Below are 57,671 nucleotides of genomic sequence, written 5' to 3'. Positions count from 1 at the left end.
ATTACTTTAAATGAATAATACGTTCTCTTATCAAGAGTGGCAGAGGGACTGGCCCGATGACGCCCAGCAACCGTTCCGTTTGGAATTGGTGCTAAATCCTGCAAAACAATTTATTGTTTTGAAAGATAAGAGAGGAGTAGTCCCTTAATTTGTGATGAAACCTCTCTTTTCTGGAGAGGTTTTTTATTTTTATATAAAAACAAACCTTTCCAATCGGAGTAATGGAGTATTGATAAGAATCTAAAAGGGGGAGCTTTAATCATGAAAAGAAATATCTTTAAAAGTACACTCGTATCAGCGTTAGCAGCAACACTCTTACTCACAGGCTGTGCTTCTGAGGGAGAAAAAAAACAAGCAAGCGCTCATAAAAAGGTTTCACTTGAAGGTGTATCTGAAAAGTTTACAAGTGGTGATCCGTTAAAAATCAAGGTTATCCGTAAAATTGGCGGTGATGATCATACTGCCCAATTCTTAGCAGGTGCAAAAGAAGAGGGAGAAGCCTTAGGTTTTCAAGTGGACGTGTTTACCGCAAATGGTGATACAGCTAAGTTCCATGATGCGATTAATCAGGCATTAGACCAGGATTATGATGGATTTATCATCTCTCATGGTGACGATGATGCGACTGTTAATGATGTAAAAAAGATAGTTGAAAAAGGAAAAAGTGTAGTTACATTTGACTCCAATCCAAATATTGCGAAGCTTGATGGAGTAACGCTTACTTCACAGGATGATGAAGCCTTAGCAACTTTAGCCCTTGATCAACTAGTAAAGAATACAAAGGGTAAAGCAAATATTGCCTACCTATGGGTCGACGGTTTCCCTGCAATGGTTAGACGTAATAAGGTTTATCAAGAAGTCCTTTCAAAAAATCCTGAAATTAAAGAAGTGGAACGCTTTGGTGTGGCTGCGGCAGATACAAGTGTACAAACACAAAACGCAGTTGCAGCCATGTTAAATAAATATCCAAAGGGCAAACTGGATGCCATATTTGCTACTTGGGATGCTTTTGCAATCGGTGCAGCACGAGCTTTGAAAGAAGCGGGACGTGAAGAAGTGAAGATTTATGGAATCGATGTTTCCAATGCGGATCTGCAAGAAATTCAAAGAAAAGGCAGCGCTTGGAAATACACAGCAGCTGTCGATCCGAAACTTATCGGTGCTGTTGATATGAGAATACTTGCGAAAAAGCTTGCAGGTGAAGAAACACCACAGACTTTTGATTTAGATGCTTCACTTGTTTCACAAGAAAATCTTCTCAAAGCAAAAGAGCCTGTAAACATGGTTAATCTGGCAAAAATTATCCCAGGCTGGGGTCAATCGACGGCATTTGAGGAAGAGTGGATAAAGACGTTAAAGAAGCATTATAAAGAATAGTCGGTATACAACTAGACACTCTCTTTTTCAATAGATGAAGAGAGTGTTTGCTTACGGGGGATGATTTTGATGAGATCAACATTGGAGATGAAAAACATCTCAATAGAGTTTCCTGGTGTGAAGGCATTGAATCAGGTCGACTTTTCGATGAAAACGGGAGAAATTCAAGCTTTGATTGGGGCAAATGGGGCAGGGAAATCAACGTTAATGAAGGTTCTCGCGGGTGCTTATGACCACTATACCGGTGAAATAAGCTTAGATGAGAAAAACCTGAGGATTCGTTCTCCGAAAAATGCACAGGACGCAGGAATACAAATCGTTTATCAAGAAGTAGATACGGCTCTCATTCCGTATTTAACCGTCGCCGAAAATATTATGCTCCTCGATACAGTCCATAACATGGGGAAAAAGCAATGGATGAAATGGAAAAACCTTCATCAAAGAGCGGATGAAATACTATCAAGTATGAACATTATGCTTCCGACGAAGAAGCTAGTAAGTGAGTTAACGTTAGCGGAAAAACAAATGATCTTAATCGCTAGGGCTGTTTCAAATCAATGTAAGTTTCTTATTTTAGACGAGCCGACAGCACCATTGAGTCATACTGAAACGACGGAACTATTCCGGATTGTCCGTGATTTAAAAAAGCAAAATGTAGGTGTTATCTTTATTTCCCATCGCCTGCCAGAAATTTTTGGAGTCTGTGATGAAGTAACTGTGATGAGAAACGGTGAACTTGTTGCAAAAGAGGCAGTTACTAATACGACCATCAACAAAGTGGTGGAGCATATGCTGGGTCAAAGATTAGAGGAACAGTTCCCAGAGAAGAATACGTCTATTGGAAGCACGGTCCTTGAGGTAAAAGGACTTTCAGATAGAGGGAAGATTAAAGATTTACATATTCATGTTAAAGCAGGAGAAATCATTGGAATTGCCGGGCTTGTTGGTGCTGGAAAAACAGAATTGTGTAAGGCGTTATTTGGCTCTGAGAAATTAACGGGGGGAGACATCTTTCTTCATGGCAATAAACTAAAATTAAAGAGTCCCTATCAAGCGGTTAAAAAGGGAATTGCTTTAGTTCCAGAAGAACGGAGGAAGGAAGGAATCCTAGTTCTTGAATCAGTAGAAACCAATTTAACAGCTGCTAATTTAGGTGAATTTTCAAAGAGATTAAGCTTTTTAGATCGAAAAAAAGAAAAAGAAACGGCAAAGCAGTTGATCCATCGCCTCGGAATTAAAACACCTTCAGAAGATACCAAGGTACAGAATCTTTCCGGAGGGAATCAGCAAAAGGTCGCAATCGGAAAGTGGCTCGTAGCTGAAGCAGATGTATATATTTTTGACGAACCAACCAAAGGCGTCGATGTTGGCGCAAAGAAGGATATCTTTGAGTTAATCGCTGAACTAGCGAACCGGGGTAAAGCGATTATTTATGCTTCTTCAGAGCTTTCGGAGATTATTGGGATTACTGATCGAGTCTATGTTTTATACGACGGCAGGTCCGTAAAGGAAATTGAAACGAGAGAAACGAACGAAGAAGAACTATTATTTTATTCAACAGGGGGCAGGTAAAATGGAGGCAAATATTGCAGCAAAGAATCAGGAAGCCCCGGCAAAAAAAGTCTTTGAGTTATTTCGCTTTTTATATAAATATGGGACGATTATTACGATTCTTGCACTTATTATTATTTTTTCAGTGGCTAATCCTACTTTTATTCAGGGCAGTAATATCATCAATATCTTACGTTCGATCTCCATTGTAACGATTATCGCCATCGGTATTACGATTTCATTGTCTGTCGATGGTTTTGATTTATCGGTGGGATCGGTCGCTTCCTTATCAAACGCCATTGTCATTTCGATGTTTGTTTGGTTTTCACAAAACACATTGGTGGCGGTCATTTCTGCGATTGCTGCATCATTAGTAGTAGGTGCATTAAACTCATTCATGATTGTGAAAATGAGAATTCCAGATATGCTGATGACACTCGCTACGATGTTTATTATTCAAGGGACAGCATTGACGTATACAAAAGGGGCCACTGTTTCACAAAACATGGTTATGCCTGATGGCTCGATGGCATCGGGTCTGATCAGTCCTTTTTTTGCAAAAATCGGAGAAGTGCCGTGGATTATTATCATTATGGCTGTGACCGTGATCCTCGTGCATATCTTTTTGAACTATACAAAGCATGGTCGATATATGTATGTGATCGGTGGTAACAAAGAAGCGGCGAGACTATCAGGTATCGCAGTTAATAAATATAAAGTGGCAGCGTATTTGCTTTCGGCTCTGTTTGCCTCCATTGGCGGGATTGTGCTCGCTTCAAGGGTTTTGACATCAGAAATTAACTCTGGTGCTCCCTATTTAATGGATTCAGTTGCCGCCGCCTATATTGGATTTTCAGTCCTTGGGGCTGGAAAGGCCAACGCGTTTGGAACATTTGTTGGAGCCGTCCTGATCGGGATTCTCCAAAACGGACTCGTGATGATGTCCGTCCCATATTATGCGATGGATATTGTTAAAGGCACCGTTTTAGCCTTTGCATTAGCGATTACGTATTATAAACAAAAATAATTGAACTATGATAAACCTATCCATTTTGCGGATAGGTTTATTTTTTTGAAAAACCAGAATAAAATCTACAAATATAAGTAAGTTTTGAGGAACAATATTTAGAGATAGGAGGGATCTTAATGGAACATTATGAAGCATTTCTGAGAAGTAAGAATTGGGTAGATACCGATTTAGATTCAAGGTATATAAATGTTAATCATCCCTATGCTATCTTAATTTCTGAGAATGAAGGGCAAATTACCTTAAGAGGTAACACTGGGTTTGATAATGGGCAAAATGGCGAGGAGATTTTTACGTTTAACTCATTGAAAGAGCTCCAAGAATGGTTTGAAAACAATATAGGGGAGTAACAAGAAAAAGCAGCCAGGGAAGACCCCTGGCTGCTTTTTGTCGAGAAATGTCGTTTCATTTTTCTGAAAATTCAATTGACTAGAGTTTAAAAGTATAGTAATTTATATATAACAACATATAACGTTATATAAAGTTGTATATTGTTTAAAAGAATTTACTAGTGTTCATTCACTAAAATATTTTATCAGGGAGGCAACAAAATGACGACTGAATTAGTAATTGACGTGAAAAATCAAGTGCAACAAGCATTAGCAGAGGTAGAAAAAAGAAATATTTCCAATGTTTTCTTTGTAGCATGCGGAGGATCATCTGCCATTATGTATCCAAGCAAGTATGTAATTGACCGTGAAGCAAAGGTTCTTGATGCCCATCTTTTTAGTGCAAATGAATTTATCCATCGCAATCATGCAAAACTTGGAAGTAATTCCCTGGTTATTTTGTGCTCGCACTCAGGAACAACACCTGAAACAGTAGAAGCAGCAAAATTTGCTAGAGCAAAAGGTGCGTTAACTGTTTCTTTAACAAATGTGGAAGCGTCACCATTAGCGCTAGCTTCAGATGTCGTGCTGAAGTATCAATGGGGCGAAAAAGCAAGCGCTTTCACAACCAATTATTCAGTACTATATCAACTAGTGTTTGGTGTACTAAAAGTTGTTGAAAATAACGAAAAAGCTAGTTTAGTAGAAGAAAGTCTTGAGAACTTACAAAATGTTTACGAAAAAGCTGCTGCACTATACCAAACAAAGGCAGAGGCTTTTGGTCAACAGTATAAAGATGAAAAAATTATTTATACAATGGCAAGCGGAGCAAATTATGGTGTTGCCTACTCTTATGCAATTTGTATCCTCATGGAAATGCAATGGGTTCACTCACACGCCATTCACGCCGGAGAATACTTCCACGGGCCATTTGAAATTATTGATGAAGAAACACCTTTTATTATCCTGCTAGGCTTGGACGAAACAAGACATTTAGAAGAAAGAGCATTAGAATTCTCTAAGCGTTATGGCAAGAAGTTGGTTGTCCTTGATGCAAAAGACTTTGATTTCACTGGGGTTGCAGAGGAAGTACAAGGATACATTGCCCCATTAGTTTTAAATTACGTATTAAGAAAATATGCGGATCAGTTAGCAGAAGCACGAAATCATCCGCTATCAAAAAGAAGATATATGTGGACAGTGGAATACTAAACCAAGATGAAATAACAAATATACTGCAATAATCATAGATATGTATTCCTTTCTGGAGGGGAAGCTTAATGAAGAAGTTATTAATTTTAAGTATTATTTCTATCCTTTTTCTATCGTTTTTTGCTGGCTGTTCTAAGAGCTCTAGTTCAACAAATGGAAAAGATGTGGTTGAACTTAAATTCTTCCACCGCTGGCCGAATCAACCTAAAAAGCAATATTTTGAAAAGGCAGTAAAAGAGTTTGAGAAGGCCCATCCCAATATTAAAATTAAAACGGAAGCCGTCTTGAACGATTCTTATAAAGAAAAAATTCGTGTTGTCTTAGGATCAAGCACCCCTCCAGATGTTTACTTTTCTTGGAGCGGAGAGTTTGCCTATAACTTTGCACGTCAGGGACAATCGCTTGATTTAACTAATTATGTAAATGAAGATAAAGCGTGGTCAGATCAAATCATTGCCTCCCAGTTCAATGCCTTCACTTTAGATGGTAAGATTTATGGGATTCCGTGGTCAACTGACGGCAAGGCCTTCTTTTACAATAAGAAAATTTTCAAGGATTTAAATCTTGAAGTTCCAACCACTTGGTCCGAACTAATTGATGTCTCTAAAAAGGTAAAGGCCGCAGGACTTACGCCAATTACATTTGGAAGTAAAGCACCGTGGACGATTTCCCACTATATAGGAACATTGAATCAATTGATGGTGCCACAGGATGTTCTTGATAAAGATTATGATCCCAAAAATCCTGAAGGTGATTACTCGCATCCAGGTTATGTGAAAGCATTAGAGAAATTCATGGAACTGAAGCCGTACTTCAATAAAGGAGTTAATTCTGTAGACCATGAATATTCACGGGAGTTATTTAACAGTGGAAAAGCAGCGATCGGCTTCTTCCAGCTTGCAGAAATCGGGCTTATTGAACCATCTTTAAAAGAGGATTTAGGTGTGTTTAACGTACCAGGTGTGGAAGGTGGAGAAGGAAATGCCAACTCCATCACAGCAGCACCTGAAGGAATCATGATTTCTTCGAAAACAAAACATCCGAAGGAAGCAATGGAATTTGTCAAATTCTTAACTTCGAAGGAAAAAGGTACAGAGCAGTTAAAAGAAGTAAGTGAATATAGTGCGGTTAAAGGAACAACAACTGATGAGAATGCTTCCAAGCTTCAACAGGATGCTATCAATTTAATTGTTAATGCTGAACAAACGTACTTATGGTTTGATACAGCTGTTGATATTAAAATAGTTGATGCTTATTTAAATGGAACACAGCTAATGTTGGACGGCAAGAAAAGTCCAGAAGATGTAATGAAGGATGTCAGAGCAGCAGCAAAAGAAGTTAAGGCGTCTGCAAAAAAATAGGAAGCCAGAAAAGGTGGTTGCAAGTTGACCACCTTTTTTCCAAAGATACGCCTGTTAAAAAAAGGGGAGTTATTATGCAAAATACAAACAAGTGGTTACCATACCTATATATTGCACCTTGCTTAATCTTTATGGCCCTTTTTGTTTACTATCCAATTGTTGAAAACTTTTTTTATAGTTTCTATGATTTCTCTGCTTTTTCGGTAGAAAAAACATTTGTTGGCTTTGAAAATTTTCTTAATCTTTTTAAAGATGAAGTTTTTTATATAGCTTTAAAAAATAATCTCTGGTATGCAGTGATCTCGATTATTTTTCAGGTATTTGGCGGACTTATTCTAGCGGCTATACTTGAAGATCCGCTAACACGATTCATTAGTGGATTGTTCCGTACCGTATTTTTCCTTCCAGTTGTCATCTCGATGACTGTCATCGCTTTACTGTTTACATTTGTTTATAACCCGGATATCGGAATTTTAAATGGGCTATTAAATATGTTAGGACTTGAGAATTTAACTAGGGCTTGGCTAGGAGAATCTGAAACCGCTATCTTCGCTGTTATTGCGGTGTCACAGTGGCAAAGTATTGGTTACATTATGATGTTATTTATTATCGCGATTCAAAATATCCCCCAAGAATTGTATGAGGCAGCAGAGATTGATGGGGCAGGGAAAATTCGTAAATTCTTTTCAATCACCGTTCCACAAGTAAAAGAGATGTTCTTCGTTACGACTCTTATTACCTTAACCGGTGCATTTACCGTCTTTAATGAACCGTATATTTTGACAGGCGGCGGACCTGGTAATTCTAGTGAGGTTTTAGGAACATTACTCTACCATTCAGCTTTCGGTAAAGACCAAATGGGTTATGCTTCGGCAGTTGCCACTGTGATTTTAATCATTACCTTAATTGTTTCCTTGGTTCAGCTGAAACTATTTAAAACAGGAAAGGATGTTTAGAGTGGAGACAAGCAAAGTAATGGACTACCATCATTCGATCCCAATCACAAAGAAAAATAGGAAGCAAAAGAATGTTGTTAAAAGTCTGCCAATTTTTACAATCCTGATCTTGTATTTTGTAGTGATTGCTTATCCGCTTTTTTGGATGGTAATTAACTCATTTAAGTCCACTCCAGAGATTTTCTCCAGCAGCTGGGCTTTACCAAAAGAATGGCTGTTTTCCAATTATACAGAGGCATGGAACACAGGGATTTCTGGATATTTTGTTAATAGTTTAATTGTTACAGCGACTACCTGCTTCCTAACAGTATTAATAAGTGCACTCGGAGCCTACAGTTTATCTAGGTTTGAATTTAAAGGGAAGAATATCCTATTAGTTTTCTGTATGGGAGGAATGATGCTCTCCCCACAAGTTAGTTTAGTCCCGCTATACAAGCTCATCCAATTATTAGGAATTCATGATACGTATTTTGCAATGATCTTTCCCTATGTTGCTTACCGAATTCCAATCACCATCCTTCTGATCAGAGCTGCTTTTCTAGAGGTACCGAAAGAATTAGAGGAGTCTGCCTTTTTGGACGGATGTAATACATGGACCATTTTTACAAAAATCTTTGTACCTTTAAATAAACCGATATTACTAACTGCGGTTGTGTTAACAGCATATTTTACTTGGAACGAGTTTATGTTTGCGTTAATCTTTGTTGATTCTGATGCACTAAAAACCATCCCTGCTGGATTGATGCAATTTCGGGATGCCCTTCAAACCAATTGGGGAGTTCTGATGGCTGGCTTAATGATTTCAGCCCTGCCGATCATTCTCTTATTTATGTTTATGCAGAAGTATTTTATTAGAGGTTTATCATCAGGTAGTGTTAAAGGATAAGAAGGAGTGGGGAAATATGGAAATTATTGGAATAGGCGATAATGTTGTTGATATTTACCAGGATCGTAATGAAATGTTTCCAGGTGGAAATGCTTTAAATGTTGCTGTTTTAGCTAAACAAAGTGGTGCGGAGTCAGCGGCATTTATAGGTATTGTTGGAACGGATGTAGAAGGGGATCATATTCTAGATTCTTTAAACAAGAACTTAATAGATACTAGTCATGTTCGAAGAGCGGTTGGGGAAAGTGGAAAGGCTTATGTTGATCTAAATGTGGAAGGGGACCGAATCTTTATTAAATCAAATAAAGGCGGTGTTCAGGCTAAACTAAAGCTTAATTTATCAGTCGATGACTATGAATACATCAAAGCGTTTGATGTGGTACATACCAGTATATATAGTCATTTAGAGGAAGAATTGCCATTGCTTAAACAACATTTACCCGTTTCCTATGATTTCTCTAATCATTTTACAACAGAATTATTAGAAAAGGTTTGCCCTCATATCCAGTTTGCGTTTATTTCAGGAAGTGATTTTACAGAAGTTGAACTAGAAGAGCTCTTCCTTAAAATACATGGACTTGGAACGCCGTTTATCATTATCACTAGAGGTTCTAAGGGCGTAATTATGTCTCATCATAACAAACGATACAAACAGGGAATTGAAGAAGCAAAAGTGATTGATACCTTAGGTGCAGGGGATTCTTTCATTGCTGGTTTTTTAACCAACCACTTTAATGGGTTTACCATAGAGGAATCTTTGAAAGCAGCGGCACAGATTGCTGCAAGAACATGTGAAGTGAACGGTGCATTTGGGTTTGGCAGACAATTAACTTTCTAAAAACAAAAGGAATGAAATGGATACCCATTCATTCCTTTTACTTTTAAGTTGTTATGGTAAGGGCAATCAATTGGGTTTGTGTTTTGAAATTTGAAATATGAATTGGAACTCCTGTTTCATCGTAAACGGTTTTATCAATATTAAAAAGTGTTTCACCAATTTCGCAGTCCAAATGTTCCGCTTCAAATTTTGAAGCAGGAGTAACTGTAATTATTTTTTTGCTTTTTCCAGAATTAATATTGATGTGGTAAATGTTTTTCAAAACTTCATAGGTTGATGCATGTTCTGTGAATCGTGCAGTCAAATCAGGAAAGCGTTCTAACGAGTAATGGGCGATATCTAGTGTAAAAGGCTGTTGATCGATTGACATGATCCGGACCAACTTTAAGACAGGTGAATCAATGGCGATTTGAAGTGCTTCGGCAATTTCCGGAGTAGCTTTCATTTCTTCACAGGCAAGAATACGCTTAGAAGGATTCTTGCCAATTTGTTTACTAAAATCTGAGAATCCATCAATAGAAACCAATTCTCGGGCAATTTTGGTTCGCGTTACAAAAGTTCCTTTCCCTTGCTTTCGCTCTAAAAAACCCTCATCTGCTAAATCCTGAATCGCTCTTCTTACAGTTATGCGGCTAACGCCATATAACTCACATAATTCCGTTTCATTCGGAAGTCTTTCCCCCGATTTATAAACTCCTTGATCAATGGCCTCCTTCAGTATTTGTTTTAATTGGTCATATAAAGGTGTTGAAATTGAATTGTTTAATTTCATCGACAAAATTCCTTTCGATACAATAGGTCATTATATAATATTTTATAATAAGTTTACATATGTTGTATAGAAATGATTGATAACATTTATCATATTTATAAAATATTGGTTTTTTTCCTATTCCGTTAACAGGAAATCTTGCAAACTGCAAGTCAACTTTGATTAAACGTTTGTTTTAATTTAAACTAAGTAAAAATGAAGAATTGTGTGTGGTGAGATAAATGGAAAAACCAGTAGAACAAACATATGAAGTTATGGAGGTCTGCTTATTAGCGGGGAAAATCATGCTTCAAAGCGGCGGGGAGACCTATCGGGTAGAAGATACGATGATGCGTATTGCCGCAGCCTTTGGTATAGAAAGTACTCATAGCTACGTAACTCCAACAGGAATTATTTTTTCAGCAGAAGGAACAGAGCCAACTAAGACCAAGCTTATTAGAATATCGGAGCGGTCAACAGACTTGAAAAAAGTCTCTATGGTGAATAGCATTTCAAGGAAAATTACAGGTGGAGAGGTCAATCTAAAAGAAGCTTTGGAAGATCTAAAGGAAATTGACTCCCTTAATTTAACGTTTCCCTTTAGGGTCCAAGTGGCCGCAGCGTCACTCGCCAGCGGTTGTTTTATGATTATGTTTGAGGGAGGCTGGAATGATTTTATTCCAGCGATGATTTCAGGCGGAATGGGTTATCTAAGCTTTGTATATTTTCATCGCTTTGTCCCAATCAAGTTTTTCTCGGAGTTTTTAGCATCGTTCGTAATTGGATTGCTTTCATTTTTATTTGTGAAAATTGGAGTCGGTCAGCAATTAGATAAAATTATTATTGGCTCGGTGATGACATTAGTTCCTGGACTCTTAGTGACCAATGCGATTAGAGATTTAATGGCGGGACACTTAGTATCGGGGTTATCAAAGGGTGCGGAAGCTTTTCTAACTGCCTTTGCGATTGGGACAGGGATTGCGGTCGTATTATCTTTTATGTGAAGTGAGGTGTATTTATTGTGGCTGTTCTTGCTCAGGCACTAACAAGCTTAATTGCAACAGGTGCCTTTGGAATTCTATTTAATGCACCGAAAGAATCCTTAGTGAAGTGCGGACTGATAGGAATGGGTGGCTGGTTAATTTATTTCCTGCTAGAAGACTACTCAAATAACGCCATTTTAGCAACATTAGCTGCGACCATTTTTATTGCTGTCATCAGTCAACAATTAGCAAAGTTCTATAAAACGCCAGTGATTATTTTTAGTGTAGCTGGAATTATTCCGCTTGTGCCTGGAGGTCTGGCCTATGATGCGATGCGGAATTTTGTTGAGAACGATTATAGTTCAGCGATAGCATTGGCGGCAAAAGTCCTCATGCTGGCAGGATCCATCGCCTTTGGCTTAGTTTTTTCAGAAGTAATCAATCAAGTAATTCGAAAAATTAACCGTAATAAGGTACGAATTTAACCTATTCCCTTTAGTGCAAACTACTAAAGGGAATTTTTTAAGGAAAACTTAAGCTTTAAAGATTATCATTAATTGGAATATTCTTTCCTTTATTGTTTTTTAGTAAGGTAATATAGTAGTATATTACTATTACCAATTGTCATTCAGCAAAGTCTATTACAAGGAATGGTACATTCATATATGAAAAAAATACTAATTGCAATTCTAGTTGTCTTACTATTATTTATTAGTGCTAAAACGATTTTAGCTGTAAAGTTTGATCGTCAAGAAGCGATACAAGTCATCGAAGCCGCTCCATTAAAAACCCGGATAGTGGCACTTCTCGCAAAAGAGGCACCGAGTATTCCAGATAGTATCATCCTAGATGTACCATTAATAAATCAAATGGACCAACCCATACTTTACAACGGCTGTGAGGTTACAAGCCTTGCGATGATTCTTAATTATCACGGTGTAAAAGTGACTAAAAATGAGTTAGCAGAAAAGATTAAAACAGTTCCGTTAAACTATAGTAACGGTAAAAGGGGTAATCCGAATGCCGGATTTGTCGGCGATATGGCACATGGACCAGGACTAGGAGTTTATAATGGTCCCGTATTTGAACTCGCCCAAAAATATGTCGGTGATAAAGCAGTTAATTTAACAAATCATTCGTTTGATGATGTATTAGAAAAAGTAGGTCAAGGACTTCCAGTTTGGGTCATTACCACGTCCAGCTTTGCTCCCGTTTCTGTTTTTCAAACGTGGAATACCCCGCAAGGACAAATCAAAATTACCTTTAGTGAACATAGTGTAGCGATTACAGGTTACGATGAAAATTATATTTATATTAACAATCCATACGGTGAAAAGAATCAGAAATTAAATCGCTCCAGTTTTATTAAAGCTTGGGAGCAGATGGGTAAACAAGCGATTGTTATCGAAAAATAAAATGAAAAAGGCCTGATACCGATTCAGGCCTTTTGTTTTGGACTTTTTGGAAGTAAAATTAGTAAATATGTTCTAAAATGGGCGAAGGCAGAGGAATGAAATATCCCTCTGCCTTCTTAGTTTTATTCATTTAATGAATACGTATCGTAACTTGTGATTGGTTGTACTTCTTGTTAGCAATCGCAAGGTAAAAACTTATATAATAATCATTGTTTATAAAAACAAGTTTGCCGCGGTTATTTTTCCACCTGTAGGTTTTATACCTAAACGACGTAAGCCCTACCTCTCTTACATCCTAACGGCTCCGAAGCCGATCCAGTGTGAATAAGTTTTAATTTTAAAACATAAGCAGAATGCCAGAAAAATTCTTACTTTGCGTTATCTTATCTATTACAAGTTACAATTAAATGTGAAGCACAAATACTAATATTACAGGACTGGATTCGATTTGTCAACAATAATAATAAAACTACTTTCTTTAAAGGAATAACCAAAGAGATAACAGAAATATAATTCTATAAACTCTTATAACGGGAGTGAGAGAATGGAGGTTTATCCATGATACTTTTTCGAAGGTTGTTTCTAACGGCAGCTAAGTATCGGTATCGTACGGTGCTGTTATTTACGACATTTTATATTTTTATAAACGCTGAGGTTATGAGAATATTAGAGCCTAAAACATTTGAAAATACTTTCCATGCTATTTGGTGGATTCTTACCACGATGACCACGGTTGGCTACGGGGACGTGTATCCGACGACACTGTTGGGGAGAGTTTGGGCGATGGTAATCGTCTATACAGCAGGTATCGGGCTTTTTGGTACAGTTATAGGAGTGATCGTCGATGCTGTCTCACGATACAAACGGATGAAGGAGGAAGGAAGAATGACTTTTAAAGGAGAAGATCATTACGTTATTATCGGCTGGACTGCCAAAAGCAAAAACACGATAAAAGAGCTGTTTATTGGAAATGAAAAAACAGAAATCGTACTAATTGATGAATTAGAGAAGACACCATATGAACATGAGCGGTTTTTATATATCCAGGGGAGCCCCACAGATGAAGAAACATTGAAAAGGGCAAAAATTGAAAGATCAAAAGCAGTTTTGCTCTTTGCCCCAGATGGGATCGACAACCCAGATTTAGCAGATGGTAAAACGCTTATAACCGCATCCTCCATCGAGCGCTATGATGAAGGTACGGAAAAAAATATTTATACAATTGCAGAAATTCTAAATGAAAAGCATGTCGGCAATTTTAAACATGTCAAAATTGATGAATTTATCCTTTCGCATGAATCGGTGTCCAACCTGATGGCAAAATCGGCGCAGACAAAAGGGGCAAGTTATCTTTTTACTCAGTTATTAAGCCGAAAGGATGGAGACGGGGGCAGTGATTTATGGGAAGTTGAGGTTAAATCCGACTGGAAAACATATGGAGATGCGTACGAGCACCTAAAGCAAAAAGGGGCCCAGCTCATTGCGGATCGGAGTGATTTAAATATATTGAAAAAGTGGAATGAACCTCTATCGAAAGAGGCTCGATTGTTTGTGATATGCGATAAAAATACATATAAATCACTATAAAAAAACGCATCTCGAGATGCGTTTTTTTCAATCTAGCTCCAGCCCCTGTGCAAAGCGCCTGCGCTTTTTTTAATAAGTTAAACACCCAGCAATGACGATACCGATGGAAACCGACAGCAGCATTAGAAAAAGGCCGACTGCCTGGTTATCTTCCTCGATGCTTTGACTGACGTTAAAACGAGGTGTAAGCCATTCAGCCAGGTAAAAAACCACAATTTGAGCCACAATTCCGATGGCACCCCATATGGCCATATCCGTAAGAGAAATAGAATTGGCAGCAGTAGAATACAAAACAATGGCAAGACCTAGAAGCCTTCCCCCAAGGACATAGCTTGCTGCCTTATTTCCTTTTGCCATTAAGGAAAACTCTTTGACCTTTGTTGTTACTTCCATAAGAAACAGTCCTACGAATAAAAGACCAAGTGAAACTGCTAAATATAATAAGAAATTCGTCATTTCCATTCCCCCTTGTTTTTTATACCCACTGGTAAGAAATAAGATTCGTTGCCAGTGATTTTTCCACCTGCCCGAATGCCGATACCTCCGGCCTTTCCGGCAATGAGAAAAGATCCGAATACTAATGAAAGTACCTCGATTCCCTTTTCTGTTTCCAATGAAACAGTAGGGAGAGGGACGTACTGTTGAAAGACCGAAACTTCCTCTTTATAGGTTTGAAAGGAATTTTGAGCGGTAATATTGGAGTGTTGATCCCAAATTGTCACCGTATCTCCTTCTCTGCCGAAGGATGGTTTTTGAACATAGTCAAGCTGTCCCTTAAATGCATCTGCTTCAAGATAGGTAGGCAGCATATATTTCATAATCCATCGTTGCTCTTCTTTTGTATAAAATGCTCCCTGTTCTGCTAATCCCCAAATTAAACATTGAATGGATTTCGGCTGCAACAAAAAGGCTGAGACAGGATTTAAAATTGAGAGTTGGCCTTCTTTGACTAGTTGCAATAATTCGATTCCAACCGGGTCACCTGTTATAGGATCCTGATCGTCAACCAAATGTTCAAGAGGATAGGTTTGGCGGTACAACACATCAATAGGTATACCCTCATCATCGACAAGAGTACCGTCTGTAATCCGGAGAGTGGACAATGGAACGATCCGATTTTTAACCTGACATAACTTACTTAAATATTTAATGGTATTCCAGTCTTCGATATGATCAGAGTGGGCTGTGAACACAATGTTAGCCTTCCTTTTTCCTTTTGATGCTTCGACTACTGCGCGTGTAATACCGGAAGAAAGCAGGCGTTCTCCTCCATCATTTGGGTCCAAGTAACCAAACTCTGAACAAACCATTCCGTTCATATGAAAACATTCCACAATAAAAGTCGGTGTATCACTATTGAATTCAATTAATTTGAATCCATCCGCGGTCAACACAAAATCGAACCGAGCGATAATGGTTTCTGGGGAGAAGCTTTTCAACCTTAAAAATGGAAGACTTACAGGTGGATAACCAAGTTCAAGGAGTTGTTCATCAGTAAGACTCCGTAACAAGCGGGCGGTCTTGAAAAAAATGTGACCCATGCGTTCTGTTGCTTCTTTTAAAAGGCAGGATGTATGTTCCGTTATCGAATAAACTTGGTAAAGACTATATTCGCTCTCGTATAAATCTGACCAAAAGGTTGGGAATTGCGAATAAAACACCTTTCGATTCGTTGAATAATTCGACATTTCTAACCTCCAAATCCACCCTTTGAACCACTGCCGAATCCTCCTTTAAAGCTTGAAGAGGATTTGTATGACTTGTAAGAGGAGGATTTCAAGAGTGATGATTTATTTCGATAATAGCTTCCCCCGTAAAAAAAATGACCATAATGAGACGAGTGGGTATCATCACATTGCCATACCCCTTGGTCATCATCCCAGTCCCAGTCCCGGCACCGGCTGTCATCGGGCTTTGGAGGGCGGTCGTCTGAACAGGCAGAAAGTGTTCCGGCTATGAGGGAGGTGATAACACCAGTCACTAACCATTGGGTTTTCTTCACCGTTTCACGCTCCTTATTGAATTTATATTTTAATTATAAAAGTAAACCTAAGGAAAACAATGGTAAAATGAAAGAAAAAATGAATGAGGGATGAAATTTGAGGTTGGAATATCGATTGGATGATGAATATCAAAGGTTTCCTGCCCTTTGGAGCTATTTAGATTTAACAGTTAGTGAGGCAGTAGCAAGAATGACATGTGAATACTTCGTCAAAGAATCCGAAACGTATGTGGTAACGGCCACAGCCAAAGATCCAGACGGGACGGCTGTCCTTTACGTGAAAAAAGAAAAGCCATCCTATGACGACATAACTGAAGAACAGTATTCCCATATTGGTTTTGAAGTTAGAGAGCTTCAGAGAAACAGGTCCGTCCTGATCGAGAAAAAAGATGTTTGGAATCATGAAGAAGTATTGGTTGTCCTTCACTCCGATATTATTTACATTCAGAGAGACGGAAGGTTCCTAGAATTCGCCCTTGATTCAAGGGAAATTGACGAAGACCGAAAATGTTATGTTTATTATGGGAGTTTCACGGGGAAAACTCGATAGATGTGAATAGCACACAATAACGTGTGCTATTTTACTCATAGGATACGGAAGGAAAGTACACTTAAAAAGAAAAAACCTGTGATTTTTTAAAGGAAAAAGACGATTTTTGTCGTATTTTTAGGGATATAGATGTATTGTCCTGGAGGAATAACGATGCTTGCAGAAAAACTTCTTTTGAATGTATTAATTTCATTAGCACCTGTCCTACTTTTAAGCATACTAATTGAAAATAAGCGCAAAATTAATTATCCAATCTTATGTGGTTTGCTTCAAAGCATTGCTGCACTTACTTGTATGATTTTTTCTTATTCGAACTATGGATTTAATTGGGACCTCCGCTATGTTCCTCTTATACTAGCCTTTCTTTACGCAGGTCCAGTTGCGGGAGGGATGGTTGTAACGACCTTACTTGGTGCATGCATCTTAATGGGGGGCGAAACGGTTGTTTTTGGCCTAGTAAATACTCTTTTAACGGCTCTTGTCCCGTTCCTCATAAACAAAAGGTTTTTTAGTTATACCCCAAATAAAAGGTTAGTTCTCACAACTTTATTATGTGGATGGTCCCTGCTCCTTTGTTATATTTCACTTACCACGTTTCGCTATTTTGAGGGGAATTTCTTAAAACTAGATTTTAATATTCCTGAACTCCTCCTTGTTGCCCTCATTCAAACAGTGGCAATTGCCCTGGAGGCAAAGCTTGTGGAGGGGATTATCGAACGAAGTCGAATGAAGAAAGAGATTCAGCGGGCCGAAAAGCTAAATACGCTAGGGGAAATTGCGGCATCCATTGCTCATGAGGTTCGAAATCCATTAACTGTGGCGAAGGGATTCCTTCAATTGATGCAGCAGGAAGAAAAGGGGAAAAATTTTCAATATCTTTCACTTGTTTTGAGCGAATTAGGTAGGGCTGAGTCGATTATTAATGACTATTTAAATTTTGCAAAGCCGAAATTTGAAAAAATAGAAGAGTTTCCGTTAAAAGAAGTCTTAGCAGAAGTTGTCATACTTTTGGAGCCACTGGCTGCCAAACAAGGAGTGCGGCTTGAAAGCGAACTTGACTCAACCGGGTTCACACTCGTCACTGATCGAAACCAATTAAAACAGGCGCTGGTTAACCTAATTAAAAATGCAATTGAAGCAACCCCTGATGGTGGGAAAGTAACAATACATAACAATTCCGATAATAATAAAGCTTCTATATTAATTATGGATACTGGTAAGGGAATGACACCAGAGCAATTATCACGGATTGGAACCTTGTTTTATACAACTAAAGATGAGGGAACAGGGCTTGGTACATCCGTTTCCTTACGAATTATTGAAACAATGAACGGAAAAGTCTTTTACAAGAGCAAGCCGGGAGTTGGGACGGAGGTAAGGATGGTCCTTCCTGGCAGTCAAAAAACAGCATTGGTAAATTTTTAATAAACAAGGCTCACCGATCCTTGGACACGGTTGGCTTATTTTTTTGGTATAGTAGTAGGGAAAAGTAAAGACGAAAGGTGAGATACCATGCTCGAATTATTGCCTCTCATGCTTGAACGTGTCGGTATTCTTATCATTGTAGCGTTTCTTCTCTCAAGGATGAAATCATTCCGTCAAATCATTCATAACGAACACGGTATTACCGCAAAAATATTTATGATCGTTATTTTCGGAGCTTTTGGAGTTATTAGTAATTATACAGGAGTAAAGATAGGACATGGAACAATTACCTCCCAGGACTGGTTGACAAATATGGACAGTGAAAGTGCGATCGCTAATACTAGAATTATGGGTGTAACGATAGGTGGTTTACTTGGCGGACCCATTGTTGGAATTGGGGTCGGTTTAATTGCCGGTATACACCGATTGACCCTAGGTGGTTTTACAGCTGCTGCCTGTGCCCTGTCAACGATTATGGCTGGAGTTGTCACAGGAATCTTAAGTAAGCGCTTTAAGATTCAAGAGGGGAATTCGCCTTGGAAGGCTGTTGTCATGGGGATATTAATGGAATGTGCACAGATGGGGATTATTCTTTTACAAGCCAGACCATTTAATGAGGCTCTGCATCTTGTAGAGGTAATTGCTTTCCCGATGATTGCGATTAATGGGTTTGGGACACTTCTTTTTGTATTGATAATCCAGGAAATTCTGCAAGAACAGGAGCGGATGAGAGCACTTCAAACACATAAAGCCTTATACATCGCTAACCAGACTCTCCCTTTTTTTCGCCAAGGTTTAAATGTGGAATCTTGTACAAAAGCAGCGGAGATTATTCTCCATTGGACCAATGCGGATGCCATTTCGATTACAGATCAATCCCATGTTCTTGCCCATGTCGGTACAGGTTCAGACCATCATATTCCATCAGGAAACATGGCGACGGAATTAACGAAAAAGGTGCTGGAACAAGGGAAGATCACAATTGCAAAATCGGTTCATGAAATTCAATGTTTTAACCCAAACTGCCCTCTGAAAGCAGCCATTGTATTACCTTTACAGGTCCATGCAAAAACAGTGGGGACACTGAAGCTGTATTTCACTGATACTAGTAAACTAGACCGGGTTGAACAAGAGTTGGCAGAAGGTTTAAGCAACTTATTTTCGGTTCAATTAGAAATGGCGGAGCTGGAAATGCAAAGAAGATTATTAAAAGATGCGGAGATTAAGGCTTTGCAAGCCCAAGTCCATCCACATTTCTTATTCAATGCTATTAATACGATTTCAAGTCTTATTCGAACAGATGCCGATAAAGCTAGGAGTCTATTAATCAAACTAAGTACCTTCTTCCGAAGTAATCTACAGGGAGCAAGGCAAATGTTAATACCGCTTGAAAAAGAACTCGAACATATTGAGGCTTACCTAACCATTGAGCAAGCACGCTTTCCAAACCGTTATCATGTTGAATTGGATATTTCACCACCGCTAGAAAGGGTACTAGTTCCGCCTTTTACATTGCAGCCGCTTGTTGAAAATGCAATTCGTTATGCTTTTCCAAAGGCGAAACATGGAACCGTAAAAGTCTGTGCCTTCCAGGAAGGGGAGAAAATGGTCCTTTTAACTGAAGATGATGGAAAGGGTATCTCAGCAGAGCTGCTTGGAACACTGGGAAACCAAACAGTGGATTCATCTGGAGGGACAGGAACGGCGCTCTGGAATATAAAAAAAAGGATTGAAGAAATTTATGGTCAAAATGCTTCTTTTCAAATTGAAAGTAGCCTTAATAAAGGAACGAAAGTATCGATTACACTACCGTTAACACAACAAAAGTGGGGTGAGAATGTTGTTAAAGGCTTTTATTGTGGATGATGAGCCGTTAGCTAGAGATGAGCTGACCTATCTTCTTAAACGAAGTAAACAGATTGAAATAGTGGGGGAATCTGATAGTGTAGAAAGCTCATTTGAAAAAATAAGCAATCTAGAACTTGATGTTATTTTTTTAGATATTCAGCTCGCTGATGAAAGTGGAATCGAAATTGCAGCTCTTGTTAATAAACTTGATCACCCTCCATTCATTGTATTTGCGACAGCGTTTGATGAATATGCCCTTAAGGCTTTTGAATTAAATGCCGTTGATTACATCTTAAAACCTTTTGATGAAAAAAGAGTCTTACAAACAATTGAGAAGCTTTATAAACTTATCGAATATAAAAAACAAGCTATTCCTTTTCCAATTCAGAAAAATAATTTTGTTAACGAGAGGTCTGAAAAGCTTGCGATAACAATTGATGAAAAAATTGTAATCGTAAACATAAGTGACATACTCTATATCGGTACAAATGAAGGGAAAACAGTCATTGCGACAGGGAACTCAAAGTACTCTGTCAGTGATACGCTAATCACTTTCGAAAGGAAGCTGCAACATTCGTCGATCATTCGTGTCCACCGCGCTTATTTAGTTAATGTCGATGCCATTGTTGAGATAGAGCCTTGGTTTAATTCTACCTACAACTTAATTATGAAGGATGGAGAAAAGGTTCCAGTAAGCAGAACCTATACAAAAGAGCTAAAACAGCTTCTTGGTTTTTAAGAAGCTGTTTTTTGCATTTCATGCTATTATTCTTGTTTTTCATCGTCTAATCCTTGCATTTTAGCTTGAAAACCCAATGTTGGCGTTTTCTTTCGCTAAGATAGAGACAAGTGAAGTATGAATATAGGAGGTTAGAATAATATGAATGCGGTTTCAATTGTAATTGGTTCGATCTGTATTTTAATGATTGCTTATCGTTTATACGGAACATTCATGGCAGCAAAGGTTTTAAAATTAGATGATTCAAAGCAGACACCGGCGCATGAATTAAACGATGGTAAGGACTATGTCCCAACCAATAAATGGGTAACATTTGGTCATCACTTTGCAGCAATCGCTGCGGCAGGCCCTCTTGTAGGTCCAATCCTTGCAGCACAATTTGGTTACTTGCCTGGTCTACTCTGGCTGTTAATCGGGGCTGTTATTGGTGGGGCAGTTCATGATGCGGTGGTTCTTTTTGCATCGATGCGAAAAAAAGGAAAGTCCTTATCAGAAGTAGCGAAGGATGAACTTGGACCTGTTGCTGGTTTTTGTACGGGTCTTGCCATGTTGTTCATTATTACCATCACAATGGCAGGTCTTTCAATGGTTGTTCTTCATGCACTTGAACACAATCCATGGGGAACCTTCTCAGTGGGAATCACGATTCCAATTGCGATGTTTGTTGGGATCGCTTATAAAAAAACCGGCAACTTGAAATTAACATCTACTATAGGTTTTATTCTCGTTATGGTCGGAGTGTTTGTTGGTCCGTCCATTCAAAATACGGTATTAGGTGATTGGCTGACATTAGATACAAAAACATTAGCTATTATACTACCAATTTACGCTTTCTTTGCAGCAGCGTTGCCAGTATGGCTTTTGCTTGCACCACGTGATTACTTGAGCAGCTTTATGAAAATTGGCGTATTTATTGCACTTATCATCGGAGTATTCATTATCAATCCCGCAATTGAGATGCCTGCTTTCACAAAATTCACATCTGGTGGTGGACCGGTATTAGGTGGTCCTGTATGGCCATTTATCTCAATTACGATTGCCTGTGGAGCGATCTCCGGTTTCCATGCTTTCGTAGGTTCAGGTACGACTCCTAAAATGCTTGATCGTTGGTCTGATATTAAAGTGGTTGGTTTTGGCGCCATGCTTGTAGAATGTGTGGTTGGAATCATGGCATTGATTGCGGCAACAGCCCTTCAGCCTGCAGACTATTTTGCGATTAACTCCACACCTGAAGTCTTTAAAACACTTGGCATGCAAGTGCAGGAGCTGCCAAAACTTGCCAATGAAATTGGCATTAATCTTGAAGGTAGAACCGGTGGTGCGGTGACATTAGCAGTAGGTATGACCTATGTCTTCACAGCCATTCCATGGTTTACGAAATTATCATCTTACTTCTTCCAGTTTGTTATTATGTTCGAAGCTGTATTTATTTTAACAGCCATTGATTCTGGAACACGCGTTGCTCGCTATTTAATCCAAGACTTTTTCGGTGAATTCTATAAGCCATTGAAGAAAACAGATTGGCTTCCTGGTTCTATTTTTGCTAGTGCATTAGCATGTTTTATGTGGGGTTACCTACTCTTCTCGGGTGATATTGGCTCCGTCTGGGCGCTGTTTGGTGTTTCCAATCAACTAATGGCTTCCATCGGTCTAATTATCGGTGCAACAGTAATACTAAGCATTGCTGATAAACGTCGATATATGCTTACATGCTTGGTACCGCTCGCTTATCTCTTTGTAACTGTAAACTATGCGGGCTACTGGATGGTGAAAAATGTTTATCTAAATTCCGAAGCAGCAGGCTATAGTGTTTTAAATGGGGTTTTATCCATCATTATGTTAGCGCTTGGTATGATTATTATGGTGACTGCTATTAGAAAATGGATTACTATGTGGAATTCACCACGGATTAAGCTTGAAAGAAATGTAGCTTAAAAAAACGAAACAGATTACCTCGGAAGTCAATTTCTTCGAGGAATCTGTTTTTTTTTTTTTGTTATATAGGAAATGATTATTCGTTAGAGTGGAAATTATAATAATTATATCGTAATAGTAGAAACCTTTGAATAAAAGGTTTCTACAAGTTAATTGAATATTAAGGCGGGGCGTTTCCATCGCTTTAATTTCCATGGAATAATATTCAAATAGTTTTATTTTTCGAAAAATATTGCTTTTTCGATAAAGTAATTATATTATTTCGATATACATTTTTAGTGAACTGTTTTTTCAGAACATTCCGTCATCATTTTCGTGGAGGTAAACCAATGAATTTATTTAGAAAAAAATCAATAAAGGATCTTATACAACAAGCTGGACAAAAAGATGTAAATTTAAAGAAAGATTTAGGTGCCTTTGATTTATCCATGCTTGGAATTGGAGCTATTATAGGTACCGGAATATTTGTATTAACTGGTGTTGCAGCAGCAGAACATGCAGGGCCTGCACTTATTTTATCTTTTGTTTTATCTGGATTAGCGTGCGTATTTGCTGCCCTATGTTATGCGGAATTTGCATCCACTGTACCGGTTTCAGGGAGTGCGTATACGTATAGCTACGCTACCTTTGGTGAAATAATTGCCTGGATATTGGGTTGGGATTTAATCCTCGAATACGGGTTTGCATCATCTGCTGTTGCTAGTGGTTGGTCCGGGTATTTACAAGGGCTTCTCGCTGGCTTTGGTATTCATTTTCCTAAAGCAATCACAAGTGCATATGATCCAGCAAACGGCACATTTATCGATGTTCCGGCAATTCTTATCATAGTAATCATCACGTTACTATTAACACAGGGTGTTAAGAAATCTGCTCGCTTTAACACGATTATGGTAATTATAAAGTTAGTCGTTGTTTTGTTATTTATCGGTGTGGGCGCTTGGTATGTAAAGCCTTCAAACTGGACGCCATTTATGCCATTTGGATTTTCAGGTGTGACAGCTGGTGCTGCAACGGTATTCTTTGCTTATATTGGCTTTGATGCCGTATCAACTGCAGCTGAAGAAGTGAGAAATCCGCAAAAGAATATGCCAATTGGTATTATCGTATCTTTACTAGTATGTACGGTGTTATATATTACTGTCTCTGCCATTCTAACAGGAATTGTTCCTTACCAAGAGTTAGGCGTGAAAAACCCAGTTGCATTTGCTCTTAACTATATCCATCAGGATTGGGTGGCTGGTTTTATCTCACTTGGTGCAATTGCAGGTATCACAACAGTATTATTGGTTCTTCTTTATGGACAATCTCGTTTATTTTATGCGATTAGCCGTGATGGCCTATTGCCAAAGGTATTTTCAAAAGTTGATAAGAACAAGCAGACACCAATGGTGAATTCATGGATTATTTGTTTACTTGTATCAATTTTTGCAGGTTTAGTTCCATTAAACAAACTTGCAGAACTAACAAATATCGGAACGCTCTTTGCCTTTATGACGGTTTCAGTGGGGATTTTATATCTTCGAAAAAATAAACAAGCACCTAAAACAGGCTTCCGGGTTCCATTTGTACCTTATATTCCAATTCTTGCTTTTGTGTTCTGCGGGTATTTAATTATTCAGTTACCAAAAACAACTTGGATTAGCTTCGGAGTTTGGCTTGTGATTGGACTATTCGTTTATTTCGGGTATGGACGTAAACATTCAACCTTGAATAAAGCAGTGGATTTGTTGAAAAAAGTTAACTAATTGGATTAAACAAAGAAGGGGCTTGCTATAGTAAGTTCAGATTGTCGAGAAAGGGTATTTTTCTCGGCAATTTTTTATTTTGCCAAATACCCATTTTTATTAAATTATTTGTCCTTGCAACCGGGCCTGTTGATTTCCACTCCAAGTGCTTCGCTTTCCGCGGGCGTGCCGGGGAGCCTCCTCGGCGCTAAGCGGAGGCCACTGAAAAACTTACGTTTTTTAAAATTTACAGGCTAGATTTGTATGAAAATAGGCAACTTCTGTTTAATTTAAACAAGAAGTTGCCTATTTCTTTGTCTATTCTTTACCCTTTTTAATTTAGAAGCGTGAGTATTCGACAGCCTGGACTTACTATAGTAAGTTCCTTCTTTTATTTGATTTATCGAAAAATGTCGAAACTCATCGATTTAACAAAAATAATATAATTTTAACTTAAGAAAGATGATAAAATAGGTGCAGGTTTTTATAACTAATTTTTTTAAAAGATGATTAGATTGAGGAGAAACTAGCATGAAAGAAGGCATCAACAATCCGAAGCTTTTATTTGAAGAGAGAAAGGCAATAACACTGTTTTTATGGTTATTTTACTTTATGTTTTATTCGTTTGATATTTTTTATAATTATATTAGACCTCACTTAAATGACCAGAAAAGTCAATTTAATACAGAGAGAGTTGGTCTGGGAATTTGGTTATATATATTAATCCTTGCTTTGTTGCCTATTGCTATTTACTTTATTAAAAAGGGAAATCCTTACATTGTTAAATATATCTACATCATTAGCTATATCGGTATTGATATTTTGGACACCCTTTTAGAAATTTTAGGAACGACAGCTTCTTATGCTGCAGGAAATATCGTGGAAGTATTATTTGTTCTATTTAGTCCTATTTTTGTAAATAAAAAATACTTCTGGGTTGTTTCGTTGGGGATGATAGGGAAGGAATTATTGTTAGGAATAATTTTACAAGATTTAAACGTATTAATTCCAACAGTTATCTATGTCATCTTATCAGTGATAGCCTATATTTTAGTGATACGCTTTAATTCCTATATTCAAACCTTGACAACCGTTTACGAAGAACTACGACAAAAAGAAAAGCTGGCTGTTATTGGTCAAATGGCTGCGGCAATCGGCCATGAAATACGTAATCCCCTTTCATCATTAAAGGGCTTTACACAACTGCAGCAGGAACGGTATCCAAACACAAACGATTATTATCCAATTATGATTCAGGAAATCGACCGGATTAATTCCATTGTAAATGATCTGATGTCCATTGGAAAACCAAGAGTAATCAAATTTGAAAAGGCAAGTATTGAAGAAATAATTGCTTATACATTATCCATTACGCAACAACAAGCCGAAAGACAAGGAGTAATTGTTGAAACAATAATAGCTGGCCCCTTACCACCTCTGGATTGTGATGATAAACAATTAAAACAAGTATTTATTAATTTGATAAAAAATGCAATCGAAGCAATGCCTAAGGGCGGCAGGATAGGAATACATGTTAAAGTATTAGAAAAACACAAACTGTCCGTTTCAATTCAAGATGAGGGGTGTGGAATTGCTGATGAGAATATCCTAAATCTTGGAGAACCATTTTTTACTACGAAAACGGATGGAACAGGCTTAGGCTTAATGGTTACAGATCAAATAATTAAGGATCACAGGGGTGCGATGAAAATAAAAAGTATTATTGATAAAGGAACACGAGTAATTGTAACTTTACCGATACTACAAATAGATAAATAGTTCTACAATTATACAAAATTCATCAAAACAAAGTGTTTCAAGGGTATTATCAATGATATATAATGTAGAGGAATACTGAACATTAATAGATTTTGTAATTTTCTTTTATAGATTTGAAAAAAGTAAAAGTATTTTATATTAGCATTTCTATGAGGATTTTATGGAAAGTACAATGGGATAGATACATGGAGGAGTTTATGTTACCTAATGAAGAAATAAGAACTGTTAAATGGTTTCTTTTATTTTTTTATATAATTCTTGTAGGTTATGATTTTTTCTATTACTATCTTTTCCCAGCCTTCATAGAACATGAAGCAGTGGGCCCGCCTAGTAAATTTTTTTATTTAACCTATATCCTTTTAATAATATTAATTCCAATAGCATATTATTTAAATAAGCGGAATAAGCAAGCCTCAATAAAATACGTATTTTTTATTAGCTATCTATTGGTTACTTTTATTGTGGATATCTTATCCTTCTATGGAAGGGGAGCGTCTTACAAAAGTGGGAATTTAATAGAAGTGTTTTTACTTTTATCACTACCGCTTTTCCTTAGTAGAAGATATTTTTGGCTAGTAAGCTTAGGTGTTACGGCAAGATATTTACTCGTTGGTATTATATTAAAAACTTCTTATGTAATAATCCCAATTATTTTAATAGCTGTACTGTCTATCATGGCATTTTTTTTATTAGTTCGTTTTCAGGGATACGTAAAAGCGATAAGTACTTCATACGACAAACAATTAGAAGGAATTGTAAAAGGTGTTATTGCTACTCTAGAGTTAAAGGATCCATATACTAAGGGACATAGTGAAAGAGTAGCCAGTTATGCTTTGTTGTTAGCGCAGGAAATAGGTAAGCTTTCCAAAGATGAGCAAAAATCTTTTTATTATGCATGTTTATTACATGATATAGGAAAAGTTCATATCCCTGACCGTATTCTAATGAAACCAGGGAAGTTGACAAACGATGAATTTGAGATAATAAAATCACATCCAGTTGTTGGTGCTGAAGCAGTTGATAATGTCGAGGGGATTAAAGGTAGTCTTTCTGTCATTCGTTCGCATCATGAACGTTGGGATGGTAAAGGGTATCCTGATCAATTAAAAGGAGAAGAAATCCCCTTCCTTGCTAGAGTGGCTGCAGTTGCAGATGCTTTTGATGCAATGACATCTTCTCGATCTTATCGAGCAGCAATGCCAGTTGAAGTAGCCTATCAACGCATCATTGACGGAAAAGGTTCCCAATTTGATCCTATGTTAGTGGAAGAATTCAAAAAGGTATATCCAGCATGGATTAAATTTCATGAAAAATATCCGTGGTTAAAAGAATGGGAATTTCCTAAGGAGGTGGATTTATGAAAATCCGTAAGCTGAAAAAGGTAAAAACAACTTGCTGGTGGTGTCAATTTGTTCCTGGTTGGAAAGGTTAAAAAAAGGATGCTAGCGAAAAGCTAGCATCCTTTCTTAATGATAAAATATGAGATAAAGGGTGTTAATATGAACCTAACACTTCATTCACGTCTTTTGTTGGTCCCAGTCAATATTCGCAAGGATAAAAAACATTATATCGTTGAAGATATTGCATTAGGCGAGTTTTATGAGATGCCGAGGGTTTGTATTGATGCAATCCATTTAATCAACAATGGTGGGTCGATAGAGGAAATTGAACGGGTGCTTAAAGATAAATATCCTAATGATGAAGTAGATATACTCGATTTTGCCGAACAATTACTAATTATGGGCTTGATAGGTGAAGTTGATGGTTTAAAAGTTGAATTGAAGGAAAAGAAAAAGAAAGACTTAGGCCTTTTATGGATTTCACCAAAGATCGGGGAGTTTTTCTTTAATAAGGCTGCATACCTTGTTTATATCACTTTATTGCTAGTTAATGTGTTTATCCTTCTATCCCATCCAAGTTTATTTCCGCATTATAAGGATTTGTTTGTTTTTGATTTAATGATTTTGAACATCCCGACTTGGATGGGAATTACGATTATCCTTGTCTTTATTCATGAGTTTGGCCACATATTAGCGATGAGGGCTCAAAATCTTCCGACTAAGCTGGAGGTCGGGCATCGATTAATACTTGTTGTCCTTGAGACTGATATGTCATCGGTTTGGAAACTTCCTTCTAATAAGCGGAATGTTTTATTTCTGGCGGGTCTTTGCTTTGATACACTTATTCTTTCATGTGCATTAATTAGCCATCTAATTTTTACAAATGGGTCAGAGATTTTCCTGGGTGTTATGAATGTAGTGGTCTTGGATACATTTATTCGAATGGTTTACCAAGGCTTCATTTATATGAAAACAGATTTATATTACGTAATTGAAAACGTATCGGGCTGCTATAACTTAATGGAAAATGCTCAGAAAGCGATAAGGAAGAAGCTTTCATTTCTCAACTCACCATCAATACAAGAGGTTGTTTTTGAAGGAGAAAAAAAGATCGTTTTTTTATATTCAATCTTTTATTTTGTCGGAGTCATACTGACAGTTAGCATATATACATTTTTTTATGTCCCCCAATTATTATTTGCATGGAAAAGAATTCTTCCTGGTTTTTCTCAAGGAACGTCCTCGCTTCCATTCTGGGATGCAATACTTTTTACCTTGCAAATACTAATTGGTTTATTGCTTCTTCTATATTCCTGGCGAAAAAAGTACACTCAAAGATAGATCTTAATACTAGATGTGACAAACATTTGTCTAAAATAATATTTCTAAGGGTTTTTTCCTTCCAGGATAGGGGAACTCCCTGATATTTATAACACCACCGTTTTTCTTACAATAAGAGTAAGAAAAACGGTGGTGTTATTTTTTTAGGAGGGACTAGAGGATGCAATCAAATATTGCTACAAATAAAAAAACAGGAAGCTCGGTCAATGATGCCTTTGCTTCACAGTTTGCTAAATCAATGTTTTTAACTATTGCCGGACTGGCCATTTTAACGTTTATTGGTACAAGAATGTTCACGCACGTTGACTTGAATCTTTATGGATATATGGTCGGAACAATCGTCTTTATCGGCGGATTTTTCTACCGCTTTATTGCTTGGGGCGAGAGACCACCGACCAAGATTCTTATTAAAAAAGGCTTAAAGCTTTTATTTCGAAAAAATACTCCGAAAACGGCTGTTAATCATTTAGCTATTTACGATTTTATCCGAAATCGCGGGATTTACCGATGGGTACAGCATATTTTAATCGGTTGGGGCTGTGTCCTTGCGTGCTTGGTGACCTTTCCGCTCGTATTCAGCTGGATGTATTTTACGATGGAAGACAATGGCTACTATACGATCGTGTTATTTGGAATGAACGTCATGCAGGTTAAGGCCGAAGGAATTATTGCATGGTTTTCCTATAATGCACTGAATATTGCAGCTATCATGGTGACCGCGGGTGTGTGCATGGCGCTTTACCGTCGCTTAGGTAACATGCAGGCGAGAGCAGAACAAAAATTCATGTATGATTTTTTACCACTTTATCTATTGTTATTTATCTCTGTAACCGGGCTTTTACTAACCTTTCAAAACATTGTCATGCATGGCTGGATGCAGCTGCAAATGTCACTGATTCACCAATTTTCCGTAATCGTCACGTTAATTTATCTACCGTTTGGAAAGTTAGCGCATATTCCATTCCGTCCAATGAGTGTATTCGCAAGAAATTACCGTGAACATTATGCTGAGCAGCAAATGAAGAAATGTAAGGTGTGCGGCGATCATTTTGTATCAGTGGAACAATCTAGTGATGTGATTCAAGTATTAGGCGCTAACGAGATCGACTTCAATATGCAAGATGGCTTTAATCTAGCTGAACTATGCCTGCCATGTCGCAGAAAATATAGAATTTCAAGATTCTCAGGCTTCGCAACTCATCAAGTAAAGGTCAAGGAGGCAAACCAGAATGCAAAAGGATAATTTTCGGAACCCAAGAGATAAATTTTTCAAAGAAGTCGAAAATGTTCGTCATCCGAATGAAACGCTTGTAAAAACACATTGCAGTTATTGCGGGATGCAATGCGGGATGAATTTACGGGTAAATACAAAAACAAATAAAATAATTGGGGTGGAGCCTCGATATGACTGGCCAGTAACGGTCGGAAAAATGTGTCCCAAAGGGGTTACTGCTTACCAGCAAACCAACCATGATGATCGTATTTTAAAACCACTAATTCGTGATGATGCATCACTAAAGGGAACAAAAGATGGCTTTCGTGAGGCAACCTGGGATGAAGCCTATGATTTAATCGTGAAAAATTTTCAAGAGATTCAAAAAAATTATGGCAAGGATTCGCTTAGTGTCTATAGCGGTGTATCGATGACAAACGAAAAATGTTATTTATCAGGAAAGTTTGCCCGTGTCGGCTTACAGACTCGTTACATTGATTACAACGGCCGATTCTGTATGGCAAGTGCCGCAGGTGGCTTTCTGAGATCCTTTGGGGTCGATCGTGGATCAACCCTGCCTTGGACCGATCTTCATGAAACGGATTGCTTGTTTATTGCTGGAAGCAATACAGCAGAGTGTCATCCAACTTCGATGTTCCGAGTTTGGGCAGTCCAAGAAAGAGGAGGCTACTTAATTGTAGCAGACCCGCGTGAAACACCCATTGCCAGGAGAGCAGATGTTCACTTAGATTTAAGACCTGGAACAGACTTAGCCCTTGCCAATGGAATTCTAAACTTACTTATTCAAAATGGCTATGCGGATGAAGAATTCGTAAATAACCATACAAATGGCTTTGAAGAAACAAAAGAATTGGTAAAAGAATTTACACCAGAATATACGAGTGAGCTTACTGGGGTTGCACCGGAAAAAATCATTCGTGCAGCAGAAATCTACGGTAAAGCACCAAATGCCATTGTCATGTTTGCCCGAGGAATTGAGCAACAGCATAAAGGTGTTGATAACGTATCAGCATACACAAACATGGCCTTAGTCACAGGGAAAATTGGCCGCCCTAAAGCAGGAGTTGCTACATTTACTGGTCAAGGGAACGGTCAAGGCGGCCGGGAACACGGTCAAAAAGCAGATGCACTTCCTGGTTATCGTAAAATCACAAATCCAGAGCACGTAAAGGCAGTTGCCAAAGTGTGGGGAATTGAACCAGAAGAAATGCCAAAAGAGGGTGTATCTGCATACGAAATGTTTGGATTAATGGAGAAAAAAACAATCCGTGGGTTGTACCTGCTTTGCTCCAATCCAGCCGTATCGGCTCCAAATCTAAATTATGTACGTGAACAAATGAAAAATCTGGACTTTATGGTGTGTGCAGACTTTTACTTATCGGAATCAGCTGAGTTTGCGGATGTCATTCTTCCAACCACAACTTGGTCTGAAGACGAAGGAACAGTAACCAACCTTGAAGGACGTTGTATTAAAATTAACAAGGCACAAGAACCGCTGGGAGAATCGAAACCAGATTGGCAAATCCAAGTGGAATTATGTGAGCGTCTAGGCAGAGGAAAATACTTCTCACATTTAAAAACAGCAAGCGATGTTGGGGATGAATTCCGTTTAGCTTCTAAAGGCGGCTATGCCGACTACTATGGTATCACATGGGATAAAATCGAAAAGCAAGATGGTGTCTTTTGGCCATGTAAAGATGAAAATGATCCAGGAACACCCCACATGTTCTTAGATAAAAAGTTCTATCATCCAGATGGAAAGGCAAAAATCTGTGCCCTGCCCTATCGTCCACCCGCTGAAGAGCCTGATGAAGTATATCCATTACGCTTAACCACAGGACGTGTCGTCTACCATTATCTATCTGGAAACCAAACCCGCCGGATCCAATTTTTGCGCGATATGTGCCCAGAGCCGTATGTAGAAGTACATCCAGAAACAGCTGCTAAATATAACATTGAACACGAAGAATTTGTTCGCCTCTTTACTCGTAGAGGTGAAGCGGAATATAAAGTAAAAATCACTGAAGCCATTCGAAAAGATACCGTATTTGTTCCCTACCATTTTGGTCACGATAAATCTATTAATCTATTAACGATTGCAGCGCTTGATCCTATGTCACGGATGCCGGAATTCAAAGCGTGTGCCGCTCAGATTGAAAAACTAGAAATGAAGAAGGTGCAGTAAATGAAAAAGAGGCTATATCTCGAACTTGAAAACTGTATAGGGTGCCGCTCGTGTTTGGCGGCTTGTACGCAGTGCGGAGGGCATGCGGAACGTAACCGTAACTATGTTTACGATGTAAATCCGCTTGTTAACCGTCAAACGATGCCTCTGATGTGCCTTCACTGTGTGAATCCAGCTTGTGCAAGAAGCTGTCCAGCACAGGCGATCCAAATCCATGAAACAGGAGCCGTTCTTTCGGCTCTAGCGGAAAAGTGCATTGGCTGCCAAAACTGTACAATTGCTTGCCCGTATGGAATACCGAAGTTTGATACAGAGCAAAATTTAATGTACAAGTGCGATCTTTGTATCGACCGTACAAAGGATGGCATCCCGCCAATGTGTGCAAGTGTTTGCCCGTCTAATACATTACAATGGCTGACAGATGAAGAAATTGAAGCGAAGCAAAAGCAATTTAACTTAGATAATGGTAAATGGGTAACAAGTATGCCTTATTTAGAAGGCGAAACAAATGTAAAAGTGAATCTTCCTGGTATTCTGCAGGGCGTCACTAAATTGTTTTAGGAGGGATTCGCATGACAGATAAAAATAATAAAATCCCGTTCAAAGAAGATAATTATACACATAATATAAACCGCAATAATGAAAGAAAGCTCGATCGACGCGGATTTATAAAAACACTAGTTGGTGCGGCAGGTGTTTTCGCTGTTTCTTCACTCCCTTGGGGAGCCTTGGCTGCAAAAGAATTAACAGGATTGGGCGATAAAAAATATCCAAAGCAAAAAATTACCGATGTTAAATCTCTGCCTATCGGAGATGCAGTAGACTTTGCTTTTCCTAGTGAACATGATAGTGCTATTTTAATTAGACTCTCCGAAAATAAATATGTAGCCTACCAAAATGCATGTACCCACTTAAGATGTCCTGTGTTTTGGAAAAAGGATGAGGGAGAAATGCTTTGCCCTTGCCATCACGGGAAATTTGATGTCGAAACAGGCGCGCCGATTGCTGGTCCACCGAGACGTCCACTTCCTGAAATTTATGTAAAAGTAGAAAACGGAGTGGTTTATGCTGTGGGGGTGAAGCGTTATGAAGCGTAGCTATTTGCCAGTTGCCCTCCTACTTGCGGTGTTGATGTTAAACATTATCTTTACACAATATATGGTTCATCAATACTTATATGAAAACTATACTAATACAATAATTGCCGCAATCATTAACGTTATTTTATTTCCAGTCGCATTCCTTATTTATAAAAAAGGTGTGAATATCAATGACTAGTGAAACCTATATTGATTTTTGTTTTGTCCGGCCAGAAGCAGGCGGCTTTAGCCATGAAATTGATGAGTTATTGAAGAACACTTTTTCGAAAAAACGCCTAAATTGGTTTCTTGAAGAAAAAACACTCGATGGGGCAGAGATGGTTATTGCTGAAATAAAAGGAATGAGTGACTGGGGTTCTGAAGAAGAAACGATTCTATTCATCGAGGAAAATGCCGATGAGAAGTTTTGGGACTATTTGCAGGGCTTTAAGGTGTTCATCTATCCTGTGAAGAGAGGATGTAACAGCTGTGGAACTCATTAAATTAGATGATTTGAACATATTTGTGGGTGTGCCGGTAGCAATTGCGATTCAAGATGCGGATGGTGGAGATCAGGCGCCAGCTGTGAAGAAAACCATAAAAAAGGTGCAGTTCTGTCCTGATGGTACCCATATCCGCTTTTATTTTGATGATTTTTATTTTCTTGCGGTACCGATTTCTTGTCGAGTAAGTCAGATGGATGGACAATGGTCGGCTTTTGATTCGGAGAGCGGCTTAACGTATACTGTAAAAAAGGTACAGGTCTTTTAAAAAAGAACCTGCCTTTTTTTTATAACCGGAGGTGGCGGGATGGATGTATTAAATTCAAAACAGCAGATTAGCTCTTATATTATTCATTCCCAAGAGGAAGAAATAAAACGGATTGCCATAGAGCTGCACGAAGGTGTTGGACAAAATCTATATAGTATTTTAACAGGCTTGCAGTTTATTGAATCAGGTGCAAAAGAGCTGCATATGAAAAGTTATGTCCGCGAAATGTCGCAGTTGATTGAAAAGACCATCCAAGAAATTAGGCTTCTTTCGGTTGAATTGCATCCGCCTACCCTAACTACTCTTGGTTTACTACCAGCCATGAAGAGCTATATTAAGTTATACACATCCACGTTTGGGATCCTTGTGGATTTAGATTCAACGGGTGAAGAAAAGTGGATATCTGAAAAAAATAGGATCACTGTATTTCGTGTATGCCAGGAGGCACTTGCCAATATTGCCAAGTATGCAGATACATCCAATGTAAAAATGAATTTTATTTGGTCAGAGCAAGAGCTGAAAATTTCCATATATGATTTCGGCAGAGGGTTTCAACAGGACGAAAACGATTTCATTAATCCTTCATCAGGTATTGCGGCCATGAAAGAACGAATGCTTCTGACTGGCGGACAGTGTACCATTTCTTCTAAAATAGGAGAAGGAACATCCATAGTGCTAGCCCTTCCGTTAGTAAATAGGGATTAAAGGGGAGTTAAGAGTGATAAAGATTCTGTTGGTTGATGATCATGCCGTAGTTAGAATGGGTTTAAAAATGCTTTTGAACACAAATCCTGAAATGGAAGTAATTGGTGAAGCGTCAGAAGGCAATGAAGGAATCAAAAAAGCCTTGAAGTTAAAACCGGATGTCGTAGTCATGGATTTAAGTATGCCACATGGAAAAGACGGCTTGTCGGCAACGACCGAATTAAAAAAGCTAAAGCCGGAAATAAATATTTTGATCCTCACGATGCATGATGATGAAGAATACCTTTTTCGAGCAATTCAAGGGGGGGCTTCCGGCTGTATTTTAAAAAGCGCCCCACATGATGAACTAATGTCAGCGATCGAATCAGTTGCAGTCGGGGATGCCTATTTACATCCATCTGCACAGAAGCGATTGATGGAAGAATATTTGAGCAGCGTAAAACAAGATGGGAATGATACATATAATCTTTTATCCGAGCGGGAGAAAGAAGTTCTAACACTTATTGCTAAAGGGTATTCCAATAAGGAAATTGCTGAACAGCTGGTAATCAGTGTAAAAACGGTCGAAACCCATAAAGGTAACTTGATGGAGAAACTTCAGATGAAAACCAGACCTGAGTTAGTGGAATACGCAGTTAGGAAAGGTTTATTAGGTTATGGTATTTAAGGAGAGTTACTTGGGATGAAAGAGATTATAGAACTGCAAGAGGTAATCAAGGTTTGCGACTGTCTTATGGCTGTGGCAGGCTGCGAATTTGTAGCCTTGGCGTTGCAAAATGAAGTGGGCCCGGATGTTAGGTGGCATTATGCATCCGCCAATTTAAATGATAAATACAAAAGAATAACCGTCCGTTTCGGTAAAGGGATCGCGGGAAAAATAATCTCAAGCGGCAGTCCGATGATGATAACAGATTTTCCGAATGGAGTTATCGGAAAAGTAACAGATTATCCAATTATGCTTGCTGAAAAACTTATTTCCTCCTATGCCGTCCCTTTATTTTTTAATGCTGTACCAAAAGGAGTTTTACTCATTGGTAATAGGAGAGCCACAACGTTTACTGAACAAGATCAGCAGTATGTAAAAGAATCCGCTCAAGCCTTGGAACAGATATTAAAGGAGCAGATACTATGAAAGCTGCAGGGGGATGTTAATGAACAAGAAAATGGACCAGCCTGCAAATAATCTCGCAGACCTTGAGATAGAATTAAAAAAATCGATGCAAGAATTGGTAGATATAAAGTTTGCGCTCGATGAATCTTCTATTGTTGCCATCACAGATTCTCGGGGGATGATTACATATGTAAATGATCAATTTTGTCATATCTCGAAATATTCCAGAGAAGAGCTGCTGGGTCAAGATCATCGAATTGTGAATTCCAGGTACCATTCAAAAGAATTTTTTAAAAAAATGTGGAGAACAATTGGTTCCGGTGAAGTCTGGAAAGGTGAAATTTGTAACAGGGCAAAAGATGGTACAAATTATTGGATGGATACCACGATTGTCCCTTTTTTAAATGAAAAAGGGAAGCCTTATCAATACTTAGCGATTCGTTATGAGATCACCGAGCGAAAGCGAGTCGAACGAGAACTTCAAAACATGATGACAACCATCATCAATGTTCAAGAAGAAGAACGTAAGCGTTTGTCGCGAAATTTACACGATGGCATCGGTCAAAATCTTTATAGTCATTTAATAACGATCAATCGACTCCTTGCTGAAATGGATCATCCGCTTCTTTCGCAGATGCAAACAGAAGCAACCCAGTTAATCGAAGAAATCCGCGAAATCTCATGGGAGCTGCGGCCGTCGGTATTAGATGACCTGGGTTTAGTACCAGCCATTCGCTCCTTTCTATCACGTTACTCTGACCATTATAGTATTGATGTTTATTTTGAATGCGTGCTAAATAGCCGCCTGAACATCAGCATTGAACTTACGATTTACCGGATTATTCAGGAGGCGCTAACAAATATCCGAAAATATGCAGAAGTTACCGAAGCAACAGTGACTGTTAGAGAGCTGGATGATATCGTCCGGGTTATGGTTGAGGATAAAGGAAAGGGTTTTGAGATTAAAAATCAATCCGTGGGTGTAGGTTTGTTTAGTATGGATGAGCGCGCTCGCTCTGTCGGAGGAGAACTATTTATTAGTTCTTCCCCTGGGATGGGAACCAAACTTATCTTAGAAGTACCCATCACTATTATAGAATAGAAAAAGAACCAGGCAATGTTTTGCGCCTGGTTCTTTACTGTTATATTTTAAAAGAACTTTTTAAGGAAACAATCCTGTTAAATACTAACTTATCGACTGTCGTTTCTTTGGGATCGACGTTGAAGTAACCGTGTCTAAAGAATTGGAATTTTTCCTGCGGTCTGCTTTCCTTCATGTTTGGTTCTACAAAACCTTGTAACACCTCAAGTGAATGTGGATTAACGTTATCAAGGAAGGATTTTTCAGCCCCGTCAGCTTCATCAGCTGTATCCAAAATAAGCGGCTCATAAAGTCGGAATTCAGCAGGAACTGCATGGGCTGCTTCTACCCAATGAATGGTTCCTTTTACTTTTCTGCCTGTAAAACCTGTACCACTTTTTGTTTCAGGGTCATAGGTACAGCGCAGTTCGACGACCTTACCATTTGGATCTTTGACAACCTCTTCACATTTAATGAAATAAGCGTTTTTAAGGCGGACTTCATTGCCTGGGAATAGACGGAAATACTTCTTAGGTGGTTCCTCCATGAAGTCGTCTTGTTCAATATAGATTTCACGAGAGAATGGAATTTTCCTTGATCCCATCTCAGGATTTTCTGAATTGACTTCGGCATCAAGCAATTCAATTTGTCCTTCTGGATAATTCGTGATGACTACCTTTAATGGGTTGATTACGCCCATGGTACGAGGTGCTTTTAATTTCAAATCTTCACGGACAAAATGTTCAAGCATTTGTGAATCAACTGCACCTGAACCCTTATGAACGCCAGTTTCACTGACAAAAGCACGAATCGATTCTGGTGTAAATCCTTTTCTTCTCATTCCAGAAATCGTCGGCATACGCGGATCATCCCAGCCATCAACAAATCCCTCGTCAACCAATTGCTTCAACTTTCGTTTACTCATCACAGTATTGGTTACATTTAAACGGCCAAATTCAATTTGTTGTGGGATGCTTTCCATTTCACAGTTTTCAACAATCCAATTATAAAGGGGGCGTTGATCCTCAAATTCAATCGTACAGATTGAATGTGTTACCCCTTCAATCGCATCTTCGAGTGGATGAGCAAATGCGTACATCGGATAAATGCACCATTTATCGCCCGTGTTATGATGTGTCGCATGAGCAATACGGTAAATAACTGGATCACGTAAATTAATATTTGCTGATGACATATCAATCTTTGCCCGCAGGACCTTTTGACCGTTGTCGTACATACCATTTCGCATATTTTCAAATAATTCAAGGTTTTCTTCTATGGAGCGATCGCGATAGGGGCTATTTTTGCCGGGCGCGGTAAGTGTTCCACGGTATTCACGAATTTCATCCGCTGAAAGGTCATCAACATAGGCTAATCCTTTTTTTATTAAAAGAACCGCTCTCCTAAACATTTCTTCAAAATAATTCGATGCAAATAGTAAGTTATCCCATTCAAAGCCTAACCATTTTACATCTTCTTTGATCGAATTTACATATTCGATATCTTCCTTTAACGGATTCGTATCGTCAAAGCGTAAATTGGTAAGCCCGTTAAATTCATCTGCCAAGCCGAAGTTGATTACAATCGATTTTGCATGTCCGATATGTAAATAACCGTTTGGCTCTGGCGGGAACCGAGTGACGATTTTGTTGTGCTTTCCGGACTCCAAATCTTTTATCATAATATCTTTAATAAAATTTGATGTATGATTTTCCACCCTTTTCAACCTCTTTCATTCTTAACTACTACTTTATAAATAACATAAATACTGATATTTTTCCATTGTTCCCTACAATTCATGTGAAAAACACACATAAAATGGAATGTTTGCTCATTTTTTTTGAAATTCGGAATTGGCAAGTGTGGTTGAAAAAGACTACAATAGTTTCTTGAAGATATCAAGGAAGGGGAAGTACAATGATTAACTTCGGTACAGTCGGAACAGGGTGGATTACTGAATCCTTTATCCAAGCAGCACAACTTAGCGGTCAATGGCAATTAACAAGTGTCTATTCCAGAACAGAGGATAAAGCGAAACAATTTGCAGATACATATAATGTTCCTAATTTTTATACAGATCTGGAGGAGATGGCGTCAACTTCTGAAATAGAAGCTGTATACATAGCATCGCCAAATTCAGTCCATTTTGACCAGACACTAATGTTTTTGAAAAATAAGAAACACGTGATCTGCGAAAAACCGATATTTTCAAATAGTGCAGAGTTGGCGAAGGCATACCAGACAGCGGCGGAAAATGGGGTTTATTTATTTGAAGCAATTCGAAATGTGCATACCCCTAATTTCAAAATATTAAAGGACAAGCTCCCTATGGTCGGGGAGTTGCGAAGTACCATGTTACCATACATGAAATATTCCTCCCGTTATGATTTATTTTTACAAGGGGAGGAACCAAATATTTTTTCTGCTACCTATTCTGGCGGCGCACTTGTTGATTTAGGTGTTTATCCACTCTATTTAGCCGTCGGGTTGTTCGGTGAGCCCAAGCAGGTAACCTATCACCCGGTCCTCCTCCGCAGCGGTGTGGATGGAAGTGGAACACTTGTGTTAACGTATGACGATTTTGTCTGTACAATCCTTTGTTCGAAAATATCTCATTCGGAATTACCGTGTGAAATACATGGAGAAAAGGGAACCTTTGTCCTCGAAGATGCGGCCCCGATTTCAAAAATAACCTTGGTTGACAACCGTGGAATAGAGAGCGAAATCTTGAGTGTCGAACTAGAAGAACAAAACATGATTTATGAATGTGAAAATATTGCCAGGATTATTGAAACCGAAAATGATCAAGAATATCAGCAATTGAAAAGTTGGAGCGAAATTGTCCTTCGAATCACAGAAGAAGCAAGAAGACAAAATAATATTTTATTTGCTTCAGAAAAATAGAAACAAAAACGGGCCAGGGGATACATCCTCTGGCCTTGTCTTATGGGGTTTTCTTAATGGTATTGAACTTAATTGACGTTTTAAAGAATGGTTATGTGAACTCTTTATGAATTCAATATTCTCAATGACTTTTATCACATTCCATGCATTGTATGTTCTTTATAGTTGAAATGTAACAGGATTGGAGGAAACCCTTATGAAGTCAAAAGCGTGGTATATGAAACAGCTGAAACGTAAGCCTGTGCAAATGACAAGATATACTGTTCAGGGCTTGTTTCTGCTGTTTTTACTACCAGAAAGATGTTTAAAAGGAATTTTGAAATTCCACGATGGGTAACTTGGCTTTTAACACCTATTAAATACTTATTGATGCTCTTTTTTGTCCTAATGGTTGTTCAAATGCCTGCTTTTACTGCTAAAAGCTTTCTCGAGGAGCCGTATAATAAGGTCTCTGATGTGAAAATGCTTCTTTTATTCACAAATCTTGGCGGCTTTGCCTTGAAGTTTATTATTGTGATCTTCATCTTGTCATTATTCTTTAGAAACTTTTGGTGCCGCTTCCTCTGTCCGTATGGTGCATTAATTGGTCTTGGAAGTATCTTTAGGATTACAAAAATTGAGCGGAATGAAGATACTTGTACAAACTGCGAAATGTGTACAAAGGTTTGTCCGCAACGATTAAAGGTACACAAGGTGGAGACTATAAATTCTCTTAATTGTTCAGCATGTATGTCCTGTGTAGAGGCATGCCCCGTAAAAGACACACTCAACATGACGGTTGCGCGTAAAAAGGTGAATAAATGGTTTGTACCAGTTACCTTCTTCGTGCTTTTTTTCGTTATTATTACTTTTGCAAAAATAACAGGTCACTGGGATTCAATCATCTCCTATGCAGAATGGAAACAACTAATCCCAGAAGCCAAAAACATAAAATAATTAGCGGTGTTTTCCCGTATAAGTGTTAAACACATAGCCCACTTTTCATCATATAAATATAGAAAACTAAAATGGGTGAGTTATGATGTTTGGATCTAACAGAGAATTAATAACTTGGATAGTGCCATACCTCCCAGCTGGAGCAGAATTGGAATTTCGAGATTCACAAGCGGTTATCCAATATATGGATATAGATGAGGATGGATTATATGAAATATTTGGGGTGTATCGTCTTAATCGAAAGCCCTATTTATTTGTTCTGAAAAATTACTTTGGTCATTTTATATATTATCCCATGCCTCCTGAGGTGGAGAAAAAGGCGGTCCGAGCGCTTTCAAATTTTCGAGACACAAGGGCCGTCTATCTTTTCCCAGTGGTGATGAAGGAAATTGGCAGAAATAAGTGGGGCTATATCGATGCGAAAGGGAAACTGATTCTTCCTATCAGCTATGAGCATGCCGAGGATTTCCAGGAGAATGGTTTAGCTATTGTTGGTTTAATGGACAAATCAGGAATTATTAATGACCAAGGGTATTTTATTGTGCAGCCCAAATACGATACAATTAATCCTTTTTCAGAAGGCCGGGCCGTTGTCAACGACCCTCAAGGATTCAAGGTGATTGATGAAAGTGGCAAAGAAATCACGGATCGGGCTTATTCGATTATTGTCGGAGAGTATAAAGAGGGGCGCGTACGTGCTGTAGAAAAAGATGAGCATGGGCGGTATTTATACGGTTATTTGAATAAACGAGGGAAAGTGGTTATTCCGATAGCCTTTGAAAGCGCTAGTGATTTTGATCAGGGGAAAGCAATTGTAAAAACAAAAGATGGAAGTTTTCAATTAATCGACCTTACCGGAAAGATATTACAATCGTACCCTTATGCTTATGTCAGTAATTATGGCCAAGGTTTGCTTGCATTTAAGGAAATCAACGATGGGAAGATTGGATATATCAATGAACAGGGAAAAATCGTCATAGAGCCTAAATTTTCATCTGCAGAGTCATTTATAGACGGACGTGCCATTGTTAGTTTGTCAGATAATAATAGGGAACAGTATGGCGTTATTGATCGAACTGGCCATTTTGTGATTAAGCCAAACTATAACCAAATCTTATATCTAGATGAGGGACGCTTTGCCATCGGGAAAGAGATGGATCCAAAACTACCCTGTATGAGGTCTATTTACGCCTTAGCAGATTCGGGTGGTCATATCCTTACAGGATTTATCTTTAATAGAATCACGAAATTTCAGGACGGTCTTGCCTCTGTCTCCGATGCTCAGCATATTTACTTAATTGACAAACTTGGAAAGAGAATCGAACAGCTGCCAATGGTCAGGGGCAGCGGCTCGCTTAGTTTTGAGAAAACGTTAATCAAAGGTGATGTTGACGAGCGCCTGCACTATTTTAATCAAAATGGTGAGTTGCTCTGGAAGCAAGCCACGATTGTCCCGCTAAATAATAACTACTCAGTTGTCGAGCAAAAATATAAGCCTAATAAGGATTATTTAGTCTATTTCCCGCATGTTGAAGGTATGAAAATTCATCAGGAAAAAGTAAATCATGCTTTAAAGGAACTGGCGGGGGTAAAACCCATGCTGGCACACACACAATTGGAATCGAATTATACGGGGGATTTTGAGGTTACCCTTTACGAGAAAAATTTACTGGTCATTAAGATAACAGGGTATGACTACCCGTTTTGTGCCGCTCACGGTATGCCAGTGGAAAAATATGCTAATATTAACCTAAAAACAGGCTCGATCTATCAATTAAAAGACCTCTTTAAGTCTGGCAGCCCGTACGTGAAAGTAATCAGTGATATGATTGGTGATCAAATAAAAAGTAATGAAAAATATTCATCTTACTTATTTCCTGATGAGTACCATGGAATCCCAGCTGATCAGCCATTTTTTATTAGTGAGGCGGGCTTGAATATCTACTTTAATCCATATGAAATCGCCGCTTTTGCTGCTGGTTTCCCTACCTTTACCATCCCTTTTAAGGACTTAAAGAACATCATTAATGGTAACAGTGAATTTTGGAAATCGTTTCATTAACAAAGGCAGGAATCAAACCTGTCTTTTTTTCATGGATTCTAATGAAAAAAAATGAAATAATGGTGATACAGTCAAGATGTCTAGGGGAGGTATTGGAATGAAGATTTTTGATGTTTCTAGAAAGCTAATAAACGGGATGCCAGTCTGGCCGGGTGATACCACCTTTAAATATGAGGTCTCATGGCCAATGGAGGAAAGCGGCTCTGTTAATGTTGGCAGACTCGAATTAAGTACCCACACGGGAACACATGTGGATGCTCCGTTTCATTTTGATAACGCGGGAAAAAAGATCATTGAGTTGGACCTTAATCTATACATCGGTCCAGCGAAAGTTATTGATATGATTGGAAAGGAAAGCATTGGTGCAGCTGATTTAAGAGAGATGGATCTTGATGGGTGCAAACGGGTGTTGTTCAGAACCCTTGCGTGGGAAAATCCCAATCAATTCCCTGAAAAGATCCCACATATTGAGCCAAACTTAGCTCCTTTCTTAGGAAGGAAAGGGATTCAGCTTATCGGCTTGGATATTCCATCTGTTGATCCAATCGACAGTAAAGAGCTGCCTGCCCATCATAGCTTGAATGAACATGGAATTCACATCCTAGAGTCACTAATGCTCGATGAAATTGAACCAGGAGATTACGAACTCATTGCCCTGCCGCTCCCATTAGTCGAAGGAGACGGGAGTCCAGTTCGCGCAGTCCTGCGTCAGAAATGAATGGTGTCAGGCACCATTATGGAATAAAAAAGAAGCGTGAATCTCAACTAAACTGGATTCACGCTTCTTCTGTTAAAGGCCACAATCAGATTTGTTTGGTTTAAGCAATAACACATCAATCTAAAAGGAAAAAACCTCCAGAGTCTCCTCGTTCTAAGTATGTTTTCTACGAAATACTAGCCAGTAACTCCCCAGTCCGAAGATAAAAAATAAACCGACCAAAACAGGAATAACATAATTATTAAAGGTAGGCTTAGCATCCTTCACTTGTTTAGGAGTCGATGAGGCATGCTCCATTTGTTTCATGGTCTTTTTATTTGCTGATACTATTTTATGATTAACAGTGGTTAAGGGGATAACCTGAACTGTTTGGCTTAATACTCGATTATTTTGAGGAGAAGAGACTTCTAATCTAGAATCGGCAAAGACATTCGTTCCTAATAGAAAAAACAACATGGATGTGATAAGAGAAATCTTATTAAACATCATTTTCAACTCCACTATATTGAAATCTTCTTGTTGTTCATTCTATCACCGATTCTTGAAGGTAATTTCAAATTGAAGGCATTGTTCACAAAGCTTTCGAATTTAAAACTCTTCAATCTAACCCAATGTCTGCCAAACCATAGGAATACACAGTGTATTGAGCCATATTTATCGTAATTATTCCAAACTCAAACTTGAGATAAATCAATTTCATTCGGAGGAAATTAATCGTAATCTGTATAAAATGACTTTGCGAACATTTGATTAAAGGCTGCTCCTTATGGGCAGTTTTTTTTTTTGAAAATAAAAACTGTATTAAGAACGGAGAATTCGTTATAATATTAACATTAAAGAACCAAGGATAAGAGGTTGTAATAATTTTCCCTTCCAGATAAATAATAAACAAAAAGGGAGGGATTTTTTTTGGAGCGCAATCAGGATAGTAAATTTGAAGAAACCTTTCTTCCAGTGACCTCAATCGGCAGTGGAGTTGGAATAGCAGTTTTGCCTGATATTTATTGTTACACCGACAAAATCGTGAACCTAGTACTTGTAGGCAACCCGAATGAGTCGGATGATTTTGTTTTAATTGACACGGGCATGCCTAAGTCAGCAGATGAGATAAAGGAAATGGTTGAAGAACGTTTTGGTGAGGGTGCCCTTCCTAAAGCGATTGTATTAACGCATGGACATTTTGACCATGTCGGATCAGTGGCTGAATTGTTGGAGGAATGGGAGATTCCGGTATATGCACATGAGCTGGAAATCCCTTATTTGACTGGAAAGTTAGATTATCCGCCTGGTGACCCTAATGTTGATCGTGGACTTGTTGCAAAAATGTCGCCGATGTTCCCCAACCATGGAATTGATATTAGTGCGCATGTTCATATGCTTCCTGCAGATGGAACCGTTCCAAATATGCCTAATTGGAAGTGTGTACATACACCCGGGCATACGCCGGGCCATATTTCCTTATTCCGTGAACAAGACCGGGCGCTGATTGTGGGAGATGCATTTGTGACGGTAAAACAAGAATCTCTATATAAAGTAATGACGCAAACACAAGAGATTAGCGGTCCCCCAAAATATTACACTACTGACTGGGATGCTGCTTTTGAATCTGTAAAAAAGTTAGAGGCACTCAAGCCGCAAGTAGCAGTGACTGGTCATGGACTTCCAATGAGTGGGGAGGACCTAGCAGAAAATCTAAATTATTTAGTGGAGCATTTTGCTGAAATTGGCCGGCCTGACAGTGGGAAATATGTGAATTAGTAATTTCTGAAGAAACTAGGGCTGTTGACTCATGCAGCTCTTTTATATCACTTTATTGTTCGTTTTTAAGAACAAGAAAAAAACTTTAGGTATCAGCATAAATATCATTAGAAATAATGGAGACTAATTGAACTAATTCATTTGAGGTGAAAATAATGAGACTCTGTTTCTTTTTACTAGTTGCTGGACTGTTGGATGCTGTTTTAACTCATTTTGGAATTGTTTCAGGTATTGTTGAAGAGGGAAATCCAATGATGAAGCTTGTAATTGAAAAAAGCTGGTCCTATTTTTACATCATAAAAATCTTTCTGCCCCTCTTGTTGCTTGGTTTGTTCTACTTGCGACCACTAAAAGGGTGGATTCGGACTCTTTTGGTTTCCACTTGTGTTCTTTATCTCTCCGTCCTGGTATATCATATGGTGTGGATTGTCCTCTACTTAAATACTGCATCATGACTTTTCCTCTATTCCCAACTAGACACTCCAAGGTTATTCAGTTAGTATCAATACGATATGGAAAGACAAATAATAAGAAAAATGATTTTTATATAAAGGAGTTCAATATGTTAAATACCTTAAAACCATACTTGCAGGAAGCTTGGGAAAAGTCAGGATTTCAACAGCCGACTTCCATTCAAGAAGCCGCTATTCCAATGATTCTTGAAGGCAAGAATTTAATTGCCGAGTCACCGACAGGTACTGGAAAAACGCTGGCTTATTTGCTGCCATTGTTAGATAAAATGGACCCAAGTCTACAAACTTTGCAAGCGGTTGTGTTAGCTTCTTCGCAGGAGCTGGTAATGCAGGTCTATCAAGAATTTCAAAAATGGTCGGAAGGCAGCGGAATAAGGGGCACTTCGATTATTGGCGGAGCCAATATGAAACGCCAGCTTGAAAAATTAAAGAAACGCCCGCATGTTATTTTTGCAACACCTGGTCGTTTATTTGAACTGATCAAACAGAAAAAGGTGAAAATGCATGAAGTAAAATTGGTTGTTCTCGATGAGGGTGATCAATTACTTATTCACGAGCATCTTAATACTGTCCAAAACATTGTAAAATCAACCATGAGTGACCGCCAAGTTGTTTTGTTTTCAGCTACAATGAAACCGGCAACAGAGAAATTGGCAAAAGAAATGACGAAAGACCCGGAAGTTCTTCGCATCGAAAAGGATGAACTTGCTTCGTCTGGAGAAGTCGAGCATATTTATTTTTCATGTGATCCAAGAGATAAGATCAAGCTCCTCGAAAAAATCACGCGCTTAGAAAATAGTAAATCGCTTGCGTTTATTAATGATATTGTTGAAATTGAAGTATTTAAGGAAAAATTACATTTTAAAGATTTATCGATCGGAATCTTGCATAGCGACATGAAAAAGCTCGAACGGCAGGCTGCATTAAAGTCTTTCCGTGATGGCAAAATGAACATGCTAATTGCTACAGATGTGGCGGCGAGAGGACTTGATATCCAAGGGGTTACCCATGTGGTCAATATCGATTCTCCAAAGGATATATCGCAATATGTACACAGGGCTGGAAGAACAGGAAGAATGGGTGCAAATGGGATTGTTATCTCGCTTGTTACCGAAAGGGAAGAAAGAGAATTGAAACAGTATTGCCGTGAGTTAAACGTTCCGGTTCATAAAAGAGTGTTTTACAAAGGCCTGATTTCTGAAGAGGGACAAAGAGACCAGAAATTACGGAGATAATGGAACTCACATCCAGAGAACTAGTATTATGAGCAAATGACTAAATTTAGAAAAAGCTCCAGTCCTCAAAAAAGAATAAGACTAATTATTTTCACTCATACTATCAATGTATTTCTCGAAAAAGGAGATGGTAGTGTGGGAAGACAGAAGCTTGGTAATCAAAATGCTCAGCGTAATAATAATCGCAAAAAACCAATGAGAGATAGTGAAGAACTGGTTGAATTTACAACTGGAGAAGCACTAAAACATAACCGTCCAAATAGTAAATAACAAAGTGCGCCTCCTTTTTAATAAGGGAGGCGCTTTTTTTATGGGAGGTCACCACATTTGTAGATTCTTGTTGAACACGACGAAAATCACTCTTCAGCAAGTAATTTGAGTGCTTTTTTAGCGGGGCCCTCAATAACATCGCCTGAATATGCATAGCGAGAACCGTGGCATGGGCAATCCCAAGATTTTTCAGCATGATTCCATTCACACTCACAGCCAAGATGGGTGCAGGTGGTGTCGACAACATAAAGTTTACCGTTTTCATCCTTATAGCCGCCGGCCCTTTTTCCGTTATACATGACAACAGAGCCTTCACCCACCTGTAAATCATCTGTGGACTTATCCGTATACTCAAGTTTGCCTTTAATTAGATGTTTAGCCACATCTGCATTGGTTGTGATGACACTCTTTAAGTCGGGATCAGCTTGGAATCGGGACGGTGTATAGAGCTCCATATATGGGTTGTCCCTTTCCATAACATAATCGGTCAACAAGTGACCTGCGAGAATCCCTGTTGTCATCCCCCATTTTTTATAACCTGTGGCCACTAAAACATGCTCACGGCCTTCAGTGTAATGTCCAATATATGGAAGTTTATCCAGTGTAACCATATCCTGGGCAGACCAGCGATAATCGTACTCTTTAATCCCAAAAACCTCTTCAGCAAACGTTTCGAGTGCTTCATAATGCTTCAGCGTGTCCATTCCTTGCCCCGTTTTATGATTTTCACCACCGATGATCAATAACTTTTCCTTTTCCCCATTAAGCGGTGTATAACGAATCGATCGAGGTGGGTTATCGGCGCTGATATACATGCCACCAGGGTAGTCCTTATCGGTTTTTATCCCGATTGCGTAAGACCTGCTCGCATACATTCTCGCAAAATAAAGCCCTGGTTTATCATAAAAAGGGAAATGGGAGGCAATAATCACATGCTTGCATGATACTCTATGTCCAGACTTAGTAACAACTTTTGGTTCCGAATCATCGTACTCAATGTCTGAAGCGACTGTATTCTCATAAACAGAACAGCCCGCCTTAACCGCATCATCTAGAAGTGCTTTTAGAAACTTAAGGGGATGATATTGCGCTTGATTGCGCATCATGAGAGCACCTTTTGCAGGAATTTTAAAGGGGATCGTATCCTTTAAAGCCCCATCGATTTCTAGACTTTTATATGCTTCCCATTCCGTTTTAAGCTTGTCGACATACTCATCCGTTGTTGCATAAACATAAGCGTCTTGCTTACTGAAATCACAATCAATTCCCTTTTCCTCTACGCAGCTTTCGACAAATCGAATGGCATTCATATGTGATTCATAATAAAGCCGAGCTTTTTCTATTCCAAAATGATTTATTAATTCATCATAAATAATGCTATGCTGTGCTGTTAATTTTGCAGTTGTGTGGCCAGTAGTCCCATTCAAGACACTGCCTGCTTCTAAGAGGGCCACCTTTAAGCCGTCCTTTGACAGCAAATAGGCAGCGGTAATTCCAGATATCCCGGCACCAACAATTGCAACATCCACAGAAAGATCTTGTTCTAATGAATTAAAAGCAGGTAATTCTATTTCACGCCAATACGTTTTTGGGAATTTTGGGATTTTTTCAGATGAACTCATATATACTCCTCCAGCCTAAAAAAATGACATCATATTTAATTTTTCCAAAAGTGATAAAATTAATGTAAGTATGGAAATATTTCCTTAGTCGCAAAAAAAGAACCTTGCGTTTTGCATGGTTCTTCCCGTTATATATTAGGAGGTTAAATAATGATGAACCCTTGGTCTACAGAATCTGAATTAACTTAGCAAGATGCCGACGCATAACAAACCTTAAACTTGGCTTTGACTGAATAAGATAGAATCATTCCTCTTTATCAATTTTTAATGGATCAATACGGGTAGAGTCTTCAGTATTTAAGGCGCTTCTAACAAAATGGAAAAATGTTCCTCCAATACAGCCGAGAAATAAGACAAAACCAATCGTTGTGACCCACCAAATTGCAGACATTGTATTCCCCCTTTGTCTAGCTTAAGCATTCATTTCTTAAGCTTTTCTAAAAATATATGCATAAGGGGGGAGGATTTTTCCTATGAATCACTGATGGAAATATACTATTTTTTATTAGTCTTTTTTCTTAAGTGCGGCATAGTAGTCAACTTTTTTGATATTGACGCCGACAAAGGTTTCGATAATGGACTGGCCGCCGGCAATCGAGAAAATTAAAATAACCACATAGGTAATACGTGGAAAGAGCAAATATGCACCCCCAAGTAAAATAGCGCTCCAAACACCAGCACACCAATAACATTTCAATAAATAACCAAACATTGATGTTGGAACTTCCTTGGTTTCCACTCCATCGTCCGTTTCTACTTTTACTTTCTTAACAAAAGGTTTACGGATAAATTCAGTAATTTTATCAAAGACAATTAAATGAGTTAAACGGTAGCTCGCTAGAATTAACATGATATAGGTCATCCATGAGATATCTTCCACGTTTTCAATCCTCCAATATCCACTTGGTCTCTCCCTAATGGACAGCTCCATTTTATTTTTCATTTCCCTGTATATTTTGAGCCTGAAATCAAAATTATATATTCGGAGGAGGCGAAAAAATGAAAAAATCTTTTTGGTTTAGTTTTCTGTTTTTATTATCACTATTCTGTATTCCAAGTGTGTCTTTTGCCCAGCAAATTTACACCGTTCAGCCGGGGGACACACTTTGGAAAATCGCAGTTAGGTATCAAGTTGGAATTTCCGAAATTATTTCGGCAAACCGGCAATTTTCGAACCCAAATTTGATTTATCCAGGTCAAAAGGTTACCATCCCGAGTTTCGATGCTGTAAAAAGTACGGAAAGCCAGGTAATCCAGTTAACCAATCAGGAGCGTGCAAAAAATGGTTTGAAGGCATTAACCCCTGATTGGGAGCTCTCAAGGGTTGCTCGTTATAAAGCCAATGACATGAGAGATAAAAACTATTTCAGTCATACCAGTCCAACGTATGGCAGTCCGTTTGCTATGATGAAAAGCTTTGGGATTTCCTACCGCTCAGCTGCTGAAAACATTGCAGCAGGGCAAACGACACCGGCTTCAGTCGTTCAAGCTTGGATGAATAGCTCCGGTCACAGGGCAAATATTTTAAGCACGAGATCTACCTATATTGGGGTTGGCTACGCACAGGGTGGCTCAAAAAGACACTATTGGGTACAGATGTTTATTTCTAAGTAAGATAAAAGGGTCAGTTTCTTAAGCATTTCGCTTAGGGGCTGACCCTTTCTACGTCTTAGGACCGATATGAAAATCAAGCTCAAGCGCAATTATGATAAACAATGAAAAGAGGTAAGATGAAATCAAGATAAAGAAAGGAGCAAAACAAAATGAAAAAATTTGGTTTACTGTTAGCAGGTGGAATTGCAGCGATGATCTTGCTTTCCACAATTGGTCCAATGGTGGGGTTACTCGTCAGCTTAGTACTCCTATACTTCATATTCAAACAGTTCTTAAAAGCTGAATCGACAGGAGGGAAAATTGGGCTTGGGATCATTGGATTCATTGTCCTCATCGTATCCATTCATAACGCTCCAGCAATTATAGGGGTTGCAGCAGCTTATGTGTTATACCTTGTTTATAAAAAATGGAATGAGAAAAAGCACACAACCGTGAAGGATGAAAATGACCCATTTGTTAATTTTGAAAAACAGTGGAATGAATTGAAAAATTATTAAGAAATAAAGGAGAGAATGAACATGACAAACTTATTTACAAGAATTAAAAACACGATTACAGCAGATTTACACCAGGCACTTGATCAAAAAGATAAACAAAATCCAATTGCTTTATTAAATCAATACCTACGCCAGTGTGAGCAAGAAACAGAGAAAGTTAGAAAGCTATTAGAACGTCAATACACACTGAAAGATGAATTTACAAGAGAATATCAGCAAGCGTCCCAGTTAGCTGAAAAAAGAAAGTACCAAGCTGAAATTGCTTCTAAAGCAGACGAATCAGAACTTTATCAGTTTGCCTCAGCAGAGCATCAGCAATATGCAGATCGTGCAAGCCGCTTGGGTGCATCACTTGAACAAGTAAAGAGTCAATTAGTAGAATTAGAAAGAAAGTATGAAGAAATGAAGCACAAGCTAAAAGATATGCACCTAAGACGGATGGAATTAATGGGCCGTGAAAATGTAACACGAGCGAACCTCCAAATCAACCAGGTGCTTGATTCTAATACGTATTCAGATAAATCCTACTCGAAGTTTAAAGATATTGAAAATTATCTTGACCGCTTAGAGCATCAAGTGAATAGCTCATACTATCGCAATACGATCGATGCTCGTGTGGCACAACTAGAAAAAGAAATGAAATTGGAAGAAAGCAAGTCCATTTAAATACAAAACATGGTATGCTAAATAAAAAAGCGGAAGCGCCCCTAGGCGCTGGAGCTAGACATTAAAGGCGTAGGATTTCTGCGCCTTTTGGCCATAAACAATAGTAATACAAAGTATAAAAAGAGTTATCCAGATGATTATAAGGGAGGGTGGACCATGTTTAAAAATACTAAAAATGATTATATAGGCTGGCTGGTCATTATCGGTGCGATCATTTTAGTCATGGAAATACTATTTTTTAACAGTGGGCTAATTTTCTCTCTTTTTATCTCTGGAGGCATGATTTACCTCGGCCGCAAACGATCGGGGAAAAAGAAGGGGAAAATACTTTTTATCGGCGGGATTATTTTCTTAGTCCTTAGTCTCTTAAATATGATGACGTTTAAGTTTTTACTAGTTGCGATATTACTGCACTTTTTTATTCAATTTTTAAATGCCAAAAAGAAACCAAAGAAAATCTCACCTGAAATCACGGAAATCGAACCAACCTCCCATGAAGAAACAATGATAAAGTCAGAACCTCTATTTGAAAATATCGTCCTTGGTCAGCAAAAGACCCCCCCAGGTGCCTACGAATGGAATGATGTAAATATCCAGGCAGGGATCGGTGATACCATCATTGATCTGAGCTTTACGATGCTGCCTAAAGGGGAAACGGTTATCTTTATTCGCAATTTGATTGGGAATATTCAAATCCTTGTTCCTTATGATATTGATGTTAGTGTCCAGCATTCATGCATCATGGGTTCAACGACTGTTTTCGAGCACCACGACTCTAAACTTTTCAATCGAGTATTACACCTAAAAACACCAGGATATGAGACAGCTGAGCACAAAGTGAAAATTTTCACCTCGCTCATGGTTGGAAATTTAGAGGTGAGCCGGATATGAGCACAACCCAGCGTAAAATTTTCTGGAGTGTTGGCTTTTCCTTTTTCCTTGCGATTATTGTCAGTGCCATTTTTATCTTCGTATTCCCACTAAGCAGTTGGGCGGAATTGTGGAGTAAACATTTCATGAATGTTCCGTTTGTAATCTTTATCCCTGCCTTTAGCATTGCCGTGGGGATTCTCTTAGGTGCAGTCTCTGGGGTGTTTTGGAGAAGACAGTTTCTATCCATTGAACACTCCTTGCATCTATTAGAGGAAGGAAAACAAATAGAAGTAATTAAGGAGAAACCTGCTATCTCAGAAATGCAGCTCATTGCAAACCGAATTGAGAAAATAGGCAAACAAATGGCTGAACAAGCGAAGCTTTCGCAGCGATTAGCCACTGAAAAGGTGGAAGACCTTGAAGGAAGAATCCAAGAAATTATTGAACAGGAACGGAACCGATTGGCCCGTGAACTGCATGATTCTGTCAGTCAGCAATTATTTGCTGCTTCGATGATGATGTCGGCCATCAACGAAACTAAACAGCAATCACCCGTAGAAAATGACCGCGAAGCGAAACAATTGAAATTAGTCGAAGAAATGATTCACCAATCACAGTTGGAAATGCGTGCCCTGCTTTTACATTTACGGCCAGTGGCCTTAAAAAATAAAACACTTCAAGAAGGAATCGAAGAGCTATTAATCGAATTATCACAAAAGGTTGAGATGGATATTAAATGGAAGACAGAGATTTTTCCGTTAGATAAAGGAGTAGAGGATCATCTTTTCCGTATCCTCCAAGAGTCGATCTCAAATACGTTAAGACATTCGAAAGCCAATAAACTCGAAGTTTTGATGGTAAAACGGGATGATCTTGTCATCTTAAGGATTATTGATGACGGAATAGGTTTTAATGTAAACGAGATGAAAGCAGGTTCCTATGGAATGCAAAATATGCATGAGCGTGCAGTAGAAGTAGGCGGCACGTTAAAAGTGGTTAGTGTAAAAAATCAAGGAACAAGGCTGGAAGTGAAGGTTCCGGTGATGATTAATGGAGATGGTGCCAATGATTAGAGTCGTATTTGTTGATGATCATGAAATGGTTAGAATCGGAGTTTCTTCTTATTTATCAGCGCAGCCAGACATTGAGGTAGTTGGAGAAGCCGACGATGGAAAAAAAGGTGTGGAGCTTGCCCTCGAACTTCGCCCTGATATCATTCTAATGGATTTAGTGATGAAGGAAATGGACGGGATTGAAGCCACAAAGCAAATCATTGAACAGTGGCCGGAAGCAAAGGTCATAATCGTGACAAGCTTTTTGGACGATGAAAAAGTTTATCCTGCACTTGAAGCAGGGGCAACCAGCTACATGCTGAAGACCTCTAAAGCGGGTGAAATTGCCAATGCAGTCCGTGCTACATACCATGGACAATCAGTCCTTGAACCGGAAGTAACCGGAAAAATGATGGTGAAAATGCGCCAAAAAAATACACATATGCCACACGAAGACCTTACCACCCGTGAAATTGAAATATTATTATTAATGGCAGAAGGCAAAACCAATCAAGACATTGCTGATGAGTTATTTATTGCCCTCAAAACCGTCAAAACCCATGTCAGTAATATTTTGAGCAAGTTGAACGTCCAAGATAGAACGCAAGCGGTTATTTATGCATTTAAGCATTCATTAATTAAATAAATTTCGGAGGCTTTCCTAAATAGGAAGGTCTTTTTTTTATAAAATTTCAAAAATATAATTGAAAACATTTCTCATTTGCTGTTATTATATAAATGAAAATGATTATCATTATTATAGATACTGGAGGATTACATAAATGAAACTATTAAAAGTGTCAGGCACTCTAATTATATCTAGCAGTCTACTATTTGGATGTTCAAATAATACGGAGAAAACAGCAACTACAGAAAAGGTAAAAGACAAAGTAGTTACAAGTCAGGCTGCACTTACTGGGGTCACAGATGATTACAGGGCATATGCCTTAGGAGAAATTGAAGAATTTGTTAAGGCAACAGATGCCTTTACAACCGCTGTTAAAAATGGAGATATAGAAGAGGCTAAAGCTCTTTATGGGCCCGCACGGATGCACTATGAGCGCGCCGAACCAATTGCGGAAGTGTTCGGCGACCTTGACCCGAAGATTGATGCACGAGAAGGAGATGTCCCGGAAGCGGAATGGGGCGGCTACCACCGGATAGAAAAGGGCCTATGGATCGACAAAACGACCAAAGGATATGAACAATTTGCTGAGCAGTTAATGAAAGATGTCAATCTTTTACGTGCTAAGGTAGATACCGTAGAAGTGACACCTGAATTATTAATAACCGGAGCAGTTGATCTATTAAATGAGGTTTCTACTTCCAAGGTAACAGGCGAAGAGGATCGTTATTCCCATACAGATTTGTATGATTTTGCTGCTAATGTACAGGGCGCAGAAAAGATTTATCAGCTTTTAAATCCGGCATTAAAGAAAAAAGATGAGGACGTTTCAAAAGAAATAGAAGCGCGTTTCAATGATGTTTATAATCTACTAAACCAGCATAAAAAAGGCGAAGGCTATAAGCTCTATACTGATTTAACGGAAGCACAGGTTAAAGAACTAAGCCAGGCGATTGACGCACTAGCTGAACCACTCTCTCAAATAGGACTTGTTACGGAGGCGTCTTAATTGGTAAAGAAGAATAAAAACATCATCGATGAATCTATATCAATCGGAAATAAGATTTCGAGAAGAGATATCTTAAAAACGGCCGGTGTTGGCGGTGTCGGAGTAATTCTGGGCGCTTCAGGACTCAGTAGTTTGCTTTCGATTTCTGAGAGCAAAGCTACCACCAAAGATGACCATGAGATCGTGCCCTTCTATGGAAAACATCAAAGTGGCATTACGACAAAAACACAAAACCATGTTTATTTTGTTTCCTTGGATGTGACCACCTCGAAAAAGGAAGATTTGGTTCAATTATTCAAGGATTGGACAAAAGCCGCAGCATTGTTATCTGAAGGGCAAGCGGTAGGTGATTTATCAAGTAATGAATTTCTCCCTCCCAAAGATACGGGCGAGGCAGCGGGATTATCCGCATCCAATTTAACGGTTACATTTGGGGTTGGTCCAAGCCTATTTGTAAAAGACAATCAAGACAGGTTTGGTCTAAAACATAAGCAGCCGAAAGAATTAGTTGACCTTCCTAAATTTCCGCTAGATGCGCTGGAAGAAGAATGGACCGGAGGCGACCTTTGTATTCAAGCCTGCGCCGATGATTTGCAAGTAGCCTTTCACGCGGTTCGAAATCTGATTCGAATTGCAAGAGGGAAGGCGATTTTACGCTGGGCACAAACAGGGTTTCAACGCACGAAACAAGCAGACCCTAAAAGTGAAACGCCAAGGAATTTGTTTGGCTTTAAAGATGGGACAGCTAATCCTGATGTAAACAATGAATCACATATGAACAGGCAGGTTTGGGTTCAGCCTGGGGATGGCCCTAATTGGTTAGTGAATGGAAGTTACCTTGTTGTCCGTCGAATTCAAATGTTTATTGAAGTGTGGGACCGTACAACATTAAAAGATCAAGAAAATACCTTTGGCCGTTATCGTGAAAATGGTGCACCAATTGGGCAAAAAAGTGAATTTGAAAAACTTGATTTGAAGCAAAAAAATGAAAAAGGCGAATATAGCATTCCTGCCGATTCGCATACACGCTTATCCCATGGGGACGGTTCCCAGCAGATTCTGCGCAGGGCCTATTCTTATTCGGATGGAATGGATCTGAAAACCGGCAGCTTTGATGCGGGTCTATTGTTCTTATGTTTCCAACGTGCTCCTAGTAAACAATTTATCCCTATACAAAATAGATTGGCCAAGATGGATAAATTAAATGAATATATATCCCATAAAGGAAGTGCCATCTTTGCTTGTTTACCAGGAACGAAATCAGGTGGTTTTATAGGAGAAACACTTTTTAACTAAGGTTTTTCCTTTCATTAGAGGAGAGAGACGCATGCGACGATTTAAGACAAAAAGTAAATCTATATTATTATTAATGATGTTTTTCATTCTTTTTCAAACAGTCCAGCCAGTGAAAGCGGCTGTGAATCATGATGAGCTTTTCGTTCTAATCGGAGATAGCTTAATGAAAGCCAAAGATGGCGACCATTCAGCAGTTATGAGAAATATGGAGCTGTTTGCTAACGAATGGGCATCGATTAAGAAAGAAGATAAACAGGCTAAGAAGGTTGAACAAGAACTTAATAAGGTTCAAAGTTTACTAGCCAAAGAGAATGTGGAAAAAGAGGTTCTTTCAAAGAGTCTTTCCTCTTTATCAAGTGCAGTGGTTCTTTATGACCAAGAACAAAATCCACCGGATAAAGAAAAAGGAAAAGAGCAAGTAAAACAGCTGAAACCGCTCATCGCCACCTTGAAACAATCGATTGAAGATGGGAATCAGTCTGTTTTGAAAGCCCAATATCAAACGCTGTTAAATAAATGGTATGCCTCAGAAAAAACGGTTCATGATGAAAGTATTGTCGCCTACGGTAACATTGAAAAATACATGGCATTGATCCGAATTGCGATTACACAGAATCCCGCAGATTTAGAGAAGGCCAAAGCAAATGTCGAAAAGCTATCAAGTGAAGTGGAAAATTTCTTGGCTGGTAAGGTTTCTACTCAGGTTAAAGGGGATTATTCACTAACCGATCTAACTACATTATTGAGTAATGCAGAAACACAGATTGCAAAAGAAAACTATAAGAGTGCTTCTGACCAGTTAACTAAAATACTAAACATTTGGCCAATGATTGAAGGGGATGTTCAGACAAGAGACAGTAAGTTGTATAGTGATGTTGAAACAAAAATACCTACAGCTATTAGTCTTATAAACTCTGCAAAAGTTGATGGTCCAAAAGC

At 38.6% G+C, this 57,671-nt stretch carries 60 protein-coding genes and 1 riboswitch (1 of these 61 only partly in view); of the genes, 51 read left to right on the top strand and 9 right to left on the bottom strand.

The window, feature by feature from the left end; all coding sequences use genetic code 11:
• Positions 1-24 precede the first annotated feature (24 nt).
• A riboswitch (SAM riboswitch) is annotated at positions 25-132 on the top strand.
• Positions 133-261: 129 nt separating this feature from the next.
• From ACSU6B_RS11670 to ACSU6B_RS11630, 9 genes are all read left to right on the top strand, one after another.
• Positions 262-1,377 (top strand): sugar ABC transporter substrate-binding protein, encoded by a 1,116-nt coding sequence (locus ACSU6B_RS11670; protein ID WP_215002863.1) that lies wholly within the window; start codon positions 262-264, stop codon positions 1,375-1,377.
• A gap of 69 nt (positions 1,378-1,446) precedes the next feature.
• Positions 1,447-2,949 carry a sugar ABC transporter ATP-binding protein gene (locus ACSU6B_RS11665; RefSeq protein WP_410885349.1) on the top strand — a complete coding sequence of 501 codons (1,503 nt, stop codon included), beginning with the start codon at positions 1,447-1,449 and terminating at the stop codon, positions 2,947-2,949.
• A gap of 1 nt (position 2,950) precedes the next feature.
• A complete protein-coding gene (locus ACSU6B_RS11660) occupies positions 2,951-3,955 on the top strand; it encodes an ABC transporter permease (RefSeq protein ID WP_410885347.1) in 1,005 nt (334 codons plus the stop codon).
• Between the two features lie 119 nt (positions 3,956-4,074).
• Positions 4,075-4,305: a hypothetical protein gene (locus ACSU6B_RS11655; RefSeq protein ID WP_410885345.1), complete on the top strand. Its 231-nt coding sequence runs from the start codon at positions 4,075-4,077 to the stop codon at positions 4,303-4,305.
• 201 nt (positions 4,306-4,506) lie between these two features.
• Positions 4,507-5,496, top strand: a complete 990-nt coding sequence (locus tag ACSU6B_RS11650; RefSeq protein ID WP_410885343.1) for an SIS domain-containing protein — start codon at positions 4,507-4,509, stop codon at positions 5,494-5,496.
• Between the two features lie 68 nt (positions 5,497-5,564).
• Positions 5,565-6,857, top strand: coding sequence for an ABC transporter substrate-binding protein (locus ACSU6B_RS11645; protein WP_410885341.1), 1,293 nt, complete (start codon positions 5,565-5,567; stop codon positions 6,855-6,857).
• 74 nt (positions 6,858-6,931) lie between these two features.
• The gene (locus tag ACSU6B_RS11640; protein ID WP_215002875.1) at positions 6,932-7,813 is read left to right on the top strand and encodes a carbohydrate ABC transporter permease; all 882 of its coding nucleotides are present in this window, start codon (positions 6,932-6,934) and stop codon (positions 7,811-7,813) included.
• Positions 7,806-8,699, top strand: a complete 894-nt coding sequence (locus ACSU6B_RS11635) for a carbohydrate ABC transporter permease (protein WP_410885339.1) — start codon at positions 7,806-7,808, stop codon at positions 8,697-8,699. Before ACSU6B_RS11640 ends, ACSU6B_RS11635 begins: the two co-directional genes overlap by 8 nt.
• 16 nt (positions 8,700-8,715) lie before the next feature.
• Positions 8,716-9,537: a PfkB family carbohydrate kinase gene (locus ACSU6B_RS11630; RefSeq protein WP_410885337.1), complete on the top strand. Its 822-nt coding sequence runs from the start codon at positions 8,716-8,718 to the stop codon at positions 9,535-9,537.
• A gap of 43 nt (positions 9,538-9,580) precedes the next feature.
• On the opposite strand, the gene ACSU6B_RS11625 is transcribed toward ACSU6B_RS11630, so the two are convergent.
• On the bottom strand, positions 9,581-10,309 hold the full coding sequence (locus ACSU6B_RS11625) for a UTRA domain-containing protein (protein WP_168242169.1): 729 nt from the start codon (positions 10,307-10,309) through the stop codon (positions 9,581-9,583).
• A gap of 221 nt (positions 10,310-10,530) precedes the next feature.
• On the opposite strand from ACSU6B_RS11625, the gene ACSU6B_RS11620 reads away from it, so the two are divergent.
• The 4 genes from ACSU6B_RS11620 to ACSU6B_RS11605 all read left to right on the top strand — a co-directional run bounded on the left by ACSU6B_RS11620 (position 10,531) and on the right by ACSU6B_RS11605 (position 14,273).
• Positions 10,531-11,292 (top strand): threonine/serine exporter family protein, encoded by a 762-nt coding sequence (locus tag ACSU6B_RS11620; protein WP_215002881.1) that lies wholly within the window; start codon positions 10,531-10,533, stop codon positions 11,290-11,292.
• A 17-nt stretch (positions 11,293-11,309) separates the two neighbouring features.
• Positions 11,310-11,756, top strand: coding sequence for a threonine/serine exporter family protein (locus ACSU6B_RS11615; protein WP_410885335.1), 447 nt, complete (start codon positions 11,310-11,312; stop codon positions 11,754-11,756).
• Between the two features lie 180 nt (positions 11,757-11,936).
• Positions 11,937-12,686: a C39 family peptidase gene (locus tag ACSU6B_RS11610; RefSeq protein ID WP_410885333.1), complete on the top strand. Its 750-nt coding sequence runs from the start codon at positions 11,937-11,939 to the stop codon at positions 12,684-12,686.
• Positions 12,687-13,244: 558 nt separating this feature from the next.
• Positions 13,245-14,273 carry a potassium channel family protein gene (locus tag ACSU6B_RS11605; protein ID WP_410885331.1) on the top strand — a complete coding sequence of 343 codons (1,029 nt, stop codon included), beginning with the start codon at positions 13,245-13,247 and terminating at the stop codon, positions 14,271-14,273.
• Positions 14,274-14,342: 69 nt separating this feature from the next.
• On the opposite strand, the gene ACSU6B_RS11600 is transcribed toward ACSU6B_RS11605, so the two are convergent.
• Genes ACSU6B_RS11600 through ACSU6B_RS11590 form a run of 3 tightly spaced genes read right to left on the bottom strand, consistent with a single transcriptional unit; the run spans position 14,343 to position 16,275 of the window.
• On the bottom strand, positions 14,343-14,729 hold the full coding sequence (locus ACSU6B_RS11600) for a DUF350 domain-containing protein (RefSeq protein ID WP_088085752.1): 387 nt from the start codon (positions 14,727-14,729) through the stop codon (positions 14,343-14,345).
• On the bottom strand, positions 14,726-15,961 hold the full coding sequence (locus ACSU6B_RS11595) for a glutathionylspermidine synthase family protein (RefSeq protein WP_410885328.1): 1,236 nt from the start codon (positions 15,959-15,961) through the stop codon (positions 14,726-14,728). Before ACSU6B_RS11595 ends, ACSU6B_RS11600 begins: the two co-directional genes overlap by 4 nt.
• A gap of 2 nt (positions 15,962-15,963) precedes the next feature.
• Entirely contained in the window at positions 15,964-16,275 is a 312-nt protein-coding gene (locus tag ACSU6B_RS11590; protein WP_088085754.1) for a hypothetical protein, read from the bottom strand.
• A gap of 97 nt (positions 16,276-16,372) precedes the next feature.
• Between ACSU6B_RS11590 and ACSU6B_RS11585 the strand changes: the two genes are divergently transcribed.
• The 20 genes from ACSU6B_RS11585 (at position 16,373) to ACSU6B_RS11490 (ending at position 37,143) form a co-directional block, all read left to right on the top strand.
• Entirely contained in the window at positions 16,373-16,825 is a 453-nt protein-coding gene (locus ACSU6B_RS11585; RefSeq protein ID WP_410885326.1) for a hypothetical protein, read from the top strand.
• A gap of 153 nt (positions 16,826-16,978) precedes the next feature.
• Positions 16,979-18,250: an ATP-binding protein gene (locus ACSU6B_RS11580; RefSeq protein WP_410885324.1), complete on the top strand. Its 1,272-nt coding sequence runs from the start codon at positions 16,979-16,981 to the stop codon at positions 18,248-18,250.
• Positions 18,251-18,337: 87 nt separating this feature from the next.
• Positions 18,338-20,116, top strand: a complete 1,779-nt coding sequence (locus ACSU6B_RS11575; protein WP_410885322.1) for a LytS/YhcK type 5TM receptor domain-containing protein — start codon at positions 18,338-18,340, stop codon at positions 20,114-20,116.
• Entirely contained in the window at positions 20,091-20,837 is a 747-nt protein-coding gene (locus tag ACSU6B_RS11570; RefSeq protein ID WP_410885441.1) for a LytR/AlgR family response regulator transcription factor, read from the top strand. The genes ACSU6B_RS11575 and ACSU6B_RS11570 overlap by 26 nt, the downstream gene beginning before the upstream one ends.
• A 141-nt stretch (positions 20,838-20,978) precedes the next feature.
• A complete protein-coding gene (cstA, locus tag ACSU6B_RS11565; RefSeq protein WP_215002899.1) occupies positions 20,979-22,772 on the top strand; it encodes a carbon starvation protein CstA in 1,794 nt (597 codons plus the stop codon).
• A gap of 329 nt (positions 22,773-23,101) precedes the next feature.
• On the top strand, positions 23,102-24,517 hold the full coding sequence (locus ACSU6B_RS11560; protein ID WP_410885320.1) for an amino acid permease: 1,416 nt from the start codon (positions 23,102-23,104) through the stop codon (positions 24,515-24,517).
• A gap of 510 nt (positions 24,518-25,027) precedes the next feature.
• Positions 25,028-26,275, top strand: coding sequence for an ATP-binding protein (locus ACSU6B_RS11555; protein ID WP_410885318.1), 1,248 nt, complete (start codon positions 25,028-25,030; stop codon positions 26,273-26,275).
• Positions 26,276-26,472: 197 nt separating this feature from the next.
• Positions 26,473-27,636 carry an HD-GYP domain-containing protein gene (locus ACSU6B_RS11550; protein WP_410885316.1) on the top strand — a complete coding sequence of 388 codons (1,164 nt, stop codon included), beginning with the start codon at positions 26,473-26,475 and terminating at the stop codon, positions 27,634-27,636.
• Between the two features lie 138 nt (positions 27,637-27,774).
• Entirely contained in the window at positions 27,775-28,956 is a 1,182-nt protein-coding gene (locus ACSU6B_RS11545; protein WP_410885314.1) for a hypothetical protein, read from the top strand.
• A 160-nt stretch (positions 28,957-29,116) separates the two neighbouring features.
• Entirely contained in the window at positions 29,117-30,199 is a 1,083-nt protein-coding gene (locus ACSU6B_RS11540; RefSeq protein WP_410885312.1) for a hypothetical protein, read from the top strand.
• The gene (locus ACSU6B_RS11535) at positions 30,186-32,375 is read left to right on the top strand and encodes a molybdopterin oxidoreductase family protein (protein ID WP_410885310.1); all 2,190 of its coding nucleotides are present in this window, start codon (positions 30,186-30,188) and stop codon (positions 32,373-32,375) included. Before ACSU6B_RS11540 ends, ACSU6B_RS11535 begins: the two co-directional genes overlap by 14 nt.
• On the top strand, positions 32,376-32,936 hold the full coding sequence (locus ACSU6B_RS11530; RefSeq protein WP_410885308.1) for a 4Fe-4S dicluster domain-containing protein: 561 nt from the start codon (positions 32,376-32,378) through the stop codon (positions 32,934-32,936). It begins immediately after the preceding gene.
• Positions 32,937-32,947: 11 nt separating this feature from the next.
• Positions 32,948-33,472 (top strand): Rieske 2Fe-2S domain-containing protein, encoded by a 525-nt coding sequence (locus ACSU6B_RS11525; protein ID WP_410885306.1) that lies wholly within the window; start codon positions 32,948-32,950, stop codon positions 33,470-33,472.
• Entirely contained in the window at positions 33,462-33,653 is a 192-nt protein-coding gene (locus ACSU6B_RS11520) for a hypothetical protein (RefSeq protein ID WP_410885304.1), read from the top strand. The genes ACSU6B_RS11525 and ACSU6B_RS11520 overlap by 11 nt, the downstream gene beginning before the upstream one ends.
• A complete protein-coding gene (locus ACSU6B_RS11515) occupies positions 33,646-33,957 on the top strand; it encodes a hypothetical protein (RefSeq protein WP_410885302.1) in 312 nt (103 codons plus the stop codon). Before ACSU6B_RS11520 ends, ACSU6B_RS11515 begins: the two co-directional genes overlap by 8 nt.
• Positions 33,944-34,225: a hypothetical protein gene (locus tag ACSU6B_RS11510; RefSeq protein WP_410885300.1), complete on the top strand. Its 282-nt coding sequence runs from the start codon at positions 33,944-33,946 to the stop codon at positions 34,223-34,225. Before ACSU6B_RS11515 ends, ACSU6B_RS11510 begins: the two co-directional genes overlap by 14 nt.
• Positions 34,226-34,264: 39 nt before the next feature.
• Positions 34,265-34,930, top strand: a complete 666-nt coding sequence (locus tag ACSU6B_RS11505; protein ID WP_410885298.1) for a sensor histidine kinase — start codon at positions 34,265-34,267, stop codon at positions 34,928-34,930.
• Between the two features lie 13 nt (positions 34,931-34,943).
• Entirely contained in the window at positions 34,944-35,597 is a 654-nt protein-coding gene (locus ACSU6B_RS11500; RefSeq protein WP_088085771.1) for a response regulator, read from the top strand.
• A 15-nt stretch (positions 35,598-35,612) separates the two neighbouring features.
• Positions 35,613-36,062 (top strand): GAF domain-containing protein, encoded by a 450-nt coding sequence (locus ACSU6B_RS11495; RefSeq protein WP_410885296.1) that lies wholly within the window; start codon positions 35,613-35,615, stop codon positions 36,060-36,062.
• A gap of 31 nt (positions 36,063-36,093) precedes the next feature.
• Entirely contained in the window at positions 36,094-37,143 is a 1,050-nt protein-coding gene (locus ACSU6B_RS11490; RefSeq protein ID WP_410885439.1) for a PAS domain-containing sensor histidine kinase, read from the top strand.
• Positions 37,144-37,183: 40 nt separating this feature from the next.
• Here ACSU6B_RS11490 and ACSU6B_RS11485 read toward each other — a convergent pair whose 3' ends face one another.
• Positions 37,184-38,839: a glutamine--tRNA ligase/YqeY domain fusion protein gene (locus ACSU6B_RS11485; RefSeq protein WP_098930088.1), complete on the bottom strand. Its 1,656-nt coding sequence runs from the start codon at positions 38,837-38,839 to the stop codon at positions 37,184-37,186.
• A 203-nt stretch (positions 38,840-39,042) separates the two neighbouring features.
• Between ACSU6B_RS11485 and ACSU6B_RS11480 the strand changes: the two genes are divergently transcribed.
• From ACSU6B_RS11480 to kynB, 5 genes are all read left to right on the top strand, one after another.
• Positions 39,043-40,026: a Gfo/Idh/MocA family protein gene (locus ACSU6B_RS11480; protein WP_410885437.1), complete on the top strand. Its 984-nt coding sequence runs from the start codon at positions 39,043-39,045 to the stop codon at positions 40,024-40,026.
• A 196-nt stretch (positions 40,027-40,222) separates the two neighbouring features.
• On the top strand, positions 40,223-40,363 hold the full coding sequence (locus ACSU6B_RS11475; protein WP_410885294.1) for a hypothetical protein: 141 nt from the start codon (positions 40,223-40,225) through the stop codon (positions 40,361-40,363).
• 62 nt (positions 40,364-40,425) lie between these two features.
• Positions 40,426-40,962, top strand: a complete 537-nt coding sequence (locus ACSU6B_RS11470) for a 4Fe-4S binding protein (RefSeq protein ID WP_410885292.1) — start codon at positions 40,426-40,428, stop codon at positions 40,960-40,962.
• A 148-nt stretch (positions 40,963-41,110) separates the two neighbouring features.
• Entirely contained in the window at positions 41,111-43,024 is a 1,914-nt protein-coding gene (locus ACSU6B_RS11465) for a WG repeat-containing protein (protein ID WP_410885290.1), read from the top strand.
• Between the two features lie 97 nt (positions 43,025-43,121).
• Entirely contained in the window at positions 43,122-43,742 is a 621-nt protein-coding gene (kynB, locus tag ACSU6B_RS11460; RefSeq protein WP_215002908.1) for an arylformamidase, read from the top strand.
• A 153-nt stretch (positions 43,743-43,895) separates the two neighbouring features.
• On the opposite strand, the gene ACSU6B_RS11455 is transcribed toward kynB, so the two are convergent.
• Entirely contained in the window at positions 43,896-44,231 is a 336-nt protein-coding gene (locus ACSU6B_RS11455) for a hypothetical protein (RefSeq protein WP_410885288.1), read from the bottom strand.
• Positions 44,232-44,651: 420 nt separating this feature from the next.
• On the opposite strand from ACSU6B_RS11455, the gene ACSU6B_RS11450 reads away from it, so the two are divergent.
• The 4 genes from ACSU6B_RS11450 (at position 44,652) to ACSU6B_RS11435 (ending at position 47,478) form a co-directional block, all read left to right on the top strand.
• On the top strand, positions 44,652-45,500 hold the full coding sequence (locus tag ACSU6B_RS11450) for an MBL fold metallo-hydrolase (protein WP_410885286.1): 849 nt from the start codon (positions 44,652-44,654) through the stop codon (positions 45,498-45,500).
• A 155-nt stretch (positions 45,501-45,655) separates the two neighbouring features.
• Positions 45,656-45,955 (top strand): DUF5658 family protein, encoded by a 300-nt coding sequence (locus tag ACSU6B_RS11445; RefSeq protein ID WP_215002912.1) that lies wholly within the window; start codon positions 45,656-45,658, stop codon positions 45,953-45,955.
• Positions 45,956-46,062: 107 nt separating this feature from the next.
• On the top strand, positions 46,063-47,208 hold the full coding sequence (locus ACSU6B_RS11440; RefSeq protein WP_410885284.1) for a DEAD/DEAH box helicase: 1,146 nt from the start codon (positions 46,063-46,065) through the stop codon (positions 47,206-47,208).
• A 135-nt stretch (positions 47,209-47,343) separates the two neighbouring features.
• Positions 47,344-47,478 (top strand): hypothetical protein, encoded by a 135-nt coding sequence (locus ACSU6B_RS11435; protein WP_282599650.1) that lies wholly within the window; start codon positions 47,344-47,346, stop codon positions 47,476-47,478.
• An 86-nt stretch (positions 47,479-47,564) separates the two neighbouring features.
• Here ACSU6B_RS11435 and ACSU6B_RS11430 read toward each other — a convergent pair whose 3' ends face one another.
• From ACSU6B_RS11430 to ACSU6B_RS11420, 3 genes are all read right to left on the bottom strand, one after another.
• The gene (locus ACSU6B_RS11430) at positions 47,565-49,100 is read right to left on the bottom strand and encodes an FAD-dependent oxidoreductase (protein WP_410885282.1); all 1,536 of its coding nucleotides are present in this window, start codon (positions 49,098-49,100) and stop codon (positions 47,565-47,567) included.
• Positions 49,101-49,344: 244 nt separating this feature from the next.
• Positions 49,345-49,491, bottom strand: a complete 147-nt coding sequence (locus ACSU6B_RS11425) for a hypothetical protein (RefSeq protein WP_214715314.1) — start codon at positions 49,489-49,491, stop codon at positions 49,345-49,347.
• Positions 49,492-49,605: 114 nt separating this feature from the next.
• Complete coding sequence (locus ACSU6B_RS11420) at positions 49,606-49,980, bottom strand: DUF1360 domain-containing protein (RefSeq protein ID WP_215002918.1); 375 nt, start codon at positions 49,978-49,980, stop codon at positions 49,606-49,608.
• Between the two features lie 119 nt (positions 49,981-50,099).
• On the opposite strand from ACSU6B_RS11420, the gene safA reads away from it, so the two are divergent.
• The 9 genes from safA to ACSU6B_RS11375 form a co-directional block, all read left to right on the top strand.
• The gene (gene safA, locus ACSU6B_RS11415; RefSeq protein ID WP_410885279.1) at positions 50,100-50,714 is read left to right on the top strand and encodes a SafA/ExsA family spore coat assembly protein; all 615 of its coding nucleotides are present in this window, start codon (positions 50,100-50,102) and stop codon (positions 50,712-50,714) included.
• Between the two features lie 149 nt (positions 50,715-50,863).
• Positions 50,864-51,211: a lmo0954 family membrane protein gene (locus tag ACSU6B_RS11410; RefSeq protein WP_410885277.1), complete on the top strand. Its 348-nt coding sequence runs from the start codon at positions 50,864-50,866 to the stop codon at positions 51,209-51,211.
• 21 nt (positions 51,212-51,232) lie between these two features.
• Positions 51,233-51,877: a PspA/IM30 family protein gene (locus ACSU6B_RS11405; RefSeq protein WP_215002924.1), complete on the top strand. Its 645-nt coding sequence runs from the start codon at positions 51,233-51,235 to the stop codon at positions 51,875-51,877.
• A gap of 156 nt (positions 51,878-52,033) precedes the next feature.
• Complete coding sequence (gene liaF, locus ACSU6B_RS11400) at positions 52,034-52,768, top strand: cell wall-active antibiotics response protein LiaF (protein ID WP_410885275.1); 735 nt, start codon at positions 52,034-52,036, stop codon at positions 52,766-52,768.
• Positions 52,765-53,823, top strand: coding sequence for a sensor histidine kinase (locus ACSU6B_RS11395; RefSeq protein WP_410885273.1), 1,059 nt, complete (start codon positions 52,765-52,767; stop codon positions 53,821-53,823). Before liaF ends, ACSU6B_RS11395 begins: the two co-directional genes overlap by 4 nt.
• The gene (locus ACSU6B_RS11390) at positions 53,816-54,448 is read left to right on the top strand and encodes a response regulator transcription factor (protein WP_088085790.1); all 633 of its coding nucleotides are present in this window, start codon (positions 53,816-53,818) and stop codon (positions 54,446-54,448) included. The genes ACSU6B_RS11395 and ACSU6B_RS11390 overlap by 8 nt, the downstream gene beginning before the upstream one ends.
• Positions 54,449-54,584: 136 nt before the next feature.
• Positions 54,585-55,436 carry an iron uptake system protein EfeO gene (gene efeO, locus ACSU6B_RS11385; protein ID WP_410885270.1) on the top strand — a complete coding sequence of 284 codons (852 nt, stop codon included), beginning with the start codon at positions 54,585-54,587 and terminating at the stop codon, positions 55,434-55,436.
• Complete coding sequence (efeB, locus tag ACSU6B_RS11380) at positions 55,437-56,732, top strand: iron uptake transporter deferrochelatase/peroxidase subunit (protein ID WP_410885268.1); 1,296 nt, start codon at positions 55,437-55,439, stop codon at positions 56,730-56,732.
• A gap of 31 nt (positions 56,733-56,763) precedes the next feature.
• Positions 56,764-57,671: the 5' portion of an FTR1 family iron permease gene (locus tag ACSU6B_RS11375; protein WP_410885266.1), read on the top strand. 844 nt of this gene lie beyond the right edge of the window; the window shows 908 of its 1,752 coding nt (coding positions 1-908); the start codon lies at positions 56,764-56,766; its stop codon lies beyond the right edge, outside the window.

Origin of the sequence: Neobacillus sp. C211 (assembly GCF_051842875.1) — a bacterium.
Taxonomy (GTDB): Bacteria; Bacillota; Bacilli; order Bacillales; family Cytobacillaceae; genus Neobacillus.
The sequence above is the reverse complement of the archived record's forward strand: the minus strand, read 5'-3'. Positions and strand labels throughout refer to the sequence as shown.

Coding starts and splice junctions, on each gene's coding strand:
- ACSU6B_RS11670 (WP_215002863.1), top strand. CDS start 262: ATGAAAAGAAATATCTTTAAAAGTACACTCGTATCAGCGTTAGCAGCA.
- ACSU6B_RS11665 (WP_410885349.1), top strand. CDS start 1,447: ATGAGATCAACATTGGAGATGAAAAACATCTCAATAGAGTTTCCTGGT.
- ACSU6B_RS11660 (WP_410885347.1), top strand. CDS start 2,951: ATGGAGGCAAATATTGCAGCAAAGAATCAGGAAGCCCCGGCAAAAAAA.
- ACSU6B_RS11655 (WP_410885345.1), top strand. CDS start 4,075: ATGGAACATTATGAAGCATTTCTGAGAAGTAAGAATTGGGTAGATACC.
- ACSU6B_RS11650 (WP_410885343.1), top strand. CDS start 4,507: ATGACGACTGAATTAGTAATTGACGTGAAAAATCAAGTGCAACAAGCA.
- ACSU6B_RS11645 (WP_410885341.1), top strand. CDS start 5,565: ATGAAGAAGTTATTAATTTTAAGTATTATTTCTATCCTTTTTCTATCG.
- ACSU6B_RS11640 (WP_215002875.1), top strand. CDS start 6,932: ATGCAAAATACAAACAAGTGGTTACCATACCTATATATTGCACCTTGC.
- ACSU6B_RS11635 (WP_410885339.1), top strand. CDS start 7,806: ATGTTTAGAGTGGAGACAAGCAAAGTAATGGACTACCATCATTCGATC.
- ACSU6B_RS11630 (WP_410885337.1), top strand. CDS start 8,716: ATGGAAATTATTGGAATAGGCGATAATGTTGTTGATATTTACCAGGAT.
- ACSU6B_RS11625 (WP_168242169.1), bottom strand. CDS start 10,309: ATGAAATTAAACAATTCAATTTCAACACCTTTATATGACCAATTAAAA.
- ACSU6B_RS11620 (WP_215002881.1), top strand. CDS start 10,531: ATGGAAAAACCAGTAGAACAAACATATGAAGTTATGGAGGTCTGCTTA.
- ACSU6B_RS11610 (WP_410885333.1), top strand. CDS start 11,937: ATGAAAAAAATACTAATTGCAATTCTAGTTGTCTTACTATTATTTATT.
- ACSU6B_RS11605 (WP_410885331.1), top strand. CDS start 13,245: ATGATACTTTTTCGAAGGTTGTTTCTAACGGCAGCTAAGTATCGGTAT.
- ACSU6B_RS11600 (WP_088085752.1), bottom strand. CDS start 14,729: ATGACGAATTTCTTATTATATTTAGCAGTTTCACTTGGTCTTTTATTC.
- ACSU6B_RS11595 (WP_410885328.1), bottom strand. CDS start 15,961: ATGTCGAATTATTCAACGAATCGAAAGGTGTTTTATTCGCAATTCCCA.
- ACSU6B_RS11580 (WP_410885324.1), top strand. CDS start 16,979: ATGCTTGCAGAAAAACTTCTTTTGAATGTATTAATTTCATTAGCACCT.
- ACSU6B_RS11575 (WP_410885322.1), top strand. CDS start 18,338: ATGCTCGAATTATTGCCTCTCATGCTTGAACGTGTCGGTATTCTTATC.
- cstA (WP_215002899.1), top strand. CDS start 20,979: ATGAATGCGGTTTCAATTGTAATTGGTTCGATCTGTATTTTAATGATT.
- ACSU6B_RS11560 (WP_410885320.1), top strand. CDS start 23,102: ATGAATTTATTTAGAAAAAAATCAATAAAGGATCTTATACAACAAGCT.
- ACSU6B_RS11555 (WP_410885318.1), top strand. CDS start 25,028: ATGAAAGAAGGCATCAACAATCCGAAGCTTTTATTTGAAGAGAGAAAG.
- ACSU6B_RS11550 (WP_410885316.1), top strand. CDS start 26,473: ATGTTACCTAATGAAGAAATAAGAACTGTTAAATGGTTTCTTTTATTT.
- ACSU6B_RS11545 (WP_410885314.1), top strand. CDS start 27,775: ATGAACCTAACACTTCATTCACGTCTTTTGTTGGTCCCAGTCAATATT.
- ACSU6B_RS11540 (WP_410885312.1), top strand. CDS start 29,117: ATGCAATCAAATATTGCTACAAATAAAAAAACAGGAAGCTCGGTCAAT.
- ACSU6B_RS11535 (WP_410885310.1), top strand. CDS start 30,186: ATGCAAAAGGATAATTTTCGGAACCCAAGAGATAAATTTTTCAAAGAA.
- ACSU6B_RS11530 (WP_410885308.1), top strand. CDS start 32,376: ATGAAAAAGAGGCTATATCTCGAACTTGAAAACTGTATAGGGTGCCGC.
- ACSU6B_RS11525 (WP_410885306.1), top strand. CDS start 32,948: ATGACAGATAAAAATAATAAAATCCCGTTCAAAGAAGATAATTATACA.
- ACSU6B_RS11520 (WP_410885304.1), top strand. CDS start 33,462: ATGAAGCGTAGCTATTTGCCAGTTGCCCTCCTACTTGCGGTGTTGATG.
- ACSU6B_RS11515 (WP_410885302.1), top strand. CDS start 33,646: ATGACTAGTGAAACCTATATTGATTTTTGTTTTGTCCGGCCAGAAGCA.
- ACSU6B_RS11505 (WP_410885298.1), top strand. CDS start 34,265: ATGGATGTATTAAATTCAAAACAGCAGATTAGCTCTTATATTATTCAT.
- ACSU6B_RS11495 (WP_410885296.1), top strand. CDS start 35,613: ATGAAAGAGATTATAGAACTGCAAGAGGTAATCAAGGTTTGCGACTGT.
- ACSU6B_RS11490 (WP_410885439.1), top strand. CDS start 36,094: ATGGACCAGCCTGCAAATAATCTCGCAGACCTTGAGATAGAATTAAAA.
- ACSU6B_RS11475 (WP_410885294.1), top strand. CDS start 40,223: ATGAAGTCAAAAGCGTGGTATATGAAACAGCTGAAACGTAAGCCTGTG.
- ACSU6B_RS11470 (WP_410885292.1), top strand. CDS start 40,426: ATGCCTGCTTTTACTGCTAAAAGCTTTCTCGAGGAGCCGTATAATAAG.
- kynB (WP_215002908.1), top strand. CDS start 43,122: ATGAAGATTTTTGATGTTTCTAGAAAGCTAATAAACGGGATGCCAGTC.
- ACSU6B_RS11455 (WP_410885288.1), bottom strand. CDS start 44,231: ATGATGTTTAATAAGATTTCTCTTATCACATCCATGTTGTTTTTTCTA.
- ACSU6B_RS11445 (WP_215002912.1), top strand. CDS start 45,656: ATGAGACTCTGTTTCTTTTTACTAGTTGCTGGACTGTTGGATGCTGTT.
- ACSU6B_RS11440 (WP_410885284.1), top strand. CDS start 46,063: ATGTTAAATACCTTAAAACCATACTTGCAGGAAGCTTGGGAAAAGTCA.
- ACSU6B_RS11430 (WP_410885282.1), bottom strand. CDS start 49,100: ATGAGTTCATCTGAAAAAATCCCAAAATTCCCAAAAACGTATTGGCGT.
- ACSU6B_RS11425 (WP_214715314.1), bottom strand. CDS start 49,491: ATGTCTGCAATTTGGTGGGTCACAACGATTGGTTTTGTCTTATTTCTC.
- safA (WP_410885279.1), top strand. CDS start 50,100: ATGAAAAAATCTTTTTGGTTTAGTTTTCTGTTTTTATTATCACTATTC.
- ACSU6B_RS11410 (WP_410885277.1), top strand. CDS start 50,864: ATGAAAAAATTTGGTTTACTGTTAGCAGGTGGAATTGCAGCGATGATC.
- ACSU6B_RS11405 (WP_215002924.1), top strand. CDS start 51,233: ATGACAAACTTATTTACAAGAATTAAAAACACGATTACAGCAGATTTA.
- liaF (WP_410885275.1), top strand. CDS start 52,034: ATGTTTAAAAATACTAAAAATGATTATATAGGCTGGCTGGTCATTATC.
- ACSU6B_RS11395 (WP_410885273.1), top strand. CDS start 52,765: ATGAGCACAACCCAGCGTAAAATTTTCTGGAGTGTTGGCTTTTCCTTT.
- ACSU6B_RS11390 (WP_088085790.1), top strand. CDS start 53,816: ATGATTAGAGTCGTATTTGTTGATGATCATGAAATGGTTAGAATCGGA.
- efeO (WP_410885270.1), top strand. CDS start 54,585: ATGAAACTATTAAAAGTGTCAGGCACTCTAATTATATCTAGCAGTCTA.